Below are 57,265 nucleotides of genomic sequence, written 5' to 3'. Positions count from 1 at the left end.
ACGTGTAGCTCCCTTTTCTTCTGCCACCCCGCCGGCCGTTCACCGCGGGAACCCACCCCCCAAACCCCCAAGGAGCATCAACAAGCATGGATTGGCGTAGTCGTTCGGCCTGTCTGGACAAGGATCCCGAGCTGTTCTTCCCCGTGGGCAACACGGGGCCGGCACTGCTCCAGATCGAAGAAGCCAAGAGCGTGTGCCGTCGGTGCCCCGTTATCGATACCTGCCTCCAGTGGGCCATCGAGAGCGGCCAGGACGCCGGCGTGTGGGGCGGTATGAGCGAAGACGAGCGTCGCGCACTGAAGCGCCGCGCCGCCCGTGCCCGCCGCGCCTCCTAACAGCAGAAAGCGTCCGGATGGCAGCCATTCCCCCGGCTGTCCACCAGGAACCAGCACAGCTCCCCGAAGGGGGCCGGACCGCACCCGCGGACCGGCCCCCTTCAGCGTTCCCCTTGGTTGCCTCCGCACCGCCGCTGCGGCACCGCCCAGGGGGCTGGGCTTGAGGCCCCCGGACCGGCTCCCCCACCGCGCCGCCACGGCCCCTGCCTGTGAATCGGGCCCCATAGATTCGGCTCCTCCAGCTTCACTCGATACCATCTAACAGTGACGGAACAAGCGATCGACCCACTCGTGGGCAGCAGGGTGGACGGCCGGTACCAGGTGAAGCGCCGACTGGCCCGCGGCGGCATGTCCACCGTCTACCTGGCCACCGACCTGCGCCTGCACCGCGACGTCGCGCTCAAGGTCCTGTACCCGCACCTGGCGGAGGACCCCGCCTTCCTCAAGCGCTTCGAGGCCGAGGCCATCACCGCCGCCCGGCTCTCCCACCCCCACGTGGTCAGCGTCCTGGACCAGGGCGTGGACGGCCACCTGGCCTACCTCGCCATGGAGTACGTCCAGGGCCGGACCCTGCGTGACCTGCTGGACGAACGCGGCCACCTGGCCCCGCGCCAGGCCCTGGCCCTGATGGACCCGGTCATCGAGGGGCTGGCCGCCGCGCACGCGGCCGGGCTGGTACACCGTGACATGAAGCCCGAAAACGTGCTGCTCTCCGACGAGGGTCGGGTCAAGGTGGCGGACTTCGGGCTGGCCCGCGCAGCCACCGGCCACACCGCCACGGGCAACCTGGTGGGCACGGTCGCCTACATCTCCCCCGAACTGATCACCGGCGAGCCGGCGGACGCCCGCAGCGACATCTACGCCGTGGGCATCATGCTCTACGAGCTGCTGACCGGCCGCCAGCCCTTCTCCGCCGAATCCCCCATCCAGGTCGCCTTCCAGCACGTCAACGAGTCCGTCCCGGCTCCCTCCGCCGCCCTGCCGGGCCTGGCCTCGGACCTGGACGAGCTGGTCGAGTGGTGCACGGCCAGGGACCCGGAGGGCCGCCCGCGGGACGCCGGGGCGCTGCTGGGCGAACTGCGCCACATCCGCACCACCCTCACCGACGAGCAGCTGGACTTCGGCGCGGCAGGCACCGCCGCGGCCGACCTCGGCCAGGTCGGCTCCGCCACCCAGGCCATCCCGACCGGCAGCGACGCGACCAGCGTCATCGCCGACCTGCAGCACGGCGCCACCCGCGCCTATCCGCGCCCCGTCCTGCCGGCCGGGATCTCCGAGGACGGCAACGACGAGGAGAACGACGACGCCGCGGAGGACACCGACGAGCACGAGGGCGCTGCGCTGTCCCCGCGCGCGGCGGCCCGTGTGGCCCGCCGCGACGAGAAGGCCGCCCGCAAGGAGTGGGCCCGCGAGGCCCAGCGCCCGCTGGAGAAGCTGGAACCCTCCCGCTCGCGCGCCCGCGGCTGGATCCTCACCGCCGTGCTCCTGTTCGTCGCCGCCCTGCTGGCCGTCGCCGGCTGGTTCTTCGGAATGGGCCCGGGAGCCCCGGTGAACATCCCCTCCCTCGGGGGGCGGACCGCCGCGGCCGCCGTGCAGGAGCTCGCCGCCCTGGGCGTGGACTCCAGCCAGCGGCAAATCTTCGACGAGAAGGTCGAAAAGGGCCTGGTGGTGGGCAGCGAACCCTCCGCCGGCACGCAGATCCGCCGCTACGAGGACGTCCGGCTCCTGGTGTCCAAGGGCCCCGAGCTGTTCGCGGTGCCCAACATCGTGGGCCGCACCCCCGACGACGCCGAAAAGGCGCTGCGCGACGCGAACCTGGAGCTGGGCAAATCCAGCCGCGCCTACAACGAATCCGTGGACGCGGGCCTGGTGGTCTCCCAGGCCACCGCCCCGGACAAGGAGGTCCGCCGCGGCACCGAGGTCAACATCGTCGTCTCCCGCGGCCCAGCCCCTGTCAAGGTCCCGGACATCGAGGACATGGACTCCGCCGAGGCCGAACGCACGCTTGCGGCCGCCGGGCTGAAGGGCAAGGTCGCCGGCGAGGAGTTCAGCCGGCGGATCCCCAAGGGCACCGTCATCTCCCAGGACCCCGACGGCGGGAAGGTCGACCGCGGCTCGACCATCGGGTACGTGGTGTCCAAGGGCCCGCGCATGATCGAGGTCCCGAACGTCGTCGGCGAGGATGTCGACGACGCCGAGGAGATCCTGGAGGACCTGGGCTTCGAGGTCGAGATCAACGAGGTCCTCGGCGGCTTCTTCGAGACCGTCCGCGACCAGGACCCGCGCTCCGGCACCGCGCCGGAAGGATCCACCATCACCCTGACGGTGGTCTAGGAGCGCAGACCCCATACAACGACGGCGGCCCGTTGCCTTTCGTAAGCGAAAGGCAACGGGCCGCCGTCGTGCTGTTCCGGCTGCTTGTCCCGGCTGGGGCTAGGCGCGGCCGCCGCGCTTGGCCAGCGCGCCGGAGACCAGGAACCCCATCTCCAGGGACTGGCGGTGGTTCAGGCGCGGATCGCAGACGGACTCGTAGAGGTCGTCGAACTGCTCCTCGCGGATCGGGTCCGCGCCGCCCAGGCACTCGGCGACGTCGTCGCCGGTCATCTCCACGTGCAGGCCGCCCGGGTAGGTGCCCAGCGCGTCGTGCACCTCGAAGAAGCCGCGGACCTCGTCCATGACGTCCTCGAAGTTGCGCGTCTTGTAGCCGTTGTGGCTGGTGACGGTGTTGCCGTGCATCGGGTCGGTCACCCAGAGCACCTGGGCGCCGGAGGCGGTGACCTTCTCCACCAGGTTCGGCAGCTTCTCGCGGATGTTCTTCGCGCCCATGCGGCTGATGAAGGTCAGGCGGCCCGGCTCGCGGTTCGGGTCCAGCTTGTCGATCAGCGCCAGCGCGTCCTCGGGGGTGCTGTTCGGGCCCAGCTTGACGCCGATCGGGTTGCGCACGCGGGAGAGGAAGTCCACGTGGGCGCCGTCCAGCTGGCGGGTCCGCTCCCCGATCCACAGGAAGTGGGCGGAGGTGTCGTACGGCAGCCCGGTGCGGGAGTCGGTGCGGGTCAGCGCGCGCTCGTAGTCCAGCAGCAGCGCCTCGTGCGCGGAGAAGAACTCGGTGCGCTTGAGTTCGTCGAAGTCGGCCCCGCAGGCGCTCATGAAGCGGATCGCGCGGTCGATTTCCGCGGCCAGCGACTCGTAGGCGGCGTGCGCCGGGTTCTCGGTGAAGCCCTTGTTCCAGTTGTGCACCGAGCGCAGGTCGGCGAAGCCGCCCTGGGTGAACGCGCGGATGAGGTTCAGCGTGGACGCCGCGGTGTTGTATGCCTTGACCAGGCGGGCCGGGTCGTGGCGGCGGGATTCCTCGGTGAACTCGTAGCCGTTGACGATGTCCCCGCGGAAGGCCGGCAGGGTCACCCCGTCGCGGGTCTCGGTGTCGGAGGAGCGCGGCTTGGCGAACTGCCCGGCCATGCGGCCCATCTTGATCACGGGCATGGAGGCGCCGTAGGTGAGCACCACGGCCATCTGCAGGATGGTCTTCACGCGGGCGCTGATCTTGTCCGCGGTGGCATCGGCGAACGTTTCGGCGCAGTCGCCGCCCTGCAGCAGGAAGGCCTTGCCCTGGGCCGCGGCGGCGAGGCGCTCGCGCAGGATGTCGACCTCGCCGGCGAACACGAGCGGGGGCAGCTTGGAGAGTTCCTTGATGGCGGCGTCGTGGGCGGGGGTGCCGTGCCAGCTCGGCTGCTGCTGGATCGGCAGCGTGCGCCACACGTCCAGACCGGGATCGAGGGCAGGGCCGGCGTTGCCGACCGGGGCAGTGGGGGCGGAGGTTAGCTCAGTCACCCTTAAAGGGTAGTCTCCCCGGCCCGGCCCCTCCGCATCCGGCGTAAAGCCCGGCCGCGGCAGGTTAACAGACGACCCTCCACCGTGTTAGGAAGCCGCCTAGGACGCTGCGCCGGCGTCCTGGCCCTCGCCCGTGGCGGCATCGGGCCCGGGGCGCTCGGGCTGGGCCCCGTCGGCCTTGGCTTGACCGGCCGTGGCCTGCTCGGACGGGGTTTGCCCGGCTTGGGTGTGCTCGGCCTGGATGTGCCCGGTTTTGGCGTGGTCCGCCTTGGCCTGCTCCGCCTTGGCGTGCGCGGCCCTAGAATGCTCGGCCTTGGCCTGCTTCTTGGCGGCGGCGAGCTGGTTCTTCACGGTCTGGGCGTAGACGTCCACGTACTCCTGGCCGGACAGGCGCATCAGGGCGTACATGATCTCGTCCGTCACCGAACGCTGGACAAACCGGTCCTCGGCCATACCGGCGTAGCGGGAGAAGTCCAGCGGTTCGCCGATCACCATGCCCACCCGGCGGATGTTCGGAACGGTCTTGCCGATCGGCTGGACCTTGTCCGTGCCGATCATGGCCACCGGGATCACCGGAACTCCTGCGGCCAGGGCCAGCTTGGCTACCCCCAGCTTGCCCCGGTAGAGGCGGCCGTCGGGGCTGCGGGTGCCTTCCGGATAGATGCCCAGCAGCTTGCCTTCGCGCAGCACCTGCTCGCCGGCCCCCAGCGAGTCGGCGGAGGCCGTCCCGCCGGAACGGTCCATCGGCAGCTGGTTGCTCAGGCGGAAGAACGCGGCGGTCAGCTTGCCCTTGAGGCCCTTGCCCGTGAAGTAGTCGCTCTTGGCGAGGAAAACCACCGGGCGGTCCACCGCCACCGGCAGGAAGATCGAGTCGGACACGGAGAGGTGGTTGCTGGCAAGGATCGCCCCGCCCTCCGCGGGGATGTTGTCCATCCCCTTGACCCACGGCCTGAACAGCAAATTGACAAGCGGTGCAATGAAGATCCGCTTCATGATCCAGTAGAACACCAGTGTGCCTTCCACCCGTCCGGGAGCCGCCTGTAGCGGCGCGGCGACGCCGGGCACCGCGGTCGGTTACGCTCTACTTTAGGCACACATCAGCCCCGGGTCTCGCATCCTGAGGGCCCGCACGGGGAGAACCATGGACATCTTGCCGCAGCCGCCGCGGGAGCGCGACGCAGCCTTCCGGCGCGCAGGGTCCTCCCCCGACGCCGTGATGGTCATCCACGGCTTCACCTCCGGTCCGCGCAGCGTCCTGCCGTGGGCCGAGGCCCTGGCCGACGCCGGCTTCCCCGTCTCCGTCCCGCTGCTGCCCGGCCACGGGACCCGCTGGGAGGACCTGTCCCGGACCCCGCGCGATGCGTGGATCGCGGCGGTCGAGCGGGAGTTCGACGCCCTGCAGGCCACGCACCGCAGCGTGTTCGTCTGCGGCCTCTCGATGGGCGGCACGCTGGCGCTGCGGCTGGCCGCCGCCCGCGGCGTGGCCGGCGTCGTGGTGGCCAACCCGGCACTGACGTTCGCCAATCCGGCGGCGCGGTTCGCCGGGCTGCTGCACCGGGTGCGCCCGACGGTTCCGGCCATCGCCAACGACATCGCCCTGCCCGGCCAGGACGAGGGCGCCTATGCCCTGACCCCCCTGGCGGCCGTGCACCAGCTCGGGCTGCTGATGGCCGAGACGCGCGTGCTGCTGCCGCGCATCGACGCACCGGTGCTCGCCTACCGCTCCGCCGTGGACCACGTGGTGCCGGAATCGAGCATCGCCGCCCTGCGCGCCGGACTGGCCAGTGCGCCGCGGCAGAAGCGTGCGCTGCAGGTGCGCCCGCTGCCGAACAGCTACCACGTGGCCACCCTGGACCACGACGCCGCGACCCTGTTCTCGGGAACGGTCGATTTCATCAGATCCAACGGGTCCATAGCGCATGAGGAGGCCCACCGTGGCTGACAACGAGGCCGGCGACCGCCAACCCGGCCAGGCCGCCGACGACGCCGCTTGGCGCGACCTGGTCCGCCGGCTGGAGGAGACCCCTTCCGCTGCGGGCCCCGCCGAGCCCGGCGCGTTTCCCCCGGGCGGGGCACTTCCCACGGACGGCGCACGGTCCGGGGATCCGGCGCGCGACAGCGACGGCCCCGGGGAGGGCCCGGGTGCCGGCGACGACGCGGGCGGGCCCCGCGACTACGAGCTTCTTGAGGACGACGACGAGGGCTTCGTTCCGCCGGAACCGCCCGCGCTGGGTTCGGGGGAACCGGCCAAGGTCATGGCGTGGTGCGGGGCCGTCGGGGCCCCGCTGTTCCTGCTGCTGTTCACGCTGCTCTGGCGCGGCGTTCCGGGGCTGGTGCTGCTGGGCCTGGCCGCCGTCTTCCTGGCGGCGACCGGGTACCTGGTGTTCCGCATGCCGCGCGAGCGCAACGAGGGCGACGACGGCGCCCGCGTCTAGGCCCCCCGCGCCCCGGGTACGGACGGGCCGGGAGCGGAGGGGCCACGAGCGGTGCTTTGGCCCGCTCGCCGTTACCGAATCGCCATTACCTGCCAGTAGGGGGCCACTGGATTTCGTGACGCGTGCCACTAGGCTGGGGGGTGCGGGGCCTCAGGCCCCGCTGACCAGACCAGACGTGCACCCCGACCGCCGCAGCGCCGGCCCAGACAACACCAACACAGCCAACACAGCCAACACCGCCAACACCGCCAACACCGAGCAGGACAAACCAACCGAAGGAGCCGATGTGCGCGAGATCAGCGTTCCCCCACTGGTGACCAGCCCTCCGGAGACCAACGCCACGGATTTCGTCCTGCGGCAGGCCGCTTCCCCGGCCAACCCGGTGCTCTTCTCCCGGCCCGACGGCCAGGGCGGCTGGACCCCCGTGCGCGCCGTGGAATTCGCCGCCGATGCGTCCCTGCTGGCCAAGGGCCTCATCGCCAAGGGCCTGAACGCCGGAGACCGGGTGGGACTGATGGCCCGCACCCGCTACGAGTGGACCCTGGTGGACTTCGCCATCTGGTTCGCCGGGTGCGTCTCCGTCCCCGTCTACGAGACCTCCTCCCCCAGCCAGCTTGCCTGGATCCTGGGCGACTCCGCCGCCGTCGCCGCCGTCGTCGAGGGGCCACGGCACGAGGACGCCGTGCTCCTGGCCGCCCAGCAGGAAGGCCTGGGCGCGCTGCGCCACGTCTGGCAGATCGAGGGCGACGGCCTGGATGCGCTGCGGGAGGCCGGCGCGTCCGTCGGCGACGCGGAACTGGAGGAGCGTCGCGGGTCCCTCACCCTGGAGAGCCTGGCCACCATCATCTACACCTCCGGCACCACGGGCCGCCCCAAGGGATGCGAACTGACCCACTCCAACTTCGTGGAGCTGTCCGAGAACGCGCGCCTGGCCCTGCCCGAGGTCCTGGCCCCCGGCGCCTCGACCATCATGTTCCTGCCGCTGGCCCACGTGTTCGCCCGGTTCATCTCCGTGCTGGCCGTGGCCTCCGGGGTGAACGTGGCCCACACCCCGGACGTGAAGAGCCTGCTGCCTGACCTGCAAAGCTTCAGCCCGAGTTTCATCCTGGCCGTGCCGCGCGTGTTCGAGAAGGTCTACAACAGTTCCATGCTCAAGGCCGAGGACGGCGGCAAGGGCAAGATCTTCCACGCCGCCGCGAACACCGCCGTCGCCTGGTCCCGGGCCCAACAGGCCGGCAAGGTCCCGCTCCCGCTGGCGCTCAAGCACAAGATCTTCGACAAGCTGGTCTTCCACAAGATCCGCGAGGCCATGGGCGGGCGCGTGGAGTACGCGGTCTCCGGCGGCGCCCCGTTGGGCGAACGGCTGGGGCACTTCTTCCACGGCATCGGCGTCACCATCCTGGAAGGCTACGGCCTGACGGAAACCACCGCGCCGATCTCGGTGAACACCCCGGCGCTGATCAAGATCGGCACCGTCGGCGCGCCGCTTCCCGGCAACGCGGTGCGCATCGCCGACGACGGCGAGGTCCTCACCCGGGGCGTGTGCGTGATGCGCGGCTACCACCACCGCCCGGACCTGCAGGAGGAGACGTTCACCGACGGCTGGCTGCACACCGGGGACGTCGGCGAACTCGACGCCGACGGCTTCCTGCGCATCACCGGCCGCAAGAAGGAAATCATCGTCACCGCCGGCGGCAAGAACGTCATCCCGACCCTGCTGGAGGACCAGATCCGGGCCGACGTGCTGGTCTCCCAGTGCGTGGTGGTCGGCGACGGCCGCCCGTTCATCTCCGCCCTGGTCACCCTGGACGAGGAGGCGCTGCCGGGCTGGCTGGAGCGCCACCACCTGCCGGCCTCGACCTCCCTGAAGGAGGCCGCGGAAAATCCCGTGGTGCGCTCGGCGGTCGCCGGGATCATCGCCGCCGCCAACGAGTCCGTCTCCAACGCCGAGGCCATCAAGGAGTTCCGTATCGTCGCCACCGACTTCACGGAGGCCTCCGGCCACCTCACCCCGTCGATGAAGATCAAGCGGGCCCAGGTGCTCAAGGACTACGATGACATCCTCGAGGACATCTACGGGACCGTCCGCCGCTGACCGTCCGCTGTTGATCGACCGCTGTTGATCGACCCGGTACGACGGCGGCGGGCCGCCTTCCGGAAGGAAGGTGGCCCGCCGCCGTCGTCGTCGTCTTGCCGTGCGGTGCCGTGAGCTGCGGTGCCTAGCCCCGGAGCGAATCGGCCACCAGCGCGGCCAGTTCGTGGACCGCGTCGTGGGTGGCCGGGCGAAGCAGGGACAGGTCCACGCGGGAGCCCTCGGCCAGGTGCGGGTCGTAGGGCAGGCGCACCACGTGGGCCGCGCGGGTGCGGAAGTGCGCCTCGATCTCCTCGACGTTCACCGCCCGCCCGTTGTGCAGGGACTGGTTGATGACCACGATGGCCCGGGCGGCCAGGTCCTCGCGGCCGTGCGCCTCCAGCCAGGACAGGGTTTCGGAGGCCAGGCGGGCCTCGTCGACGCTGGCCCCGGACACCAGCACCACCGCATGCGCCTTCTCCAGCGTCCCCTTCATGACCGAGTGGACCATTCCGGTGCCCGAATCGGTCAGCACGATCGAATAGTACTTGGAGAGCAGGTCGGTGACAGCCCGGTAGTCAGCGTCGTCGAAGGCCAGGGCGACGTGCGGGTCCGGGTCGGAGGCGAGCACGTCCAGCCGGGAGCCCTCGCGGGCGGCATAGCTGGAAAGCTTGGTAAAGGAGTCCACCATGAACCGGTTCTGCACCAGCTGGCGGGCCGTGTGGCGGGCCTTGCCGGGCGAGCGGTCGCTGAGCGTGCCGCGGTCCGGGTTCGCGTCCAGGGCGATCACCCGGTCCTCGCGCCCCTGCGCCAGGGCCATGCCCAGCAGCGTGGTCACCGTCGTCTTGCCGACCCCGCCCTTGCGGGAGAGCACCGGCACGTAGCGGGTCCCCTCCCCCAGCGGCACGGCGATCCGGTTGGCGGTGATGCGCCGCAGCCGTTCGACGTCGGAGTCCCCGACGTTGACCCTGCCCATGGTCGCCCGGTACAGCCACAGCCGCCACCCGCCCACCGGCGGACGCACCCGCGGCTCCAGCAGCCGTTCCGCGGTCAGTGCGGCGGCCGGTTCCGGCGTGACGACGGCGCTGGGAGCAGCGGATTCGGACGGCTCGGTGCGGGAGCGCGTGGCGGCCTCGCGAGCCGGGAACTCGGTGGACCGCGGTGGGGAGGCATCCGGGGTGCGCAGGCCCTCCGGCTCCCAGGTGGCGATTTCCGGCTCACCTGCCGCAACGACGTCGTAGAGCGGCTCCAGCGACGGCGGCGACGGCGGGAGCGGAGGCAGCGGCGGCTCCGCGGGCCGTTGCGTGTCCGTCCCGGCGGCCGCCGGGGTGTCGGCGTGGGCGAAGGCGTCGTCGACCGAGGCCCCCAACGCCTCCAATTCCTCCAACTCCTGCAATCCCTCCAACTCCGGCAACGGGTCGTCGGAACCGGGCTGCTCCTCCTTGGAATGCGCCTCCCCGGAAGCGGCGGGCGGTGTTGCATCGGGTGGCGTTGGCGTGGATGCCGGTTCCACGGGCACCTGTTCCACCGGCACCCAGGCGCCCGCGTCCCCGGCGGCCGTCGGTGTCCGGTCCGGGACGGCAGGCTCCCCGCCCACCGGTTCCTTCGGCGCAGTGTTCTCTTGGCTCATGTAGTCCCCCTCGCTGTGGTCCCCCGCTCATCCGAGGACGGCATTCGACCATGTCAAGCATCACACTAGCGCACCGGTCAAGGCCGGAAAGGGAACCGGCGGCAGGGGGTTGAGACGCCAAAAGGGCGGGCGCACCGAGGTGCACCCGCCCCTTTGGCCCGGGTTTTTGTCCCGGGTTTGCGGCCTGTCAGGAGGGGCCGCGATCAGGCAGTGTTCCGATCAGGAATTGTTCCGATCAGGAGTTGCTCGGATCGATGACCACCAGCAGGTCTCCGCCCTGGACCTGGGCGATGCCGTCGATGGCGAGGCGGGAGACGGTGCCGGCGACGGGGGTGGTGATGCCGGCCTCCATCTTCATGGCCTCGATGGTCGCGACGTTCGCCCCGGCCTCGACGGTGTCCCCGACCTTGACGGTCGCGGTGACCGCCCCGGCGAAGGGGGCCGCGACGTGCCCGGCGTTGGACGCGTCGGCCTTTTCCGCGGACTTGACCGTGGACTCGACGTTGCGGTCCCGGACCGTGATGGTGCGTCCCTGCCCGTTGAGCGTGCACATCACGGTGCGCATGCCCTTCTCGTCCGGGTCGGAGATGGCCTGCAGGGTGACCAGCAGGCGCACGCCCTTGCCCAGCGGGATGACGTGCTCCTGGTTCTTGCGCATCCCGTAGAGGTAGTCGCGGGTGTGCAGGATGGACACGTCACCGAACTCGGCGACCGTCTTCTCGTAGTCCTTGGTCGGACCCGCGAAGAGCAGCCGGTTCAGGGTGGCCCGGCGGGTGGCCGAATCCGCGGCCAGGGCCTCGGAGTCCTCGGCGGAGAGTTCCTCCACGTGCGGGCGGATGGTGCGCCCGGCCAGGGCCTTGGTGCGGAACGGTTCGGGCCAGCCGCCGGCCGGGTCCCCGAGTTCGCCGGAGAGGAACTGGATGACCGAGTCCGGGATGTCGAACGCGGCCGGGTTGGCCTCGAACTCGTCCGGGTCCACGTTCATGCCCACCAGCTGCAGGGCCAGGTCCCCGACCACCTTGGAGGACGGGGTGACCTTCGTCGGGCGGCCCAGGATGCGGTTGGCCGCGGTGTACATGTCCTCGATGGCCTCGAAGCGCTCGCCCAGGCCCAGCGCGATCGCCTGCTGGCGCAGGTTGGACAGCTGCCCGCCCGGGATCTCGTGCCGGTAGACACGCCCGGTGGGGCCGGCCAAGCCGGACTCGAACGGCGCGTACATCGTGCGCACGGCCTCCCAGTACGGTTCCAGCGCGGCGGCGGCCTCGAGTTCGATGCCGGTGTCGCGCTCGGTGTTCGCCAGCGCGGCGACCAGTGCCGAGGCCGAGGGCTGGGAGGTGGTCCCGGCCATCGAGGCCGCGGCGACGTCCACCGCGTCCACGCCCGCGTCCACGGCTGCCAGCAGGGTCGCCAGCTGGCCGCCTGCGGTGTCGTGGGTGTGCAGGTGCACGGGCAGGTCGAAGCGCTCGCGCAGGGCGGTGACCAGGATCTTGGCCGCGGCCGGGCGCAGCAGGCCCGCCATGTCCTTGATCGCCAGGATGTGCGCGCCGGCGTCGACGATCTTCTGCGCCAGGTCCAGGTAGTACTCGAGGGTGTAGATGTCCTCGGCCGGGTCCAGGAGGTTCCCGGAGTAGCAGAGCGCGACCTCGGCCACGGCGGTGCCGGTGTCGCGGACGGCCTTGATGGCCGGGGCCATCTGGGAGACGTCGTTGAGGGCGTCGAAGATGCGGAAGATGTCGATGCCGGTGGCCGCGGCCTCCTTCACGAACGCGTCGGTGACCTCGGTCGGGTACGGGGTGTAGCCGACCGTGTTGCGGCCGCGCAGCAGCATCTGCAGCGGGATGTTCGGCAGGGCCCGGCGCAGCAGGGCCAGCCGCTGCCACGGGTCCTCGCCCAGGAAGCGCAGCGCGACGTCGTAGGTCGCCCCGCCCCAGACCTCCATGGAGAACAGCTGCGGCAGCGTGTGCGCATACGCCGGCGCGGCCGCGAGCAGGTCCCGGGTGCGCACCCGGGTGGCCAGCAGCGACTGGTGCGCGTCGCGGAACGTGGTGTCCGTGACCGCCACGGCCGTCTGTTCGCGCAGGGCGCGCGCGAAGCCCTCCGGGCCGAGTTCGAGCAGGCGCTGGCGCCAGCCGGCGGCCGGGGCCACCTCCACGGGCTCGTCGAACGGGGAGCGGAACGGCTCCTGGCGCTTGTCGCCCGGGAAGGAGGGCAGCTTCTCGCGCGGGTCGATCCCGTCGACGCGCGCGCCGTTGGGCTTGTTCACCGTGACGTCGGCCAGGAAGGACAGGGCCTTGGTGCCGCGGTCCTGGGAGCGGTTGCCCACCAGCAGGTCCGGGCGCGAATCGATGAAGTCGGTGGCCACGTCGCCTGCGATGAACTGCGGGTCATCGAGCACGTTCATCAGGAACGGGATGTTGGTGGCGACCCCGCGCACGCGGAACTCGGCCAGCGCGCGCCGGGCCCGGGCCACGGCCGCCTGGTAGTCCCGGCCGCGGCAGGTGAGCTTGACCAGCATCGAGTCGAAGTGCGGGGAGACCTCGGCGCCGGCGTAGATGGTTCCGCCGTCCAGGCGCACCCCGGACCCGCCCGCGGAACGGTACACGGTGATGGTGCCCACGTCCGGGCGGAACCCGTTGGACGGGTCCTCGGTGGTGATGCGGCACTGCAGGGCCGCGCCGCGGATGCGCAGGTCCTCCTGGCGGATGCCCAGGTCCTCCAGGGTTTCCCCGGCGGCGATGCGCATCTGCGCCTGCACCAGGTCCACGTCCGTGATCTCCTCGGTGACCGTGTGCTCGACCTGGATGCGCGGGTTCATCTCGATGAACACGTGCTGCCCGGCCCGCTCGCCCACGGTGTCCACCAGGAACTCCACGGTGCCGGCGTTCTGGTAGTTCAGCGCCTTGGCGAACTTGACCGCGTCCGCGTACAGGGCCTGGCGGATGTTCTCGTCCAGGTTCGGGGCCGGGGCGATCTCGATGACCTTCTGGTGCCGGCGCTGCAGCGAACAATCCCGCTCGAACAGGTGCACCACGTTCCCGGCCCCGTCGGCCAGGATCTGGACCTCGATGTGGCGCGGGCGCAGCACGGCCATCTCCAGGAACACGGTGGGGTCACCGAACGCGGTCCCGGCCTCGCGCATCGCCGCGGCCAGCGCCTCCGGCAACGCGTCGCGGGTGTCCACCCGGCGCATGCCGCGCCCGCCGCCGCCGGCAACGGCCTTGACGAAGATCGGGAACCCGATCTTGTCGGCCTCCCCGATCAGCCAGTCCACGTCCGCGCTCGGCTCCGAGGACGCCAGCACCGGGATCCCGGCCGCGCGGGCCGCCTTCAGCGCGGCGACCTTGTTGCCGGCCAGCTCCAACACCTCCGGAGGCGGGCCGATGAACGCGATCCCGGCATCGGCCGCGGCACGGGCCAGATCGGGGTTCTCCGACAGGAAACCGTAGCCCGGATAGATCGCATCCGCCCCGGCCTCCTTCGCGACCCGGACGATCTCATCAACGTCCAGGTACGCCCGGACCGGATGGCCCTCCTCACCGATCAGATACGCCTCGTCGGCCTTCTGGCGGTGGATCGAATTGCGGTCCTCGTTGGGGTAAACGGCAACCGTCTTGGCCCCGAGCTCGTAGCCGGCACGGAACGCACGGATGGCGATCTCGCCCCGGTTAGCCACCAGGATCTTGGAAAACATGGTGCTCCTGCGAAATGTTTTGTGGACAGGACGGCGCAAGGATTCCTCCTAGGGGAAGTCACCATTGACGCCAGGCGCAGCGGGTCTCGCTCGGCCTTGGGCATCAATGTACCGTGACAGGGCCCACAGCCCTAACAGGTTTCGTCGCCATTCGGAACATAAGGAAACGGCGCCCACTTGGGCGCCCTGCTCCCGGCCCGGCGTGGTGCCGCGCCACCGGATCCGGCGTGGCACGGGAGGGGCGCGCGTCCGCACTATGATATTTCGGGGAGCCGTTACAGGTAGCAACACAGATAAGGGCGTGATCCGTTCCGTGCAGGTAGTGAGCATCAGCAGCCTCAAAGGTGGCGTCGGCAAGACCTCGGTGACCCTGGGACTGGCTTCCGCGGCCCTTGCGGCAGGCATTCCCACCTTGGTGGTGGACCTGGACCCGCACGCGGACGCCAGCACCGGCCTGGGCGTGCGTCCCGAGGGCCGCACGGACATCGGGCACCTGCTCAAGAACGCCCGCCGCGGCGACATCGAGGCGGAGGCGGCACCGAGTTCCTGGCTCTCCCGGGCCGCGGGCGACGCCTCCCTGACCCGGCCTCCGGTACTGGACGTTGCCTTCGGGGCCGCCTTCACCGGCATCTACGACCGTCCCGACCTGCGGGCCCGGGACCTGCGCCGGCTTTCCACGCTGCTCTCGCGCACCTCCATCTATTCGCTGGTGCTGATCGACTGCCCGCCCTCGCTCAACGGCCTGACCCGGATGGCCTGGACCGCCAGCAACCGGGTGCTCCTGGTGGCCGAGCCCAGCCTGTTTTCGGTGGCGGGCACCGAACGGACCATGCGCGCGCTCGACCTGTTCCGTACCGAGTTCGCCCCGGACCTGGCCACGGCCGGCGTCGTGGCCAACCGCTACCGTCCCGCGTCGGCCGAACACCGGTACCGCCTCGATGAAATGCGGAGCATGTTCGGCACCTCGCTGCTCTCCCCCGTGATCGCCGAGCAGGCGAACTGGCAGCAGATCCAGGGTGCGGCCTACGCCGTGCACCACTGGCCCGGCGAGGCCGCCCGCACCGCGGCATCCCACTTCGACGAGCTGCTGCGCAACGTTACCGACTCGGGCAACCTGCGCAGCCGCGTCTCCGCCAAACGATAACCATCGCTTCGACCCGCCCCGGCGGGGGCCGGGCGGGAAAGTGCGGGCACGAAAAAACGGCGGGTGCTGCACCTAACGGTGCAGCACCCGCCGCCGATAGCGTGGGATGGCGTCAGCTGGCCGACTTCTTGGCGGCCCGGCGCCGGCTGAGTTCGTCCTCGGGGTAGGCGACCTCGGCGTGCTCGCTCGGCAGCTGGGCCAGGCTGCCCTCGACCTCGCGCCAAACGCGCCCGACGGCGATGCCGAAAACGCCCTGGCCGCCCTGGACCAGGTCGATGACCTCGTCGGCGGAAGTGCATTCATAGACCGACGCGCCGTCGCTCATGAGGGTGATCTGGGCCAGGTCCTCGATGCCGCGTTCGCGCAGGTGGCCGACGGCGGTGCGGATCTGCTGCAGGGACACCCCGGTGTCCAGCAGGCGCTTGACGACCTTCAGGACAAGGATGTCGCGGAAGCTGTACAGGCGCTGGGAGCCGGAGCCTTTTGCGCCCCGCACCGCGGGTTCGACGAGTCCGGTGCGGGCCCAATAGTCGAGCTGGCGGTAGGTGATTCCTGCCGCCTTGCAGACGATGGGGCCGCGGTAGCCGGCGCCCTCATCCAGTACCGGCAGGTCCTCGGTGAATAGCAGCCCTTGGTTGCTGCCGCTGGCAGTCGGCCCAGTGGCCGGCGATTCGCGCTGATCACGGATGTGAGTCACGTGAACCCTCCTTGTTGAAGCTCCCCCGAGGGGGCGGGGCCGGCCGGGGCGCCCAGCGACACGGAACGGGCGTATCCATCCAGTGTGCCAAGGCGGCGTCCGATCAGGCAATGGGAAACCTACTTCTTCGACGGTACGGCGCGGGTGGCCCCCCGTCAAAGACCTTCAACGTTTGGGATCTGGCGTGTCGCCCGGATGTCGCCGGCCCGTCACCTACTTGTCGAAGTCCTCCGGCTCGACCTCCGCGAGGAACTCGCGGAACTCGCGCAGTTCGGCCTCTTCACCCTCGCTCGAGCCGCCGTCCTCGCTGACCAGCACGCCGGCGTCGTCGAGGACCTCGTCCGCACACAGCAGCGGGCAGCCGACGCGCAGGGCCAGCGCCACGGCGTCGGAGGCTCGGGCGTCCACCTCGATCCCGCCCTCGAAGGCAAGCTGGGCATAGAAGACGGTTTCGCGGACGGAGACCAGGCGGGCCTCGAGCAGCGGGCGCCCGAGGGCCTTGATGACCGAGGCCAGCAGGTCGTGCGTCATCGGGCGCGGCGGCTGGATGCCCTGCTGGCTCATCGCGATCGCCGAGGCCTCGGGCGCCCCGATCCAGATCGGCAGGTGCCGGGGGCCCTCGGCCTCCTTGAGCAGCACCAGCGGCTGGTTCGACGGCAGCTCGATGCGCACACCGACAACTTCGAGTTTCCGCATGCTACGGCCCTCCTACGGACCTAATGGTCCAATCGTGAGAGTGCGCCCTGGACGAGCGCGCTGTGTAACGCCAGGCAGGCGTCGCTGATTTCGCGGGCGGCTTCGGCCGCCCGGGCGCGCGAGGACACGTCCTTGCGCGTGGCCAGCGGCGCCACCGCCCGTTCGACGAGGCCGAGTTCGCGGTCCGCCGCGGCACGGAAAGCCCGCAGGTGCCGCGGCTCGATCCCGTGCGCGGCCAGCTTGGCGCTGGCCGCCGCCACCCGGGCGGCCGCGTCGTCGAAGCGCTCCTCGCGTTCGGCGATCAGGCCGAATGCCAGCAGTTCGTCGATGAGGGCCGCCGAGGCACCGGTGGCACCCTGAAGTTCGGCCTTGGTCAGCGCGCGGGTGTGGCCGGCCAGTTCCTGGGCCAGTTCGTCCGTCACGCCGCGCGGGGCCAGCGTGAGTCCGCCGGGCAGCTGCTCGGGGCCCTCGCCACGATCCACCGCGTCGAGGTAGTCCTTGATGACCTTCAGCGGCAGGTACTGGTCCCGCTGCAGGGCCAGCACGAAGCGCAGCCGCTCGATGTCCCCGGCCGTGTACTTGCGGTAGCCGGCGGCCGTGCGCTGCGGGCTGATCAGGCCCTTTTCCTCGAGGAAGCGGATCTTTGACGCGGTGATCTGGGGAAAGTCCCCCGAAAGCTCGGACAGCACCTCCCCGATGTTCAGCGCCGACCGGCGGGAGGGCTCGCTCGCCGCCCCGGCCGTCCGGTGGGCGTTCGCGGAGGCAACCACGGCTGCTACCGTCAGCCCTGCTGCGGCGCGTCCGCCTGACGGACACCTGCATAGAAGGTGAGGCGGAACTTGCCGATCCGCACCTCGGAGCCGTTGCGCAGGCGCACGGAGTCGACCCGGTCCTGGTTCACGTAGGTGCCGTTGAGGCTGCCGGCGTCGACCACCTCGAACCCGCCCTCGACGCGGCGGAACTCGGCATGCTTGCGCGAGACCGTGACGTCGTCGAGGAAGATGTCGGCCTCCGGGTGGCGCCCGGCGGTGGTGACGTCCTGGTCGAGCAGGAAGCGCGCCCCGGCGTTGGGGCCGGCGTGGGCGATCAGGAGGGCGGAACCGACCGGGAGCGCGGCCACGGCGGCCAGCTCCTCGGGGGCCAGTGCCGTTTCGACGACCGGACCGCCAACCAACGGAGGCAGGCTGATGCTCGTTGTTTCCGCAGCAGACTCTTGCCGCTCGGACTCGAGGCCCGAGCCGTATTCCCCCGCCATTTGGTGTCCTCCCCTAGAAATCGGTATTCGACTTCACCGGACGGCATCCGGCTGCTGCGCCGCGGCACGTGCCGGAAGCGCCATTTCGTCCAGATTAGCCTACCTGTTGCCGGGCGTTTGCGTGGTGCCGCAGGTCATGCCGCGCCGGGTGAACAGGGAAAGCCGGGCGGAAAGGACCTCCTCGGCCTGCTCCACGGTGCGCCGGACGATCTCCCCGGCTGCCGGAATGTCCCGGATGAGGCCCTGCACCATGCCCACGGTCCAGATCCCGGCGTCCAGGTCGCCCTCCTCGAAGACCTTGCGGCCGCGCGCCCCGGCAACCAGCGGCTGGACCGCCGGGAAGTCGCCGCCGGCGTCGAGGATCCTGACCACCTCGTCGCTGACCGCGTTCTTGGCCACGCGCACGGTGTTGCGCAGCGGGCGCAGGATGAGGTTGGTGTCCAGTTCGCTGGCCTGGACGATGCGTTCCTTCACGGCCTGCGCCACCGGCGCCTCGGCCGAGCACAGGAAGCGCGAACCCATGTTGATTCCGTCCGCGCCCAGCACCAGGGCCGCCGCCAGGCCGCGCCCGTCGGCGAAGCCGCCGGAGGCGATGAACGGAATGCTCAGGGCATCGGCGGCCGCCGGGACCAGCACCAGGCCCGGGACGTCGTCCTCGCCGGGGTGGCCCGCGCATTCGAAGCCGTCGATGCTCACCGCGTCCACGCCCACGGCCTGGGCCTTGAGAGCGTGGCGGACGCTGGTGCACTTGTGGATGACCCGCACCCCGTGCTCCTTGAAGGCTGCCATGTGCGGTTCCGGGCTGGAGCCGGCGGTTTCGACGATGCCGACCCCGGAGTCGATGATCGCCCGCCGGTACTCGTCGTAGGGCGGCGGAGAGATCGAGGGCAGGATGGTCAGGTTCACCCCGAACGGCTTCTCGGTCAGCGCGCGGGTCCGCTCGATTTCGCGGACCAGGTCCGCGGGCGTGGGCTGGGTGAGCGCGGTGACCATGCCCAGTCCCCCGGCCTCGGAGACGGCCGCGGCCAGTTCCGCCCGGCCGACCCACATCATTCCGCCCTGGACGATCGGGTGCTCGATTCCGAACACGTCGGTGAAGCGTGTTGCCAGCATGCACTGCCTTCCTCGTTGCGGGTCCGGGCTTCGGGGTCCACGGGCCAGGGGCCGGCCCGGGTCCCGCCGAGGGATTCAGAGTCCCAGGCCCCGGCCGATGATTTCCTTCATGATCTCCGTGGTTCCGCCGTAGATCGTGGTGATCCGCGAATCCAGGTAGTCCTGCGCAATCTGGTATTCGAGCATGTAGCCGTAGCCGCCGTGCAGCTGCAGGCACCGGGTGACGGTCCGCACGTACTGCTCGGTGGTGTACCACTTGGCCGCTGCGGCCTCCGCGTTGTTCAGGCCGCGTGCGGTGTGCTGGCGGACGCACTCGTCGATGTAGGCGCGGCTGACCTGCACCTCGGTGGCGATCTCCGCCAGCGTGAAGCGCGTGTTCTGGAAGGAACCAACCGGCTTGCCGAAGGCCGTGCGCTCCTTGACGTAGGCCAGCGTGCGCTCCAGGACGCCTTCGGTGCCGGCCAGGGCGGCCACCGCGAGGGCCAGCCGCTCCTGGGGCAGGTGCCGCATGAGGCCGGCGAACCCCTCCCCCTCCTCGCCCAGCAGGTTCGCCGCCGGCACGCGCACGTCCCGGAAGAACAGTTCGCTGGTGTCTTGGGCGTGCAGGCCGATCTTGTCCAGGTTGCGTCCGCGTTCGAACCCCTCGCGGTCGGATTCGATGACCAGCAGGCTCAGCCCGTGGTGCGGGTCCTTCGAGGTGCGCACCACCGTGACCACCAGGTCCGCGTTCTGGCCGTTGGAGATGAACACCTTGGACCCGTTGACCACATAGTCGTCGCCGTCGCGCACCGCCGAGGTGCGGATCGCGGCCAGGTCGCTGCCGGCGCCGGGCTCGGTCATCGCGATGGCCGTGACCAGTTCACCGCTGGCCAGGCCCGGCAGCCAGCGTTCCTTCTGCTCCTCGGTGGTCAGGTCGGTGAAGTAGGGCAGGATGATGTCGTTTTCCAGCGTGAGCCCGAACAATCCGTTGCTGACCGGGTGCCGGGAGATCTCCTCATTCATGATGGCGTTGAAGCGGAAGTCCTCGGCCCCGCCGCCCCCGTACTCCTCCGGAATCGCGAAGCCCAGGATGCCCGCCTCGGCCGCCGCGGTGAACAGCGAGCGGTCCACCATGCCCTTGGCGTTCCAGCGCTCGGCGTGCGGCGCCACCTGGGTCCGGATGAAGTCCCCCACCAGTTCGCCGAAGGATTCGTGCTCGAACTCGTAGATGCTGCGTGCCAACGCCATCGGGGCACCGTCCCTTCATCGGGATTCCGCCGGCCCAGTCCCCTCGCCGGGCCCGGTTGCGGATCAGCCTAGGACCGCCCCCACCTTTCCACAAGGGAGATCGGAGCCGGCCGGAACGACGGGCGCACAAACCAAAAGGAGCCCCGGACCAATTGGTCCGGGGCTCCGGTGGTCGGGCTAGCGGGATTCGAACCCACGACCTCCTGACCCCCAGTCAGGCGCGCTACCAAGCTGCGCCATAGCCCGAAGATTTTCGCAGCCGTTCTCCCCGGGGTTTCCCCCACGGTTCCGTCTGCGAAAAGCTCCTTGGATACTCTACAACACTTTTCGGGCTACTTTGACCGCGACCGCTTTTCGCGGATGCGCATGCTCACTTCGATGGGGGTTCCCTCGAATCCGAACGTCTCGCGCAGGCGCCGGGTGATGAAGCGGCGGTAGCCCGGATCCAGGAATCCCGTGGTGAAGAGCACAAAGCGCGGCGGGCGCGTCGAGGCCTGCGTGCCGAAGAGGATGCGCGGCTGCTTGCCCCCGCGCACCGGGTGCGGGTGGGCGGCCACGAGCTCGCCGAGGAACGCGTTGAGCTTGCCGGTGGGGATGCGCTTGTCCCACGACTCCAGGGCCCGGTCCAGGGCCGGAACCAGCTTGTCCTTGTGCCAGCCGGTCTTGGCCGAGATGTTCACCCGCGGGGCCCACTCCACGTGGGCCAGGTCCTGGTCGATCTCGCGCTCCAGGTAGCGGCGCCGGTCCTCGTCCAGCAGGTCCCACTTGTTGAACGCGAGCACCAGCGCGCGCCCGGAGTCGATGGTCATCTGCAGGATGCGCACGTCCTGCTCGGAAAGGACCTCGTCGACGGCCAGCAGCACGACGGCGACCTCCGCCTTGTCCAGGGCGCTCTGCGTGCGCAGGGAGGCGTAGTAGTCGGCGCCCTGGGCCATGTGCTGGCGGCGGCGGATGCCGGCGGTGTCCACGAAGCGCCAGGTGCGCCCGCCGAGCTCGATCAGCTCGTCGACGGGGTCGCGGGTGGTTCCGGCCAAGTTGTCCACGACCACGCGCTCGGAGCCGGCCAGCTTGTTCAGCAGCGAGGACTTGCCCACGTTCGGGCGGCCGATCAGGGCCACGCGGCGGGGGCCGCCGCGCGGGACCAGGCCGCCGGCGGCGGAGAACTCCGGCAGCTTTTCCATGACGTCGTCGAGCAGGTCCGCGGTGCCGCGGCCGTGCAGCGCGGAAACCGGGTACGGCTGGCCGAAGCCCAGGCCCCACAGCGAGGCGGTGTCGGCCTCCTGAGCGAAGTCGTCGACCTTGTTGGCCACCAGGAAGACCGGCTTCTTCTTGCGGCGCAGCATCCGCACGACGGACTCGTCGGTGGCGGTGGCGCCCACGGCGGAGTCCACCACGAAGACGATCGCGTCCGCGGCGTCCGCGGCGATCTCGGCCTGCTCGGCGACGCGGGCATGGATGCCCTTGGCGTCGTGCTCCCATCCGCCGGTGTCGACGATGGTGAACTCGCGGCCCATCCACTCGGCGGTGTAGGACACGCGGTCGCGGGTGACGCCGGGGACGTCCTCGACGACGGCCTCGCGGCGCCCGATGATGCGGTTCACCAGCGTGGACTTGCCCACGTTCGGGCGGCCGATGATGGCCAGCACGGGAGGAACGCGGTCGTCCTCCTCCTCGAGCTCGTCCTCGTCGCGGTAGGCGAGCAGACGGGCATCGTCCTCGTCGAGGTCGTAGTCCTCGAGTCCGGCCAGCAGCGAGGCGGCGCGCTGTTCGGCCTCCTCGTCGGTGATCGTTTCAAGCCTTTCGGCGATGTGGTCCTCGCCCTGGGGGACGTATTCGTCGCCCTCTCCTGCGTAGGCGGCGCTATCGCTCATGGTCAGGGGTTCCTTTGTTCGCCGCTCCCGCACGGCGCGGAAGCACTTTCAATTGAAGCACGGGGCCCTCGGCCCCCTGCATGACGTCGACCCGTCCGCCGGCCCCGGGCAGTGCCGGGGCCGGTGGGGGTGTCAGGCGTGGACGGCCTGGGCCGCGACGGCGGCCAGCACGGCCTGGACGGTCTGCTCGAAGTCCAGATCCGAGGAGTCGACCGTGGCAACCCCGTCGGAGGCCTCGTGGAAGCTGGTCACGGTGGCGTCCTTCGCGTCGCGGGCGACGACCTGGCGCTGCAGGTCCTCCGCCGACTGCGTACCGCCGAGCTGCAGGCCGCGGCGGCGCAGCCGGGCCTCCTCGCTGGCGGTGAGCAGGATGCGCGCGTCGGCGTCGGGGGCGACGACGGTGGTGATGTCGCGGCCCTCGGCGACGATGCGGCCGGACGCCTCGATGATCTCGCGCTGGCGGCGCGCCAGTTCGGCGCGCGCCTCCAGGTTGGTGGCCACGGCGGAGACGGCCTCGGAGACGAACGGCTCGCGGATCTCCGCGGTCACGTCGGTGCCGTGGATGCGCACCTCCTCGTGGTCCGGGTCGGTGCTGATGAACAGGTCGGCCACGCGCACCGCGGCCGCGACGGCGCCGGCATCGTGCAGGTCGGTCCCGGCGTCCAGGCAGTGCCACGTCACGGCGCGGTACATCGCCCCGGTGTCGAGGTAACGGGCGCCGAGCCGGCGCGCGGCCTCCTTGGAGACGGAGGACTTGCCGCTGCCCGAGGGGCCGTCGACTGCGACGACGAGCTTTTCCAAAGTCACTGAACTACCTTCCAGCCGATGTTGGTCAGGGAATCGATGAGCTCCTGGCGCCGCCCGGGCACCACGGAGACCTCGACCATGCCGACCTGGTGGCCGGCGGAGTGTTCCATGCGCAGGTCCTCGACGTTGACGCCGGCAGTGCCGACGTCCGCGAGCAGCCGCGCGATCTGGCCCGGCTTGTCGTCGACCAGCACGGTGACGACGCCGAACGCCTGCGGCGGGGCGCCGTGCTTGCCCGGGATGCGGGCCTGCCCGGCGTTGCCTTCGCCCATCAGTTCGGCCAGGTCCAGCAGGGCCCCGGGGGCGGAGGGGTCCTCCAGGGTGCCGATGAGCCGGTCGAGGTCCTCACGCATCCCGTGCAGGATGCCGACCAGCTGGGGGGCGTTGTGGCTGAGGATCTGGATCCACAGCTTCGGGTCCGAGGCCGCGATGCGCGTGGTGTCCCGCAGCCCGTTGCCGGCCAGCGCGAGCGCGTGGGACGGCGCGTTGAGCAGGCGCGAGGCGATCAGCGAGGAGGCCACCTGCGGGAAGTGGGAGACCAGCGCAACGGAGGTGTCGTGTTCCAGAGCGTCCATCCGGCTGATGGTCGCCCCCAGGTCGATGCCCAGGGCGGCGGCGGTGCGCACGCTCTGCTCGTCCGCGTCCGGGTGGGCGCAGACGACCCACGGCATGGCGGTGAACAGCTCGCCGCGGGCGGCGGCGGGTCCGGACTTCTCCCGGCCCGCCATCGGGTGCGTGCCGACGTAGCGGCGCAGCTGGTCCGGCCCCAGGTCCGGGTCCGCGCGCAGCGCGGCCAGGATCGAGGACTTCACGCTGGCGATGTCGACGACGGTTGCCCCCGGGTGCTCGCGCAGGGCGCGGGAGACGACGGCGGCGGTCACGTCCGGCGGGGCGGCCACGACCACCAGCTGGGGGGAAAGCTTCTCCCCCGGGGCCACGATGGTGCCGGCGCCGATGTCCTGGGCGACGCCCTGGGCGGTCGGCGACGGGTCGGACAGCCGCACCTCCAGCCCGCGCTGGCGAAGGCCCAGGCCGATGCTGGCGCCCAGCAGCCCGGTGCCGATGACCAGCACCGGGCCGGCCAGGTGTGTTGCGGCCATCGGCTACATCCCCACCGAGGCGAGCAGGTGGCCGACCTCCTGGTGCCCGAGAGGACGCAGCGTGCCCTGCTTCTGGTCGCCGAGGCTGATCGGACCGAACTTGACCCGGACCAGGCGCAGGACGGGGTGGCCGACGGCATCGAACAGGCGGCGGACGATGCGGTTGCGCCCGGAGTGCAGGACGACCTCCACGAGCACGTGCCCGGGGGTGGAGTCGACGAGCTTGAACGAGTCGACGTTGGCCCAGCCGTCCTCCAGCCGGATGCCCTTCTTCAGCTCCGCGCCGATGCCGTGCGCCATCGGCCCGCGGACCTGGACCAGGTAGGTCTTGGGCACCTCGTAGGAGGGGTGGGTCAGGCGGTTGGCCAGTTCGCCGTCGTTGGTCAGCAGCAGCAGGCCCTCGGTGGCGTAGTCCAGGCGGCCGACGTGGAAGAGCCGTTCCGCCCCGTACTTCTTCTTCAGGAAGTCGGAGATGCACTTGCGTCCCTCCGGGTCCTCCATGGTGGACACGACGTTGCGCGGCTTGTTGAAGACGAAGTACTTCAGGGTCTCGTTGAGCTGGACGCGCATGCCGTCGACGTGGAGGACGTCCACCGCCGGGTCGATGCGCACCCCGAGTTCGGTGACGATCTGCCCGTTGACCTCCACGCGGCCCTCGGCGATCATCTCCTCGCAGACGCGGCGGGACGCGACGCCGGCGTTGGCCAGGACCTTCTGCAGGCGCACGCCGTCCTGCTCGGACGGGTTCTCCTCGGACGCCTGGCGGGCCGCACGGACCGCCTTGGGGCCATTCACGCGCACCGGGCCGAGGTTGCGGCCGAACCGCTCTCCGCCGAAGGCGGCGGGGCCACGGTTGGGGGCCTTCTTGGCGCCCCCCTTGGGACCGCCCTTCTTGGCGCCCGGCTTGCCGGTGCCGGCCTTGCCGGCGGCAGGCTTGCCGTAGCCCGGCTTGCCCTCGGAGGCTCCGTAGCCCTTTCCGGCGGGCTTGCCCGTGCCCTTGCCGGCGCCCTGGCCGCGGCCGGTGCCCTGCCCGCGCTGGCCGTCGCCGGACTGGTTGCTGCCTGACTGGCTGCGCCCGGATTGGCCCCCGCCGGCGTTTCCTCGGCCGGCGCCCTGGCCGTGCGCTCCGCGGCGCTGGTCGCCGCGGCCGGAGCCGGAACGGGATCCCTGAGTCATGTGACGTCCTTCTATGGTTACTGCTGCGCTGTTGATGGCCACCTGGCGGTGGCTTGGCCGCGCGCCGGTGGGTGGGTCTGGGTGGTCGGGTGCGCCCATGCGGAACCGATCGTTCACGCGGTGGGGAGCATCAAACTCTCTAGTATAGGGGCGATTCGATGCCGCCATGCACGGCGGACGCCTCTTCCGGGCGCTCCGCCGCCTCGGCCTCGAAGCGGTGCAGTTCCTCCAGCCCGGGCAGCAGGGGCGAGATCATCGGCAGCTCGGCCACGCTGCCGATGCCCAACCGCTCCAGGAAGTACGAGCTGGTCCGGTACAGGATCGCCCCGGTTTCCGGCTCGGTTCCGGCCTCTTCCAGCAGGCCACGCTGGGTCAGCGTGCGCACCACGGAGTCGACGTTGACGCCGCGGATGGCCGCGATCCGCGCCCGCGAAACCGGCTGGCGGTAGGCGACCACCGCCAGCGTCTCCAGGGCCGCCTGGGTGAGGCGGGCCGTCTGCCCGTCGCGCACGAAGCGGGCCACGATGGGAGCAAAGTCACGCCGGGAGAACACGCGCCATCCCCCGGCAACCTCCCGCAACTCGAATCCGCGGGGTGCGCCGGAGCCGGCGCCGTCGTACTCGTCGCGCAGGCCGCGCAGCAGGTCCTCAACCTGCGCCGTCGGCAGCTCCAGCACCGCCGCCAGCCGCGCCGCGGGCACCGGCTCGTCCACCACCATCAGGACCGCCTCCAGGGCGGCCGCGGCACCGCCGGGGAGGCCAGTACCGGCGGGGAGAACGGCACCGGCGGGAAGGTCGGCGATCCCCGTGGCATCCGCGGGCGCTTGCGTCTGGGTGTTCACTGGTCCTCCTCGGGTACCCGGGCCCTGGATTCCTGGTCCGTGTGTTCCTGGTCCGTGTTTTCCTGGTCATCGGCCTCGTGGCCGGCGTCGTACTCCTCATGCACGGCGTCCGGGGTCCAGCCGTCCTCCCCCGCCGTCCAGTGCACCATCAGCTCGCCCAGCGGGGCCGCCTGGTCGAAGGCGACGGCACGGTCGCGGAACATCTCCAGCAGGGCCAGGAAGCGGGCCACGACAACCATCGGCGAGCCGGCGTCGGCGCACAGCACGCGGAAGCTGTGCGCTCCCCCGCCGCGCAGCAGCCCGGCCAGGATCGCGGCCTGCTCGCGCACGCTCACCGGGGGCGCGTGCAGGTGGGCCAGCCCCACTTCGGTGGGGGCGGCGGGCTTGGGGGCCAGCACCCGTGCGGCCAGGGCGGCGAACTCCTCGACTCCGGTGGACCAGACGAGCTCCGGCAGCAGGGCGGCGAAGCCGGGCTCCAGCGGCACCAGGCGCGGGAAGCGCTGGGACTCGTCGGCGAAGCGGGCGGCCAGGGACCCGGCCGCCTCCTTGAACGCCTTGTACTGCAGCAGGCGGGCAAAGAGCAGGTCGCGGGCCTCCAGCAGGGCCACGTCCGATTCGTCCTCCACCTCGCCTGCCGGCAGCAGGCGGGCCGCCTTGAGGTCCAGCAGAGTGGAGGCGACCACCAGGAATCCGGTGGCCTCATCGAGGGCGCGGTCGCCCTCGCGCTCGCGCAGCGTGCGGATGTAGGCGATGAACTCGTCGGTGACAGTCGCCAGGGACACCTCGGTGATGTCCAGCCGGTGCTTGGCAATCAGGCCCAGCAGCAGGTCGAAGGGGCCGGAGAAGTTCTCCAGCCGCACCTCGAAGCCGGCCGGCCCTGCCTTCTGGGGCCCTGCCTCCGGGGACCCAGCCTCCGGTGGCCGGGCGGCCGGCCCGGCCGCGCCGCTCACTACGGGGCGCCGCCGCGGCTGATCAGTTCGCGGGCCAGGTTGCGGTAGGCCTCGGCCCCAGGATGGTTGGCGGCGTAGGTGGTGATCGGTTCGGCGGCGACGGTGGCGTCGGCGAACTTGATGGTGCGCTTGATGACGGTTTCGAAGACCTTGTCCCCGAACGCTTCCAGCAGCCGGCCCAGCACCTCGCGGCTGTGCAGCGTGCGGGCGTCGTACATGGTGGCCAGCACGCCGTCGACTTCCAGCCGCGGGTTGATCCGGTCCTGGACCTTCTCGATGGTTTCCACCAGCAGCGCCACCGCGCGCAACGCGAAGAACTCGGCGATCAGCGGGATGATCACCCCGTGCGCCGCGGTGAGCGCGTTGACGGTCAGCAAGCCCAGCGAGGGCTGGCAGTCGATGAGGATGACGTCGTAGTCGTCGGAGACCTTGCGCAGGGCGCGATCGAGCACCTGCTCGCGGGCGACCTCGTTGACCAGCTGCACCTCGGCGGCGGAGAGGTCGATGTTCGCCGGCAGCAGGTCGATGTTCTCGATGCCGGTGGCCTGGATCGCGTCGCGGATGTCCACCTTGCGGTCCATCAGCACGTTGTAGACGGTCAGGTCCAGCTCGTGCGGGTTGGTGCCGAAGCCGGCGCTGAGCGCACCCTGGGGATCGAAGTCCACCAGCAGGACCTTGCGGCCGTACTCGGCGAGCGCGGCGGCCAAGTTGATGGTGGAGGTCGTCTTGCCGACCCCGCCCTTCTGGTTGACCATTGCGATCACGCGGGCCGGGCCGTGGGAGGCCAGCGGTGCGGGTACGGGGAAGTCCGTCAGCGGACGGCCGGTCGGTCCCACAGCGGGCGGTTCCTTCAGCAGGCCCGCCGTGCGTCCGGTTGATGCCTGTTCATCGCTCACGGTGTGAACCACGCTTCCGCTCCTTGCTAGCGACATGTGTTTAGCCTCTAGGCTAGCGTGCACCGGGGGCCCCCTTGTGCACGGCGGCGTGTCGGCGAGCCTTTACCTTGAGGTTGAGGTAGAGGGATGGGCTGTGCCCGATAGCCACGAGGCAAGCGGCAGGCCCCCGGCGAAAGTGCCGGAGGCCTGCCGACGCGAGGCAGTCGGGAGTGGACCGGTGCGGTCCGGGCCCGTTTAGTGAGTGTCCGCGGTCAGCGTCTCCTCGTCGAAGGGGCGCAGGCCGGAGAGCACGGCGCGGGACTGCTCCAGGTCGATTTCCTTGGTCCACTTGCCGATCAGCAGGGTGGCGACGGCGTTGCCGGTGAAGTTGGTCAGCGCGCGGGCCTCGGACATGAACTTGTCGATGCCCACGATCACGCCCATGCCGTCGAGCAGCACGGGGCGGTGCGCCGCCAGCCCCGCCGCCAGGGTGGCCAGGCCGGCGCCGGTGACGCCGGCGGCGCCCTTCGAAGCGACGATCATAAAGACCAGCAGGCCGATCTGCTCGCCCAGGTTCATCGGGATGCCCATCGCCGTGGAGACGAAGAGGGCGGACATGGTCAGGTAGATCGCGGTGCCGTCCAGGTTGAAGGAGTAGCCGGTGGGCACCGTGATGCCCACGACCGGCTTGGACACGCCGGCGTGCTCCATCTTGGCGATCAGGCGCGGCAGCGCGGACTCGGAGGAGGAGGTGGAGAAGATGAGCAGGTACTCACGGCCCAGGTACTTCAGCAGCCGGAAGATGCTCAGGCCGGTGACCACCCGCAGGAGGCTGCCCAGCACCACCACGATGAACAGCGCGCAGGTGATGTAGAAGGCGGACATCAGGATCGCCATGGAACCGATCGCGGCCCACCCGGTGGCGCCGACGACGGCGGCGATGGCACCGAAGGCGCCCAGCGGGGCGACCCACATGATCATCATCATGATGCGGAAGACCACGGCCTGGATGTTGCGGATCGCGCCCAGCACCGGCTCGCCGGACTTGCCCATGGACTGCAGGGCGAAGCCCACCAGCAGCGCCAGGACCAGCGTCGGCAGCACCGGGATGTCGCCCGGGATCAGCTCCAGCAGGAACTTGACGGTGGGGTTCTCCTCCGCGCCGCCGGCGGCCTCGTACGGCTTCAGCTGCAGGCCGGAACCCGGGTGGATGATGTTGCCCACGAACAGGCCGATGGCCAGCGCGAAGGTGGACATGGTGATGAAGTACAGCAGGGCCAGCCCGCCGACCTTGCCCACCGTGGCGGCCTTGGCGATGGAACCGACGCCGAGGGCGATGGTGCAGAAGATGATCGGGGCGATGACCATCTTGATCAGGGAGACGAACCCGGTGCCGAGCGGCTTCAGGGCCTTGCCCAGCTCGGGGAAGAGCAGACCCACAAGGGCGCCCAGGACCACGGCACCGATGACCAGGATGTAGAGCCAGTGGGTCCGGTCGGCCTTCTTCTTCGGGGTCTCGCTGGGGGCCTCCGGAAGACGAGGGGCCTCTTCGAGCAGGGTTGGCGTCTGTGCCATGGGAGCTCCTTGTGGGGCGGGGTGAACTGCATCCATCGTCGGCCCGAAAGTGACACGGCTCACGTTTGCGTTCATATTGTTCACGCGCGGCATGGTTTTCTTTAAGGCGTGGACAGGATCGGAACGGCGCACAGGCCCAGGGCGGCCCGGGGCTTCGGCCCCAACAGCCTTGCCGCCCAGCTGTTCCTCTGGCAGTTGGTGCTGGTCACCGCCGTGACCGCTGCCGTGAGCGTGGCCAGTTACCGCAACGCCGAGCAGCAGATACGCTCCGACGTCGAGGTCCGGGTCACCGGCATGGCGGCCACCCTGGCCAACGACCCGTTCGTGATCGATGCGGTCTCCCGGAAGGATCCCTCGGCGCTGCTGCAGCCCTTCGCGGAGGAGATCGTGCCCGAGGCCGGGGTCGACTTCGTCACCTTCATGGACATCGACCGCACCCGCTACACCCACCCGGATCCCGCCCAGATCGGCAGGCCCTACATCGGCTCCGTTGACGAGGCGCTGGCCGGCCGGACCCACGTGGAGGAGTACACCGGCGCCTTGGGTCCGTCGGTACGGGCCATCGCGCCGATCCGGGACGGCGACGGACCTGTGGAGGCGCTGGTCGCCGTCGGACTGACGCTGAAATCGGTGAACATCGCGCAGGCGGCCGCGCTGCCGGCGATCGCCGGGGTCGCCGTCGCGGCGGTGGCCCTGGGCGGGGTCGCGGCCTGGGTGCTCAGCGGCTACCTGCGCCGTGCCACGGCCGGCTACGGCCCGGCCGAACTGAGCCGCCTGTTCACCTACTACGATTCGGCCCTGCATTCGCTGCGCGAAGGCCTGGTGCTGCTCGACGACAACCGCCGGCTGGTCCTCTACAACGACCATGCCGCGGCGCTGCTGGGGCTGGAACCGGGCGGGCCCTCCGCCCCGCTGCCGGTCGCCGAACTCGGACTGCCCGGCCCGCTGGCCGAGCTGCTCGCGGAGGGCCGCGAGGCCCTCGACGAGGTGCACCTGGCCGGCAACCGGCTGCTGGTGGTCAGCCAGCGCGCCACCGCCCCGATCCGCGGCGGAACTCCGCGCGGATCGGTGGTGACGCTGCGCGACCACACCGAGCTGCGCAGCCTCTCCGACCGGCTGCACGGGCTGCGCACATTGGTGCAGGCGCTGCGGGCGCAGACGCACGAACACGCCAACCGCATGCACGCGATCGCCTCGCTGCTGGAGCTGGGCCGCACCGACGATGCGCTCGACTTCGCCACGCGCGACCTGACCGAGTCCCAGCGGATGACGGACCGCTTCGTCCAGGCCGTCGACGAGCCGTTCCTCACCGCCCTGCTGGTGGGCAAGGCCGCGCAGGCGAACGAGCGCGGCGTCGAACTGGTCCTCAGCGGCGCCGGGACGCTGCCGCCGGGGGCCGTCCAGGCCCGGGACCTGGTCACCGTCGTCGGCAACCTGGTGGACAACGCCATCGACGCGGCTTCCGGATCCAACCCCGCCCAGGTGTGGGTGGACCTGGTGGTGGACGAGGCGGAGGCGGTGCTGACGGTCGCCGATTCGGGCCCCGGCCTGCCCACGCTGGACCTGGACGAACTCATGCGGCTGGGCTCCACCACCAAGCCCGCCGACGAGGCCGGCGGCCGCGGCTACGGCCTGGCCCTGGTGCGCCGCACGCTGGCCGCCGCGGGCGGGACCCTGACCGCGGAGAACGACGGCGGCGCGGTCTTCACCGTGATCCTGCCCCTGCACCGGCAGGCGCCGGGCGCCTCCGTACCGTTGCCGGGCGGGGACGGGGGGACGGCTCTGTGATGGCCCAGGGAATCCGCGTCCTGGTGGTGGACGACGAGCAGATCGCCGCCGAGGCGCACTCGGACTACGTGCGCCGCCTCGACGGCTTCACGCTGGCCGGAGCCGCCCGCAGCACCCGGGCGGCCCTGGAGGCGCTCCAGGCGGCGCAGGCCGCCGGCGAGCCGGTGCAACTGGTCCTGCTGGACATGAACCTCACCGACGGGCACGGGCTGGACCTGCTGCGGCGCATCCGCGGGCTGGGGCTGATGCCGGACATCATCGCGATCACCGCGGTGCGCGAACTGAACATCGTCCGCTCCGCCATCTCCCTGGGAGTGACCCAGTACCTGGTCAAGCCGTTCACCTTCGCCGCGTTCCGCGACAAGCTGGAGGGCTACCGGGCGTACCGGGAGGCCCTCGGCGGCGGGGACGCGGCCACCAGCCAGGAAGCGATCGACGCGGCGCTGGCCACCCTGCGCCCCTCCGGGCCGCTGCCGCTGCCCAAGGGGCTGCTGCCGGAGACGCTGCGCGACGTCGCCACGTTCCTGCGCGCGGCGCCGTCGCCGGCGAGCGCCACGGAGGTCGCCGAGGCCCTGCAGATGAGCCGGGTCACCGCGCGCCGCTACCTGGAGCACCTGGCCGCCCAGGGCCAGGCCCGGAAGGATCCGCGCCACGGCACGCGGGGGCGCCCCGAGCTCGAGTACCGCTGGGTGGGCTAGCCTCAGGCGCCCCCGCCGGGGCGCAGCAGCGGCAGCAGGGCCTCGATGACGGAGGCGTCCTCGATGGTGGAGGGCACCGAGTACTCCTTGCCGTCGGCGATCTGGCGCATGGTCTTGCGCAGGATCTTCCCGGAGCGGGTCTTGGGCAGCGCCTCGACCACCCGGACCTCGCGGAAGTCGGCCACGGGGCCGATCTGCGCCCGGACCAGGGCCACCAGTTCGGTGCGCAGCTGCTCCTCGGCAATGTCGGCCCCGTGCTTGAGCACCACGTAGCCGCTGGGCCGCTGGCCCTTGAGGCTGTCGGCGACGCCGATGACCGCGCATTCGGCCACCGCCGGATGGGATCCGAGCACCTGCTCCATGGCCCCGGTGGAGAGCCGGTGGCCGGAAACGTTGATGACGTCGTCAGTGCGGCCCATCACGAACAGGTACCCGTCCGCGTCCACGTACCCGGAGTCGCCCGTGGCGTAGTGGCCCGGGAACTGGGTGAGGTAGGAGTCGATGTAGCGGGCGTCGTTGCCCCACAGCGTCGCCAGCGTCCCGGGAGGCAGCGGCAGCCGGAGGGCGATGTTGCCCTCCTCCCCCACCGGGACCGGGTCCCCGAGCGCGTCCAGGATCTCCACCGCGTAGCCGGGCACCGGCACCGTGGGCGAGCCGGCCTTGCGCGGCAGTTCCTGGAGCCCCAGCGGGTTGGCCGCGATCGGCCAGCCGGTCTCCGTCTGCCACCAGTTGTCCACCACGGGGACCCCGAGCGCGCGCTCGGCCCAGTGGTAGGTCTCCGGATCCAGCCGCTCTCCCGCGACGAACAGCGCGCGCAGCGTGGAGGTGTCGTACCCGGCCAGCAGGGCCGCCTCGGGGTCGGCCTTGCGGATGGCGCGCAGCGCCGTGGGGGCCGTGAACAGGACGTCGACGCGGTGCTCCTGCACCAGCCGCCAGAACGCGCCGGCGTCGGGGGTGCCCACCGGCTTGCCCTCGTAGAGGACGGTGGTGGCTCCGGCCAGCAGCGGCGCGTAGACGATGTAGGAGTGCCCCACCACCCAGCCGACGTCGGAGGCGGTGAGCATGGTGTCTCCGGGGCCGACCCCGTAGATGTTCTCCATCGACCAGGCCAGCGCCACCGCGTAGCCGCCGGTGTCCCGCACCACGCCCTTGGGGGCGCCGGTGGTGCCGGAGGTGTAGAGGATGTACAGGGGGTCGGTCGCCGCGCACTCCACCGGCCCGGCCGGTTCGGCGTCCGCGGCCAGCGTGTCCCAGTCGTGCCAGCCCGCCCGGTTCCCTGCGTACTCCTCCAGGTCGTGCGCGAAGCCGCCACGGTGGGCGACGACGATGTGCGGGACCTGGTGGGCGGCCAGCCCGAGGGCCTCGGCGACGGCGGGCAGGTACTCGACGCGGCGGCTGGGTTCGATGCCGCCGGTGGCGGTGACGATGGCCGCGGGGGTCGCGTCGTCGATGCGCGCCGCCAGTTCGCGCGGCGCGAAGCCGCCGAAGACCACCGAGTGCACGGCCCCGATCCGGGCGCAGGCCAGCATGGCGACAACGGCGCGCGGGACCATCGGCAGGTACATCACCACGCGGTCGCCCTTGCCCACCCCCAATCCAACCAGGACCCCGGCGAAGGTCTCCACCTCGGCCAGCAGTTCGGCGTACGTGTAGGTGCGCCGCAGCCCCAGCACCGCGGAGTCGTAGACCAGCGCCGTCGCCCCGCCGCGGCCGGCGGCGACGTGGCGGTCCAGCGCGTTCACGCTCATGTTCAGCGTCCCGTCGGGGAACCAGCGGTACAGCGGGGCGTGCGCATCGTCCAGGGCCCGCCGCGGGGGCCGGTCCCAGGCGACCCTGGCGGCGGCCTCGAGCCAGAACGACGCCGGGTCCCGGCGGCTTGCCTCGTAGGTTGCGTGGTAGGTGGCTGGCATCGCGAACTCCCTTGTTGCTGGCGGCCCTGTCGGCAGGTCTTTCGGGTGGACCGGCACTACCACGACGATATGTTGCGCGTCACGGCAGCACAAGCCTTTTGTATACACAGATGGATCGAAAGGACGATTTCCTCGGATTTTTTCCGACAATTTCCCCCACCGGCCGAGGAGTGTGTATACACTGGAGGCATGAGGGCGAGTGACAAGGCCTACGCGGAGCTGCGTAGGGACATCGTGGAATGGAAGCTCCCGCCGGGCACCGTGCTGGGCGAGGTGGAGCAGGCCGAACGCCTCGGGGTCTCCCGCACTCCGCTGCGCGAGGCGCTGGCCCGGCTCTCCGCCGACGGGCTCGCCGTGCAGCAGCGCGGCCGCGGCGCCGTCGTCTCCGACGTCTCCCTGGACCACCTCGACAACCTCTTCGAGCTGCGCCGGGCACTCGAGGTCGAATCCTCCCGGCTGGCGGCCCGCACCGAACACCGCGAGGGCTTCGCCAAGCTCGCCCAACGCTTCACCGAGGCGGCCGACGTGCTTGGCCGCGGCGGCCCCGCCGTCGCGCTGGAGCCGTACTACCGCCTCGCCGGGGAACTGGACGAGGCCATCGACGAAGCCGTCGACAACCCGTACATCGAGCAGGCGCTGCGCGGGCTGCGCACGCACCTGGCCCGCGTGCGCCGGTTGGCGCAGGACGCCCCGGACCGGCTGCGCGCCTCGGCGTTCGAACACGCCTCGATCGCCGGCGCCATCGCCGCCGGCGATCCCGAACTCGCGGCGGCGGCGACGCTGCTGCACCTGAGCCACAGCCTGGACCACATCAAAACCCACGCAGGATCCTGAGAGGACACCACATGATCAACCACTCCGTGCGCGTCTACCGAAGCGAGGAAAACCTGCCCCGCGAGGAGCAGCTGGCCCACAAGATCGCGGAGGTCGCCGCCGACCCGGTGGAGGTGGCCCCCGAGGTCACCGAGATGATCATCAACCGCATCATCGACAACGCGTCCGTCGCGGTCGCCTCCCTCAACCGCGCCCCGATCGTCTCGGCCCGCGCCCAGGCGCTGGCCCACGCGCCGTCGACCGGCGGGGCCGGAGCCAGCGTGTTCGGCATCGGGGAGAAGGTCTCCCCGGAGTGGGCCGCTTGGGCCAACGGCGTGGCCGTGCGCGAGCTGGACTACCACGACACCTTCCTGGCCGCCGAGTACTCCCACCCGGGCGACAACATCCCGCCGATCCTCGCCGTCGCCCAGCACACCGGCGCCTCCGGCCGGGACCTGATCCGCGGCATCGCCACCGGCTACGAAATCCAGGTGGACCTGGTGAAGGCCATCTGCCTGCACAAGCACAAGATCGACCACGTCGCGCACCTGGGCCCGTCCGCGGCCGCCGGCATCGGAACCCTGCTGGGGCTGGACGTGGAGACCATCTTCCAGTCCGTCGGCCAGGGCCTGCACACCACCACGGCCACCCGCCAGTCCCGCAAGGGCGAGATCTCCACCTGGAAGGCCCACGCCCCCGCGTTCGCCGGCAAGATGGCGGTCGAGGCCGCCGACCGCGCCATGCGCGGGCAGACCTCCCCGGTGCCGATCTACGAGGGCGAGGACGGCGTCATCGCCTGGCTGCTGGACGGCCCGGACGCGCACTACGAGGTCCCGCTGCCGGCCCCGGGCGAGGCCAAGCGGGCCATCCTGGACACCTACACCAAGGAGCACTCCGCCGAGTACCAGGCGCAGGCCTGGATCGACCTGGCCCGCAAGCTGCACAACGAGCACCCGGAACTGGCCGACCCGCAGAACGTGGCCAAGGTCCTGATCAAGACCAGCCACCACACGCACTACGTGATCGGCTCCGGCGCCAACGACCCGCAGAAGTACGATCCGACGGCCTCCCGCGAGACCCTGGACCACTCCATCCCGTACATCTTCACCGTGGCCCTGCAGGACGGGCGCTGGCACCACGTGGATTCCTACTCCCCCGAGCGGGCCGGCCGCCCCGACACCGTGGAGCTGTGGCACAAGGTCACCACCGAGGAGGACCCGGAATGGACCCGCCGCTACCACTCGCTGGACATTTCGGAGAAGGCCTTCGGCGGCTCGGTGGAAATCACCCTGGCCGACGGGCGCACCATCACCGACCGGATCGCCGTGGCCGACGCCCACCCGCTCGGTGCCCGGCCGTTCGCCCGCGAGCAGTACATCAACAAGTTCCGCACGCTGGCCGAGGGCCTGGTGGAGCCGGACGAGATCGACCGCTTCATCGCCGCCGCGGAAAACCTGGAGAAGCTGGGCGCCGGCGAGCTGGACCAGCTCAACGTCAAGGCCGCCCCGGGCGTGATCGACCTGGCTTCGGCGCCGAAGGGACTGTTCTAGATGCTGTATTCCCACACCACCCCCGAGGCCAAGCGCCGGATCTTGCGCGAGCTGCTGGTGCCGGGCGCCGCCCGGCAGTTCCCGGGCGCGTTCAACCCGCTCTCGGCCCGGCTGATCGGCGAGAAGGGCTTCGACGGGGTCTACATCTCCGGTGCCGTCCTGGCCAACGACCTGGGCCTGCCGGACATCGGGCTGACCACGCTGACCGAGGTCGCCACCCGCGCCGGGCAGATCGCCCGGATGACGGACCTGCCGGCGATCGTGGACGCGGACACCGGCTTCGGCGAGCCGATGAACGTGGCCCGCACCGTCCAGGAGCTGGAGAACGCCGGCCTGGCCGGATGCCACATCGAGGACCAGTTCAACCCCAAGCGCTGCGGGCACCTGGACGGCAAGAACGTGGTGGACCTGGACACCATGGCCAAGCGCATCGCCGCCGCCGCGGACGCCCGCCGCGACCCGAACTTCCTCATCATGGCGCGCACCGACGTGCGCGCCGTGGAGGGGCTGGACGCGGCGATCGACAGGGCCAAGGCCCTGGTCGACGCCGGGGCGGACGCGATCTTCCCGGAGGCCATGAAGGACGTCTCCGAGTTCGAGGCCGTCTGCAAGGCCGTCGACGTTCCGGTACTGGCCAACATGACCGAATTCGGCAAGAGCGAACTGTTCACCCGGCAGCAGCTCGCCGACGCCGGCGTGGCGATCGTGATCTACCCGGTCACCCTGCTGCGCAGCGCCATGGGCGCGGCCGAACGCGTGCTGGACGCCCTGGCGGCCCAAGGCACCCAGGAATCCGCGGTGGAGGAGATGCTCACCCGGGCCCGCCTGTACGAACTGGTCGACTACGAGGCCTACAACCGCTTCGACACCGGCATCTTCAACTTCCAGGTTCCCGGCCTGGATATCGGAAGCAACAACGCCGCCCTTTAGGCGCCTCACAAGGAGAGCTGTGCCATGAATGCGATGAATGAAACCGTGGAGATCCACAAGGGCCTGGCCGGCGTCGTTGCCGACTACACCGCCATCTCCAAGGTCAACCCGGACACCAACTCGCTGCTGTACCGCGGGTACCCGGTCCAGGAGCTGGCCGCCTCCCGCAGCTTCGAGGAGGTCGCCCTGCTGCTGTGGACCGGGGAGCTGCCGACCCCCGCGGAGCTGGAGGAGTTCAGCGGGTTCGAACGCTCCCACCGGGGGCTGGACCCGAAGGTCCAGGCCGCGATCGACCTGCTGCCGACCACCTGCCACCCGATGGACGTCGGCCGCACCGCGGTCTCCGTGCTGGGCGCGAACCACCCGCAGGCCGACGACTCCTCCCCCGCGGCGGAGCTGGCCAAGGCCAAGCAGCTGTTCGCCGCCTTCCCCGCCGTCGTCGCCTACGACCAGCGCCGCCGGCGCGGGCAGGAGCCGGTCCCGGCGCGCACCGACCTGGACTACGCGCACAACTTCCTCTGGATGACCTTCGGCGAGGAGTTCCCCGAGGACGTCGTGGACGCGTTCCGGGTCTCGATGGTGCTCTACGCGGAGCACTCCTTCAACGCCTCCACCTTCACCGCGCGCGTGGTCACCTCCACGCTCTCGGACCTGCACTCGGCCGTGACCGCCGCGATCGGCGCGCTCAAGGGCCCGCTGCACGGCGGAGCGAACGAGGCCGTGATGCACACCTTCGAGGAGATCGGCATCCGCCGGGACGAGCCCCGCGACCAGGCCGCGGCCCGCGCGAGGGCCTGGATGGAGGACGCGCTGGCCAACAAGCGCAAGGTCATGGGCTTCGGCCACCGCGTCTACAAGCACGGGGACTCCCGCGTGCCCACCATGAAGGCCGCGCTGGACAGGATGGTCGACCACTACGACCGGCATGACCTCATGGGCCTGTACGACGGGCTGGAGCAGGCCATGGACGAGGCCAAGGGCATCAAGCCCAACCTCGACTACCCCGCGGGGCCCACCTACCACCTGATGGGCTTCGAGACGGACATGTTCACGCCGATCTTCATCGCCGCGCGCATCACCGGCTGGACCGCGCACATCATGGAACAGCGCGCCTCCAACTCGCTGATCCGCCCGCTCTCCGCCTACAACGGCCCGGAGGAGCGCCACCTCTGAGCCCGTGCCGTGCTGCCGCACCGCGCCGGCGGGCCTCAGGCCAGCGGCGCGGTGCGGAACTCGGCGACGGCCTGGTTGTCCAGGGCCAGCACCACGGTGGCGGCAAACCGCTCCCCCGCGAGCAGCCGCGGCAGCCACAGCGCCGAGTCGTCCCACATCCGCGCGAACGGCAGGTCCGCGACCGGGCACCACAGCGGGGCGATCTCCGCCGACTCGACGGCGTCGCCGTGGGCGGTGGGGGTCAGGAAGACGGTGCAGTCCATGTCGGAGGCGGGACTGGCGGGGAAGCGGAAGGCCACCGTGCCGGCGCGCTCCAGGTCCTCCGGGTCCGCCACCAGGCCGGTTTCCTCGGCCAGTTCGCGCACGGCGGCCTGCGCCGCGGATTCGCCCGGCTCCACCTTGCCGCCCACGCCCACCGTCTTGCCGCGTCCGAACCCGGTCTTCTTCACCCCGAGCAGCACCTGCGGCACGCCGGCCCGGGTGCGCAGCACGAAGCAGAGCACGACAGCGACGGGCCGGGTTCCGCTTCCCGCGCCGCTTCCCGCGCGGGTTGAATCAGGCACCGGCGCTCACGCGATCGCGCCTCATGCAGTCGCGCCTCATGCAATCGCCCGCGGATGGGTGGCGGCGTAGACCTCGCGCAGGGTGTCCGCGGTGACCAGGGTGTACACCTGGGTGGTCGTGACGGAGGCGTGCCCCAGCAGTTCCTGGACCACGCGCACGTCCGCACCACCCTCGATCAGGTGGGTGGCGAACGAGTGGCGCAGGGTGTGCGGGGAGACGTCCTTGTCGATGCCGGCGCGCTCGGCGGCCGCCTTGAGCACGGCCCAGGCGGACTGGCGGCTGAGCCGTCCGCCGCGGATGTTCAGGAACAGCGCCGGCGTGCCCTTGCCCTTGGCCGCAAGCCCGGGACGGCCGCGCACCAGGTAGGACTCCAGCGCGGCGGCGGCGTAGGAGCCCAGCGGCACGATCCGCTCCTTGGAACCCTTGCCGAACAGGCGCACCACCGCGGGCCCGTCGGCTGGCCGGTCAAGGTGCAGGTCGTCGACGTCCAAGCCGATCGCCTCGCTGATGCGCGCACCCGTGGCGTAGAGGAACTCCAGCAGGGCGCGGTCGCGCTGCCCGGCCTCGGTCTCGGTCGGCACGGATTCGAGGATGGCGGTGACCTCGGCAATGCTGATGGCCTTGGGCAGGCGCTTGCCGGGCGAGGGCGGATGCAGGTCCGCGGCCGGGTTGTCGGCGGTGGTGCCCTCCAGCGCCCAGAACCGGTGCAAACCGCGCACGGCCACGATGCAGCGGGCCGCGGAGCGGGCGCTCAGCGGGGAACCGCCGTCGGAGCCCTCCCGAACCGCCTGCGCGAAGCCGGTCAGGTGCCGGTGGTGGACGTCGTCGGCGCCACCGACGCCGGCAGCCTCCAGGTAGGCGGCGTAGCGCAGCAGGTCCCGGCGGTAGGCGGAAACGGTGTTGCGGGCCATGCCGCGCTCGACGGCCAGGTGCTGGAGGTAGGCCTCCATCTGGCGCCCTGTCTTGGTCGAGGCCAGGTCCGGGCGCGGCGGCGCCGGCGGCTTGGGCTCGGCGGGTTTCTTGGGCACCGCCCGTTGTTTGGAGGGGGCCGATTGTTTGGAAGGGGCCGGCTGCTGGGGTTCGGCAGGGTGCTGGGCCGAGCCCAGCAGCGTGACCGGGGCGGTGCCCGGTCCGGAAACGGTGGGCACCAGGCGCGGGATCACCTTGGTCCGCTGGATCTCGCTCATGCGCCGGTGGTGGGGTTGCCGGCTCCGTGGCCGGAGGACGCCCCGCGCAGGCGGGGATGGGCTTCCCAGGGGGCGTCGGCGGGACGCAGCCCCGCGTAGCCGTTGCGGGAGGCCGCGGCGCAGGCCAGCAGGCCGGCCACCGCGGAGGGGTTGTGGATGCGCCCGTCGAGGACCGCCGCAACGGCCTCGTCGAGCGGGACCCACTCGGTGGCCATGTCGGCCTCCTCGTCCGTGCGCACGTGGCGGGCGTGCATGGGGACCTCGCTGACCCCGCGGGCCAGGAAGATCCGGATCGCCTCGCTGGAGGAACCGGGGGAATTGAACATGTCGGTGAGGACCTGCCACGAATCGGCGGCGAGGTCCGCCTCCTCGGCCAGTTCGCGGGCGGCCGCCAGCTGCGGGGCCTCGCCGTGGACATCGAGCAGCCCCGCCGGGATTTCCCACAGCAGCATGCCGACCGGGTGCCGGTACTGGTTGATCAGCAGCACCCGTTCGCGCTCGTCCAGCACGACGACGGCGACCGCCCCGGGGTGGTCGATGTAGTCGCGCACCAAGGGGGGTTCGCCCGCGGAGTACTCGAAGGTGTCCTGGCGGACGTCCCAGATGCGTCCGGCGTAGACCGTCTCGGAAGACAGCAGGCGGCGCGGGCTGAGCGCGTCGGCCAGCCCGTCGCCGCCTGCCTCAACCACTGCTACCGACCGGTCTTCTGGTGCTCGAGGGCCGCCTTCACCAGGCCCGCGAACAGCGGGTGCGGGCGGGTCGGGCGGGAGCTGAGCTCCGGGTGGGCCTGCGTGGAGACGTAGTACGGGTGCACGTCCTTGGGCAGCTCGACGAACTCGACCAGCGTGCCGTCCGGCGAGGTGCCGGAGAAGACCAGGCCGGCCTCGGACAGCTGGGCCCGGTAGGCGTTGTTGACCTCGTAGCGGTGGCGGTGGCGCTCGGAAACCGCCGTCTTGCCGTAGGTCTGCGCCACGACGGAGTCCTCGAGCAGGGCCGCCGGGTACAGGCCCAGGCGCATGGTGCCGCCCAGGTCGCCCTTGCCCTCGACGATGTCGACCTGCTCGGCCATGGTCGCGATGACCGGGTACTCGGTGTCCGGCTCGAACTCGGTGGAGGACGCGCCCTCCAGGCCCAGGACGTCGCGGGCGTACTCGATCACCATGGACTGCAGGCCCAGGCACAGGCCCAGGGTCGGCAGCTTGTGCTCGCGAGCGAACTTCAGGGCGCCCAGCTTGCCCTCCAGGCCGCGGATGCCGAAGCCGCCCGGGACGCAGATCGCGTCGACGCCGGCCAGGGCCGCCGCGGCGCCTTCCTCGGTGTCGCACTCGTCGGAGGGAACCCAGCGGATCGCGACCTTCGCCTTGTTCGCGAAGCCGCCGGCGCGCAGCGCCTCGGTCACGGACAGGTAGGCGTCCGGAAGGTCGATGTACTTGCCGACGAGGGCGATCTCCACGTTGTGCTTGGGGTTGTGGACGACCTCGAGCAACTTGTGCCACTTGGTCCAGTTGACGTCCTTGAACTTCAGCCCCAGCGACTGGACGATGTAGGCGTCCAGCCCCTGCTCGTGGATCGTGACGGGGATGTCGTAGATGCTCGGGGCGTCGGCGCAGTTGACCACGGCCTCGGGCTCGACGTCGCAGGTGCGGCCGATCTTGGCGCGCATCTCCTGCGGGATCTCGCGGTCGGAGCGGATCACCAGGGCGTCCGGCTGGATGCCGATCGAACGCAGCGCCGCCACGGAGTGCTGGGTCGGCTTCGTCTTCAGTTCCTGGGACGGGCCGATGTACGGGACCAGGGAGACGTGGACGAAGAACACGTTGTTGCGCCCGATGTCCTGGCGCACCTGGCGGGCCGCCTCGAGGAACGGCTGGGATTCGATGTCGCCGACCGTGCCGCCGATCTCGGTGATGATCACGTCCGGGGCCTTCTTGGCCTCGGACGGCAGGCGCATACGGCGCTTGATCTCATCCGTGATGTGCGGGATGACCTGCACGGTGTCGCCCAGGTAGTCGCCGCGGCGTTCCTTCTCGATGACCGTGGAGTACACCTGGCCGGTGGTCACGTTGGCCGAACCGTCCAGGTTCTCATCAAGGAAGCGCTCGTAGTGACCGATGTCCAGGTCGGTTTCCGCGCCGTCGTCGGTGACAAACACCTCGCCGTGCTGGAAGGGATTCATGGTCCCGGGATCGACGTTCAGGTAGGGGTCGAGCTTCTGCATCGTGACCGAGAGGCCGCGGGCCCGAAGCAGGTGACCGAGGCTGGAAGCCGTCAGCCCCTTGCCCAGGGACGAGGCCACGCCGCCGGTGACGAAGATCTGCTTGGTTGATTCAATACGGGAAAGATTACGCTGCACCACGGAATTCGAGCCTATCATCTTTTCGCCGGGGACATGGATGGGGCAACTCTACAGTCCGCCCCGGGAGGTGTCTGCCGGGGGCGACGCGTCCGGGACGTCAGCCCATGGCGGCAACCGCCGCCTGCGCGTCGGCCAGCAGCTCCTCCGCGTGCGCCTGGGCGGTTCCGGATTCCTCCTGGCCCGCCAGCATCCGCGCCAGTTCGCGGACCCGGTCCGGCCCCTCCAGCAGCAGGACGTCGCTGGCGGTGAACCCAGCTGCCGCGTTGGAGTTCTTGATCACACGCACGTGCCGGTCGGCATAGGCGGCCACCTGCGGCAGGTGGGTCACCACGATCACCTGGACGTGCCGGGCCAGCATGGCCAGCCGGCGGCCGATCTCCACCGCTGCCTTGCCGCCGACGCCGGCATCGACCTCGTCGAAGACGAACGTCGGGACCGGGTCGACCTCGGCCAGGACCACCTCGATGGCCAGCATGACGCGGGAGAGTTCGCCGCCGGAGGCGCCCTTGCCCAGCGGGCGCGGGACGCTGCCGGCGTGCGGCTGCAGCATCATCGAGACGGCGTCCCGGCCGTGCCGGGTGAGCTCCTCCCCCGGCTGCACCTCGACGACGAACCGGGCGTCGGGCATCGCCAGGGCCGCCAGCTCGGCGCTGACCCGGCGGGAGAGGCTTTCGGCCGCCTTCGTGCGCAGCGCGGTGATCTTCTGCGCGCGCCGGTCCAGCTCCTCGGCGAGCGCCTGCTCCTGGGCGGTGAGGGCCTCGATGCGCCCGGTGTCGTCCTGCAGTTCGTCCAGCCGGGCGCGGTTCCTCCCGGCCCATTCGATGACCTCGTCGATGCTGGGCGCGTACTTGCGGATCAGCCGGTTCAGGTCCGCGCGGCGCGCTTCCACCTCGGCGAGGCGCTCGGGGCCTTCGGAGTCCAGCGAGGCGGCGTAGCCGGCCAGGTCGGTGGAGATGTCCGCGAGCAGGTACCCGACCTCGGCCAGCCGTCCGGCGAGGGCGGCGAGCTCGGGGTCGTCGCCCTGCACGTGTTCCAGCGACCGCTTGGCCGCATCCACGAGCGTGACGGCGTCCCCGCCCTCGCTGTAGTCCTCGGCGACCAGCGCCGAGTGGGAGAGCATCGCCGCGGTGCGCAACCCCTCGACGTTGGCCAGCTTCAGGGCCTCCCCCTTGAGCGCTTCGTCCTCGCCGGGCTGGGGGTCGACGCCGTCGATTTCCTCGAGGGCGACCTGCAGCGCCTCGGCCTCCCGCAGGCGCTCCCGCGATTGGGAGGTCAGCTCCTCCAGCGTCGAGCGCACCTGGCGCCAGCCCCCGTAGGTGTCCGCGTAGCCGGCCAGCTCCCCGGCCAGTTCGGGTCCGCCGAACTTGTCCAGCGATCCGCGCTGGGCGGCGGCGCTCTTCAGCCGCAACTGGTCCGTCTGGCCGTGCACGGCCACCAGGTCCTCGCCAAGCTCGGCCAGCACCCCGACCGGGGTCGAGCGGCCCCCGACGGCGGCCCGGCTGCGGCCCTCCGCGCTCAGCACGCGGGCGATGATCAGTTCGGTGCCGTCGCCGTAGTCCTCCACCAGCGCTCCGGCCTCCTCGGCCCGCTCCAGGGCGCGGCTGCCGCGGGGCAGGCGCAAGGTGGCCTCGGCAACGGCCTGCGCCGCGCCGTGGCGCACGGCGCCGGCATCGGCGCGGTGGCCCAACAGCAGGCCCAGGGCCGTGATGACCATGGTCTTGCCCGCGCCGGTCTCGCCGGTGACCACGCTGAGGCCGGGCCCCAGCGGCAGGGTGGCTTGGCTGATGACGCCCAGGTCGCTGATGCGGATCTCTTCGATCACGGGTGCTCCCTTTCCGGCCGCGGGGCGTAGTGCCGCGGCTCGATGACGTGGAGGGAACCGGGGACCGTGGGCAGCGCCGCCGTTTCCGTCTCGCGGTCCTTGACCGGAACGGGGCCGCGCCAGCCCTTGGTCGGCAGTTCGAACTTGCGCACCAGGCGTTCGCTGAACGGGGTGCGGTTCACGCGGGCCAGCCGCACGGGCCGGTTGGAGCGGGTCACCTCCACCCGGGAGCCCGGGGGCAGGTCGACGGTGCGCCGGCCGTCGCACCAGAGCACTGCCTGCGCATCGGTGCGGGTCAGCAGTTCCAGCGCCATGACGGACGTCGGGGCGATCACCAGCGGCTTGGCGAACAGCGCGTGCGCACTGATGGGGACCATGATCAGGGCCTCCACCTCGGGCCACACCACCGGCCCGCCGGCGGAGAACGCATAGGCGGTGGAGCCGGTTGGGGTGGCCATGACCATGCCGTCGCAGCCGAAGGTGCTGATGGGGAGGCCGTCGACCTCCATGACCACCTCGATCATGCGTTCGCGGTTGGCCTTCTCGACGGCGGCCTCGTTGAGCGCCCAGGTGCGGGCGATGCGGCGGTTGCCCAGCCACACCTGGACATCGATCGCCATCCGCTCCTCGACCGTGTACTCCCGGTTGACCACCCAATCGACGGTCTGGGCCAGGTCCGCGTGCTCGCTTTCGGCGAGGAAGCCGACGTGGCCGAGGTTCACGCCCAGCAGCGGGACGTTGGAGTTGCGCACCAGTTCGGCAGAGCGCAGCACGGTGCCGTCGCCGCCCAGGACCATGCCCAGGTCGACGCTGTCGAGGCTGGTGTCCTCGTCGAGGATCTCCACCTCCAGGGATTCGCCGGCGGCGGTGTTGCGCAGGTTCTGCAGTTCCAGCCGGCGCATGACCGGAATCAGGCCGGCACTGCGCAGCCGCGTGCAGGTGTCCAACGCCGCCTGCAGCGAATCGGGCCGCCCAGTGTGCGCGAGGACCAGGATCCTTCTCATGCGTTCCTTCCGGTCGCCGGGCCGGTCCCGCGGATCAGGGTCGGCCGTTTCAAGAATAGTCAACGGCTCCGATATCCACCGGCGGCAGGGCCGACGCGTTTCCTGGGGCCTTCCCGGCCGGGCCCGCGGCACCGGTTTCGGCGGCACCGGTTTCGGCCGGGCGGCGCAGCCAAAGGAAGAACTCGACGTTGCCGTCCTGGCCAGGCAGCGGGCTGCGGGCCAGCCCCGCCAGGTCCAGTCCGGCCTCGGCCGCGGCCGCCAGCACGCCCTCGACGGCGCGGCGGCGCAAGCCCGCGTCGGTGACGACTCCGGTGCGGGCCAGGTTGTCGCGGCCGACCTCGAACTGCGGCTTGACCATCAGCACCAGGTCGCCGCCGGGGCGGGTGGCTGCCGCGAGCGGGGCCACCACCAGGGTGAGGGAGATGAAGGAAAGGTCCGCGACCACCAGGTCCACGGGGCCGCCGATCCCGGCGGGGTCCAGGTAGCGAATGTTCAGGCCCTCGTGCACGTCCACCCGCGGGTCCGCGCGCAACTGCGGCACCAGCTGGTCGTGGCCGACGTCGACGGCCACGACGCGGCTCGCGCCCCTGCGCAGCAGGACATCGGTGAATCCGCCGGTGGAGGCGCCGGCGTCCAGGCAGCGCCTGCCGGGGACCACGACGGCGGAGAAGGCTTCCAGCGCGCCCGCCAGCTTGTGCCCGGCGCGGCTCACGTACTCCTCCGCCGCGGCCGGCAGAACCTCCACCGCGGCATCGGCGGGAACGCTCCGGGAGGCCTTGGCCGCCGTCGTGCCGTCGAGGCGGACGCGCCCCTCGGCGATCAGCGTTGCCGCGTGCGTGCGGGAGCGGGCGAGCCCGCGGGCAACCAGCTCCTGATCCAGCCGCGCCATTACGCCTCCCCCACCGCAGTGTTTGGGCCAGCGCTGTTCGAACCAACGTTGTCCGAAGCGGTGTCCGAAAGGTCCGCGTCGGCGTCGAGCGCCTGCAGCAGGGCCTCGTGGAGGCCGTCGTAGACGGCGGCGTGCTCCCCCACCGGCAGATCGGGCAGGCCGCCGAGCACGGACAAGGCGGCGGCGAGTCCAGCCTCGCCGGATCCGTCACCGGGTGCGGCCCCGCCGCCGGCCCGCGTGGCCGTGTCCGGCCAGGCGGGAGCACCGGACCGGTTCGGTTCCGGGGTGTTCACGGGGCCTCCCTAAGGTATGGCGCTGAGGTACGGCGCTGCGGATGTGTGGTGCGCTGGGCGGATGCCGCCAGCATGGTGCCGGTCAGGCGCCGACGAAATCCACCTGCGGGAGCCTGGCCGTTTCCGCATGCGGGTGCGCGAGCCACCAGGCCGCGCAGGCCGCACGCCAGGCGTTCAGGTCGGTGCTTTCGCCCGCAACGGTGAGCGTGTCGCCGTCGACCTGGGCGCGGGCCTCGCCGCACGTGAAGCCCGCCCCGTCCCCACGGACCTCCGGGTACGGCAGGTACAGCTCGGTGAGGTCGGCGATCAGGAAGTCGGGGCGTTCGTCGCGGCGTGCGGCAAGGATGCTTTCGGGGGTGTCGACGCCGGTGAGCACGGCCGCGGTGCTGTAACCGGCCGCGTTGCCACCGCGGATGTCGGTATCCAGCCGGTCGCCGACCACCAGCGGGCGCGCTGCCCCGAGGCGCGTCGCGGCGCGGCGGAACAGCAGCGGTTCCGGCTTGCCGGCCACGTGCGGAACGGCTTTGGAGGCGGCGGCGACGGCCGCGACCAGCGAGCCGTTGCCCGGGGCCATGCCTTCGGCGCGCGGGATGGTGAGGTCGGTGTTGGTGGCGACCCACACGGCACCGGCGCTGACCGCGTAGGAGGCCTGGGCCAGGTCGGTCCAGCTGACGGCGGGGTCGAAGCCCTGGATGACGGCCGCGGGATGCTCCGCCGCGGAAGCGACCGGGCTCAGGCCGTGGCGGACCACCTGCTCCCGCAGGTAGGCGCTGCCGACCACCAGGACGCTCGCTCCGGGCTCGACGAGCCCGGCCAGCAGTTCGGCGCCGGCGTCTGCGGAACCGAACACCTGCTCGGCGGAGGCCGGGGCGCCGAGGTCGCGCAGATGCGCGGCAACGGCGTCGGGAGACCGCGAGGCGTTGTTGGTGATGTACGCCAGCGAGACGCCGGCCGAGGCCAGGCGATCGAGGGAGCCCACGGCTCCCTCGATCGCCCCGGCACCGGCGTAGACCACGCCGTCCAGGTCGGACAGGACGGCGTCGAAACCGGAAATCAGCATCGCTACGGTGTGCCCTTAGCGCTCGTCGGAGGTCGCGTCGATGGAGGCCGGGTCCTGCTCGTCGGCGCCGAAGGAACCGAAGTCCTCTTCCGAGTCCTCGTCCTCCTCGTCGTCCTCGTCGAAGTCAGGATCCTCGCCGGCCGAATCGTCGTCGTCGTACTCTTCGTCCTCCTCGTCATCGTCGAAGGCGTCCTCGGAGTTGCCGTCCTCGTCGATGCCATCCGCGCTGTCCAGGGACGCCTCGGCGGCTTCGGCCGACAGTCCGTCCTCGGCGTCGATGCCCTGCGGGGCGTCTTCGCGGTCCAGGACGTCCTTGGCACGCGGCTTGCGGACCGGCTCTTCGTCGTCCTCGACCAGGTCGATGATGTCCGGCTCGGCGAACTCGCCCACACCGAGGGCGCTCTCGGCGACCGTCACCTGGCGGCGCCAGCGGTAGGCCTCCTCGTCGCGGCCGACGGCCTCGAGGGCGTCGGCGTAGGCACCGAACAGGCGCGGGCTGAAGGAGAACGCGCGGTTGATGTCCAGCTGCGGGATCTCCAGCTCGGCGAGGGCAGCCTCGAGGTTGCCGAGATCGGTCTGGGCGCCGGAGGCGATGATCGCCATCTCCACCTGGCCGGGGATGTCCAGCGTCAGGGCCTCTTCGCTGTGCGCGGTTTCGAGGGCCTTTTCCGGGCGGCCAAGGCCGCGTTCGCAGTCGGCCATCACCGGCAGGTGGACGTTGGACCCGCTGATGCGGCGGTGGGTGCGGAATTCGCGCAGCGCGTCGGCGTAGTGGCCGGCGGTGTAGGCGGTCAGGCCCACGGCCTCGCGGACGACGGCCACGCGGCCGCCGCGGCGGCTCGCAGCCAGGGCGTGCTCGTAGGCGAGGTCCGGCTCGATGTCGATCAGGCGACCGGCCATGACCAGGTGCTTGGACACCCACTCGCCATTCTGCTCGTCGAGGTACTTCAGCTCCGCCTTGGTGATGCGGTCAAGTTCCTTGCCGGTCACATCGTCGTCGATGTCCGGGGACTTGGGGCGGTCCGGGCGGTTCGAGCTGCGCAGGTCGGCCGCGTTGTGCGGGGCGCGCTCGCCTTCCGGGCGCGGCCAGGAGCCGGCTTCGTCACGGCTGCGCGGGGGGCGTGCGTCCCGGCGGTCATCACTGCGGAACCCGCCTTCACGGCGGTCTCCACCCTTGAAGCCGCCCTCACGGTTGAAGCCACCCTCACGGCGGTCCCCGCCCTGGTAACCACCCTCACGGCGCTCTCCACCCTTGAAGCCGCCTTCACGGCGGTCGCCGCCCTTGAAGCCGCCCTCACGGTTGAAGCCGCCTTCGCGACGGTCTCCGCCCTGGTAGCCACCTTCACGGCGGTCGCCACCCTTGAAGCCACCCTCACGGTTGAAGCCGCCTTCGCGACGGTCTCCGCCCTGGTAGCCACCTTCACGGCGGTCACCACCGCGGAATCCACCTTCACGGCGGTCGCCACCCTTGAAGCCACCCTCGCGACGATCTCCGCCCTGGTAGCCACCTTCACGGCGGTCGCCACCCTTGAAGCCGCCCTCACGGTTGAAGCCGCCTTCGCGACGGTCTCCACCCTGGTAGCCACCTTCACGGCGGTCGCCACCGCGGAATCCACCTTCACGGCGGTCCCCGCCCTTGAAGCCGCCCTCACGGTTGAAGCCGCCTTCGCGACGGTCTCCGCCCTGGTAGCCACCTTCACGGCGGTCGCCACCGCGGAATCCACCTTCACGGCGGTCGCCACCCTTGAAGCCGCCCTCACGGTTGAAGCCGCCTTCGCGACGGTCTCCGCCCTTGAAGCCACCCTCGCGACGATCTCCGCCCTGGTAGCCACCTTCACGGCGGTCGCCACCGCGGAATCCACCTTCACGGCGGTCACCACCCTTGAAGCCGCCCTCACGGTTGAAGCCACCTTCGCGACGGTCTCCGCCCTTGAAGCCACCCTCGCGGTTGAAGCCGCCTTCGCGACGGTCTCCGCCCTGGTAGCCACCTTCACGGCGGTCGCCACCGCGGAATCCACCTTCACGGCGGTCCCCGCCCTTGAAGCCGCCCTCACGGTTGAAACCACCTTCGCGACGGTCCCCGCCCTTGAAGCCACCCTCGCGGTTGAAACCACCCTCGCGACGGTCGCCACCCTTGAAGCCACCCTCGCGACGGTCGCCACCCTTGAAGCCACCCTCGCGACGATCTCCGCCCTGGTAACCGCCTTCGCGACGGTCCCCACCACGGAAACCACCCTCGCGGCGGTCGCCACCCTTGAAGCCACCTTCGCGACGGTCCCCGCCCTGGTAGCCACCTTCACGGCGGTCACCTCCGCGGAAACCACCCTCGCGGCGGTCGTTGCCATAAGCTCCACGGCCGCCCGACTGCTGCTTGTTGTAGGTGCCGGAGCGCTGCTCGCGGGGATTCCTCTGATCTTCAGCCACTTTGGCCGTTCCTCTCTGCGGAACGCATCCAAACGCTCCAGGTGGTGTTCAAAAAACAACGCGGCACTGGTGGTACCGCCGCAAAATGGACTCATCCAATATTAGACGAGCCGCAAGCCAGCAGCTTAGGGATCCGATTGAGGGATCGCTGCTGGTCTTAAACGTCAGGGCCCCGACTAATTGGTCGGGGCCCTGCAAATGTTGTCCGGCGGTGTCCTACTCTCCCACACCCTCCCGGGTGCAGTACCATCGGCGCTGTGGGTCTTAGCTTCCGGGTTCGGGATGGGACCGGGCGTTTCCCCCACGCTATGACCGCCGTAACCCTTTTTCGCCTCACCGAATCCCTGAGGATGCCTGGTGCGCGAAGCCTGTGATTACGAGCCATTCATGGACTCAATGCATCAATCTTACATGACATTTGAGGCCCTCCCTACCACCGGGCCGCTCCGGGGAACGTTTTCAGGGTGATCTCGATTACGCGCCCCCACGGAAGGGGCGAACGCCCTGCATCCACAAACCCGCGCCCCACTCGCGTGAGGCTTGCCCGGCGGTGCCCCGGGCCGCTAAGCCGCTCGAAAAACCACCCACCCACCCCACAGTCGAAAAAAGGGTGTTGTGCGCGTCACATCTCACTGCTAACGTTTCCCCGCTAAATGACAGGCGATTCCCACTAGGTGGGAGTTTTTCACAGGCGGGACGAATTTCATGACCGACGAACTACAGATCGAGGGCAATTCCCTTCCGTTGGAGGGTGTTCGCGTGCTGGAACTGGGCAGCTTCATCGCGGCCCCTTTCGCGGCCAGGCTTTTCGGCGACTTCGGCGCGGAGGTCATCAAGATCGAGCGGCCCAACGGCGGTGACGAGCTGCGAGACTGGCGCAAGACCCGCGGCACCACCTCGATGCTGTTCCGCACGATCGGGCGCAACAAGAAGTCCGTGGCCTTGGACCTGCGCAGCGACTTGGGCCGCGAAGCGGTCAAGCGCATCATCGCCACGACCGATGTACTGATCGAGAACTTCCGCCCCGGCACGCTCGAGAAGTGGGGCTTGGGGCCGGACGAGCTGACCAGGATCAACCCCGACCTCGTCTTTGTGCGCATCTCCGGCTACGGGCAGACCGGCCCCTACAAGGACCGCGCAGGGTTCGGCAGCTCCGCGGAGTCCTTCGCCGGCCTGCGCTACATCACCGGTGAGCCGGACCGCCCGGCCGGCCGCGCCGCGGCCAGCATGGGTGACACCGTCGCCGGGCTCTACGGCGTCATCGGCGCCCTGATGCTCATGCTGCAGAAGGCCAAGGGTGTGAAGCACACGGGCCCGCAGACGGTCGACGTCGCCCTCTACGAGGGCGTGTTCAGCCTGCTGGAGTCGCTGGTCCCGGACTACGACGCGTATGGCATGATCCGCCAGCGCACCGGCGGGGCCCTGCCCGGCGTCGTTCCCACCGGCTCCTACCCGACCGGCGACGGCCTCGAGGTGGTCATCGGCGGCAACTCCGTCTCCGTCTTCAAGCGCCTCATGCGCGCCGTCGGCCGCGAGGACCTCGCCGGGGACGCGACCCTCGAGACCACCGAGGGACGCAGCGCCCGCGAGGAGGAGCTCAACGGAATCATCGCCGCGTGGACCAGCGCCCGCCCGCTCCCCGAGGCCCTCGACGGCCTCAACGCCGCCGGCGTGCCGGCCGGCCCCGTCTACGACGCTCCGTCCATCGCCAACGACGAGCACTACCTCGCCCGCGACATGATCCAGACCCACGAGGTCCTCGTCGAGGACGAACCCGAACTCATCCGCTTCCCCGGCGTCGTGCCCAAGATCCCCGGCCACGAAGGGCGGGTCCAGTGGGTCGGCCCCGATCTGGGCCAGCACACCGACGAGATCCTGCGGGACGTCGCCGGGTTCACCGAGGACGAGCTCGTCCGCCTGCAGGCCCCCGAGGAGGTGCGCTAAATGCGGATCCAAGTCACCGACGTCTTCCTCCGCGACGGCCTCCAGGACGAGGACGCGATCGTCTCCGTCGAGGACCGGATCGCCATCGGCGAGGCCATCGCCGCGGCCGGAATCGGCCGGCTCGAGGTAGCCTCCTTCGTCAACCCGGCCCGCGTCCCGCAGATGGCCGGCGCCGAGCATGTGCTCGCCGGAATGAAAGCGCGCACGACGGCGGAACTCACGGTCCTGACCCTCAACGGCAAGGGCGTGGCCCGGGCCGTGGAGTCCGGGGCGCGCAACATCCAGATCGTGACGTCGGCGAGCCAGGCGCACAGCACGGCCAACGCCGGCCGGGGCATCGACGAGGCCATGGCCAGCCTGGCGGCCGAGGTGGTCAAGTACCCCGACGCCAACTTCTTCGCCGGGATCTCCACCGCCTTCACCTGCCCCTTCGAGGGCCGGATCGATCGCGACCGCCTGCTGAAGATCGTCCGCGCGTTCAAGGACATGGGCGTGCGCGACATCGGCCTGGCCGACACCTTGGGCACCACCGGGCCCGAGGAGGCCATGGCCAGCGTCCACCACGTCCTGGACGCCGAACCCGGCCTCACGTACTACCTGCACCTGCACAACGCCCACGGCCGCGCCTTGGAGACCGTCGATGCCGCCATCGCTGCCGGCATCACCCGGTTCGACGCGGCGCTCGGCGGCTACGGCGGCTGCCCGTTCGCGCCCGGCGCTCACGGCAACATCGCCACCGAGGAGCTGGTCCGCCACCTCCACGCCGCCGGCCACGAGACCGGCATCGACGAGGACCGCCTCGCCGAGGCCGTCGAGCTCGGCCGGGCCACCCTGGCCCGTTCGCCCCGGGTGGCGGAGCCGGCCACGCGCTAACCCGCTGCAGCAGTATCCCCTGCGGCATTCCCCTTTCGGGGCCGGCTGTCCGGCCCCGAAAGGAGCGCCCGACGTCACGGTCCGGGGCGTACCCCCTCACACACCTCACCCACTTGGGAGACCACCATGTCCGAGAACAAACTGGACACCATGAACGACGAGACCGCGGTCAACGGCGACTCCGGCATGTCCCGCCCCGTCGAGGCCTCGGTCGGCAACCGCCTCGGCACGCACCACCCGGGCAGGCTGGGCCTGAAGATCGCCAGCCTCCCGCTGCCGGTCTACCTGGCGATGGCCGCCGTCGTCTTCATCGCCGCCCTGACCGGCACGCTGCCCGAGTCCATGGTCTCCGGCTTCGCCGTGACCATCCTGTTCGGCGGGCTGCTCATCTGGATCGGCAACCTGTTCCCGGTGGTCCGCGACTTCGGGCTGCCCACCGTCCTGTGCACCTTCGTGCCGGCCCTGCTGCTGTTCATGGGGCTGCTGCCGGAGAACCTCGTGACGGTGGTCCAGACCTTCGTGGACCCGCAGGGCTTTTTGGACTTCTTCGTCGTCGCGATCATCGCCGGCTCCATCCTCGGCATGCCGCGGGCCCTGCTGCTCAAGGCCGGCCCACGCTTCGCGGTCCCCCTGCTGGGCTGCCTCGTGGCCACCTTCGTCATCATCGGCGCGATCGGCGCCGCCATGGGCATGGGCTTCTTCAACGCCATGCTGATGATCGCCGCCCCGATCATGGCCGGCGGCCTGGGCCTGGGCGCCCTGCCCATGTCGGAAATGTACGCCGCCAAGACCGGCACCGATCCCGCCACGTTCATGGGCGACCTGCTCTCCGCCGTCGTCCTGGCCAACGTCGTCTGCATTCTCATCGCCGGCCTCTACAACGGCCTGGGCAAGCGCCGCAAGCAGCTGTTCGTCGGCTTCAACGGCCACGGCGAGCTGATGCGCATCAAGGGCACCGCCGGCGAGCTCAGCACCCCGAAGAAGCGCGACGCCTCCTCCTACCTCGCCCTGGGCAAGGGCCTGGCCATCGCGTCCGTGCTGTTCGTCCTCGGCGAGCTGCTCGGTACCTACCTGGAGTTCCTGCACCCGTACGCCTGGACCATCATCGCCGCGGCCGCGCTGAAGATCTTCGGCCTGCTTCCCCAGGACCTCGAGGACTCCGCCTCCGACTGGGGCGAGATGGTCTCCTCGGTGCTGGTCCCGGCCCTGCTGGTCGGCGTCTCCATCACCTACATCAAGATCGACGAGGTCCTCGCCTCCATGGGCAACCCGGTGTTCATCGTGCTGACCATCGCCACCGTCATCGTCGCCACCCCCTCCTCCGGATTCCTCGGCTGGCTGGTGAAGTTCCACTTCGTCGAGGCCGCGATCACCCCCGGCCTGGTCATGGCCGACACCGGCGGATCCGGCGACGTGTCCGTCCTCTCGGCCGCCAACCGCATGCACCTGATGCCGTTCGCGGCGCTGACCAACCGGATCGGCGGAGCCCTGGTCCTGTTCGTGACCGCCCTGCTGGTCCCCTTCATGGGCTGACGCCCGGCCCTCTCCACTTCCAGTAAAGGAACGTTCCATGAACCCCCTCATCGTCTCCATCGCCGGCCACGCCCCGAACATCGCGACGGACGCCTGGATCGCCCCGACCGCCGCGGTCATCGGCGACGTCGAAATCGGCCCCGCCACCGGCATCTTCTACGGAGCCGTGCTCCGTGCCGACATGGAATCCATCACCGTCGGCGCCGGATCGAACGTGCAGGACACCGCCGTCGTTCACGCCGACCCCGGCCATCCCGCACGGATCGGGGACCACGTCAGCATCGGGCACGGGGCGGTCCTGCATGGCTGCACGGTCGGCGACGGGGCCCTGATCGGCATGAACGCCACCGTGCTCAACGGCGCCACCGTTGGCGCGGGCTCGCTGGTCGCCGCCAACGCGCTGGTGCTCGAGGGCACGGAAATTCCTCCGGGTTCCCTGGTCGCGGGCGTCCCCGCCAAGGTGCGCCGACCGCTCACGGCCGAGGAGGTCGAGCACTGCCGGCAGAACGCCGCGACGTACGAGGCGCTCACCCGCAAGCACCGCCACGCGCAACCTGTCGCCCAATCTGTCGCCCAGCCCGCCTGAGCACCCGAACAACCGCTCCGAACCGAACCGAACCGAAGGACAACGATGCCAAATCCCACCGCCACTCATGCCAGCGAAATTGGACGCGAAACGGTTCCGTTGCCGGACGAGGGGCACCTGTCCGCGGCCGTAGCGGAGGTCGTGTCCCAGCGCGCCGGGCACCTGTTCGGACTGATGGGCAACGGAAACGCCCATCTCATCAGCTACCTCACGCATCGCGGCTTCCCGTTCACGTCCGCCCGCCACGAGGCCGCGACCATCGCCATGGCCGATGCCTACCACCGCGCCACCGGAGAAATCGCCGCCGCGACGACGACGTACGGCGCCGGTTTCACCAACGCCTACACCACCCTCGCCGAAGCACGAATTGCCCGAATCCCGCTGGTCCTCGTGGTGGGGGACGCGCCCGCGGGCGGCCGGCGCTTCTTCGACATCGACCAAGTGAAGGCCGCTGAAGCCGTTGGCGTCACCACGCTCGTCGTCGATCCGACGAACGCGGCCGAAATCGCCCACCGCGCCTTTGACCTGGCCCTGCAGACGGTCCAGCCAGTGGTGCTCGCCATCCCCTACGACTTGGCCACGGCCCCGCTGGCCGCCCCGCAGTCGCTGGAACCGCTCCCCACAAAGCCCGCCTGGCCCGCCCTGCCCAATGATCTGGACCGCGTGGCCGCGCTGCTCCGGGCTGCCGAGCGCCCCCTCATCCTCGCCGGACGCGGCGTCCTCCTGGCCGGCGCGGCGGCCCCGCTCCGGGACTTGGGCGACCGCTTGGGCGCCCTGTTCATGACCTCCGTCATGGCGGCCAATGCCTTCAACAGCCCGTGGGACCTGGGAATCGCCGGCGGCTTCACGCGCAGCCACCGGCTGGAGTTCGCCCGCGAGGCCGACCTGGTGCTGGTGGTCGGTGCCAGCCTCAACACCTTCCAGACCCGCTACGGGACCCTCTTTCCGGCCGGCACCCGGGTGGTCCGCATTGACAACGAACCCGCCTCGGCGCAGCCGTTTGACGGAGAGTACGTCCGGGCCGATATCTTGCCCTTCATTGAGGGCTTGCTTGAGCGGGTGGGGGCTAGCGGGGCCCCGACCTGGCGCGACCGCGTTCCCGAGGTGGCCGGAGACTCCTTCCGGTCCTCCGAGCCGGTGGAGGATCCCGCCGAATTCGGTCCGGATGGAAGGCTCAACCCGCGAACGGTGGTCGCGGCACTGGAACGGGTCCTCCCCGCGGAGCGGTCGGTGGTCATGGACGGCGGACACTTCATCGGGTGGGCGCCGATGTACCTGTCCGTGCCCGACCCGCACGCGATGGTCCTCGTCGGCACCGCCTTCCAGTCGATCGGACTGGGCTTCGGTTCCGCGGCAGGAGTCTCGGCTGCACGCCCCGACCGCACCACGGTCCTGGTCACCGGAGACGGTGGCGGACTGATGGGCCTGGCCGACGTCGAAACGTTCCTGCGTGCGACCCGTCGAGGTGTCGTGGTGGTGCTGAACGACTCCGCCTACGGAGCCGAGTTGCACCAGTACGCCTCCAAGGGGCTGCACGACCACGCGATGCTCATCGACGAAGTCGACTTCGCCGCCGTCGGGCGGGCGCTCGGCGCGGACGGGGCGAAGATTCACCGGCTGGCGGAGCTGTCCGTTCTCGAGGAATGGCTTGCCACCCATAAGGAGGGCGTGTTCGTGCTCGACGTCGCGATCTCGCAGAAGGTGGTGGCTGAATACATGGCCGCCTCGCTGGAACGGAGCAGGTGAGACATGCGTGCGGAGCGGGGCTGACCGTAGGCTAGCGGCATGTCTTCTCCCGAACCTTCCGGCAGCAACCGCACCCTTGAGCGGACCGCCGCGATCCTCGACGCCGTTGGGCACTCCGCCGTCTCCGCCAGCGAGCTTTCCCGCCGCACCGGACTCTCCCTGTCAACGGCGCATCGCCTGGCCCTGCAAATGGCCGAGTACGGGTTCCTGCGGCGCACCGACGACGGGGCGTTCCGGCTTGGCCACCGGTTCGTCCGCTCGGCACTGGAGAACGCGGCCCTTCCCGTGCTGGAGCGGCTCCGGGACACGACGGGCGAGACCGCCCAGCTCTGGGTCCGGCGGAGCGACGAACGTATCTGTCTGCTCAGTTCCGACAGCCGGCACGAGCTGCGGGCCACCCTGCCTCCCGGTTCCCGGCTCCCCCTGCCAGCCGGATCCAGCGGGCGGCTGCTGGCCGCCGAAAGCGAAGCCCTGCAGGACGTACAGACGAAGGGGTGGGTCGAGTCCGTCGGCGCGCGGACGCCCGGCCTGGGATCCGTCAGCGTCCCGGTTCCCCTCGATGGTCAAACCCTGGCCGTGGTCTGCCTTGCCATGCCCTTGGCCCGGGTTTCCGTCTCGCCGGGAGAAGACTTCGGAGGCGCCGTCATCCAGGCCGCCCGCCAGATCAGCGACACCATGGCGCAGCGCAAGTAGTCCGGGAAAGCCGCATAGCGGAGCGGCCAGAATCGACTCAGAATCTTGGGGGTGTTAAAGGCGTCAGGCCCCCGACCGTGTGGTCGGGGGCCTGGCGTGAATGGTTGTCCGG

The 57,265-nt window shown here is 70.7% G+C and carries 48 protein-coding genes, 1 tRNA gene and 1 rRNA gene; 19 read left to right on the top strand and 31 right to left on the bottom strand.

All coding sequences use genetic code 11. From position 1 onward, the window contains the following. The first annotated feature begins 86 nt into the window (after positions 1-86). Both ABD912_RS09935 and pknB read left to right on the top strand, forming a co-directional pair. Positions 87-335 (top strand): WhiB family transcriptional regulator, encoded by a 249-nt coding sequence (locus ABD912_RS09935; protein WP_345150463.1) that lies wholly within the window; start codon positions 87-89, stop codon positions 333-335. Positions 336-599: 264 nt separating this feature from the next. Continuing rightward, complete coding sequence (gene pknB, locus ABD912_RS09930) at positions 600-2,669, top strand: Stk1 family PASTA domain-containing Ser/Thr kinase (protein WP_345150462.1); 2,070 nt, start codon at positions 600-602, stop codon at positions 2,667-2,669. Between the two features lie 99 nt (positions 2,670-2,768). Here the strand turns inward: pknB and ABD912_RS09925 are convergent, their stop codons facing one another. Together ABD912_RS09925 and ABD912_RS09920 are read right to left on the bottom strand one after the other, a co-directional pair. Continuing rightward, the gene (locus ABD912_RS09925; RefSeq protein ID WP_345150461.1) at positions 2,769-4,163 is read right to left on the bottom strand and encodes a class II 3-deoxy-7-phosphoheptulonate synthase; all 1,395 of its coding nucleotides are present in this window, start codon (positions 4,161-4,163) and stop codon (positions 2,769-2,771) included. A 99-nt stretch (positions 4,164-4,262) separates the two neighbouring features. Continuing rightward, positions 4,263-5,171 carry a lysophospholipid acyltransferase family protein gene (locus ABD912_RS09920; RefSeq protein ID WP_345150460.1) on the bottom strand — a complete coding sequence of 303 codons (909 nt, stop codon included), beginning with the start codon at positions 5,169-5,171 and terminating at the stop codon, positions 4,263-4,265. A 133-nt stretch (positions 5,172-5,304) separates the two neighbouring features. Between ABD912_RS09920 and ABD912_RS09915 the strand changes: the two genes are divergently transcribed. The 3 genes from ABD912_RS09915 (at position 5,305) to ABD912_RS09905 (ending at position 8,693) form a co-directional block, all read left to right on the top strand. Beyond that, a complete protein-coding gene (locus ABD912_RS09915) occupies positions 5,305-6,105 on the top strand; it encodes an alpha/beta hydrolase (RefSeq protein WP_345150456.1) in 801 nt (266 codons plus the stop codon). Further along, positions 6,098-6,598: a hypothetical protein gene (locus ABD912_RS09910; protein ID WP_345150454.1), complete on the top strand. Its 501-nt coding sequence runs from the start codon at positions 6,098-6,100 to the stop codon at positions 6,596-6,598. Before ABD912_RS09915 ends, ABD912_RS09910 begins: the two co-directional genes overlap by 8 nt. A gap of 286 nt (positions 6,599-6,884) precedes the next feature. Then, positions 6,885-8,693 (top strand): AMP-dependent synthetase/ligase, encoded by a 1,809-nt coding sequence (locus ABD912_RS09905; RefSeq protein ID WP_345150452.1) that lies wholly within the window; start codon positions 6,885-6,887, stop codon positions 8,691-8,693. A gap of 124 nt (positions 8,694-8,817) precedes the next feature. Here ABD912_RS09905 and ABD912_RS09900 read toward each other — a convergent pair whose 3' ends face one another. After that, positions 8,818-10,299 (bottom strand): nucleotide-binding protein, encoded by a 1,482-nt coding sequence (locus ABD912_RS09900; RefSeq protein WP_345150450.1) that lies wholly within the window; start codon positions 10,297-10,299, stop codon positions 8,818-8,820. A 235-nt stretch (positions 10,300-10,534) separates the two neighbouring features. Then, positions 10,535-13,990, bottom strand: a complete 3,456-nt coding sequence (locus ABD912_RS09895; RefSeq protein WP_345150448.1) for a pyruvate carboxylase — start codon at positions 13,988-13,990, stop codon at positions 10,535-10,537. A 313-nt stretch (positions 13,991-14,303) separates the two neighbouring features. Between ABD912_RS09895 and ABD912_RS09890 the strand changes: the two genes are divergently transcribed. Beyond that, positions 14,304-15,134, top strand: coding sequence for a ParA family protein (locus ABD912_RS09890; protein ID WP_345150761.1), 831 nt, complete (start codon positions 14,304-14,306; stop codon positions 15,132-15,134). A gap of 112 nt (positions 15,135-15,246) precedes the next feature. Here ABD912_RS09890 and ABD912_RS09885 read toward each other — a convergent pair whose 3' ends face one another. The 15 genes from ABD912_RS09885 to ABD912_RS09815 form a co-directional block, all read right to left on the bottom strand. After that, positions 15,247-15,822, bottom strand: coding sequence for a MerR family transcriptional regulator (locus tag ABD912_RS09885; protein ID WP_345150760.1), 576 nt, complete (start codon positions 15,820-15,822; stop codon positions 15,247-15,249). A 222-nt stretch (positions 15,823-16,044) separates the two neighbouring features. Beyond that, positions 16,045-16,527: a bifunctional nuclease family protein gene (locus ABD912_RS09880; RefSeq protein ID WP_345150446.1), complete on the bottom strand. Its 483-nt coding sequence runs from the start codon at positions 16,525-16,527 to the stop codon at positions 16,045-16,047. 20 nt (positions 16,528-16,547) lie between these two features. Next, positions 16,548-17,297, bottom strand: coding sequence for a transcriptional regulator FtsR (gene ftsR / locus ABD912_RS09875; RefSeq protein WP_425548047.1), 750 nt, complete (start codon positions 17,295-17,297; stop codon positions 16,548-16,550). Positions 17,298-17,308: 11 nt separating this feature from the next. After that, positions 17,309-17,782 (bottom strand): FHA domain-containing protein, encoded by a 474-nt coding sequence (locus ABD912_RS09870; protein ID WP_345150444.1) that lies wholly within the window; start codon positions 17,780-17,782, stop codon positions 17,309-17,311. Between the two features lie 99 nt (positions 17,783-17,881). Beyond that, positions 17,882-18,895 (bottom strand): NAD(P)H-dependent flavin oxidoreductase, encoded by a 1,014-nt coding sequence (locus ABD912_RS09865; protein ID WP_345150442.1) that lies wholly within the window; start codon positions 18,893-18,895, stop codon positions 17,882-17,884. A gap of 75 nt (positions 18,896-18,970) precedes the next feature. Further along, positions 18,971-20,122 (bottom strand): acyl-CoA dehydrogenase family protein, encoded by a 1,152-nt coding sequence (locus ABD912_RS09860; RefSeq protein WP_345150439.1) that lies wholly within the window; start codon positions 20,120-20,122, stop codon positions 18,971-18,973. Positions 20,123-20,291: 169 nt separating this feature from the next. After that, positions 20,292-20,368, bottom strand: a tRNA-Pro gene (locus tag ABD912_RS09855). An 86-nt stretch (positions 20,369-20,454) separates the two neighbouring features. Continuing rightward, a complete protein-coding gene (gene der, locus ABD912_RS09850) occupies positions 20,455-21,993 on the bottom strand; it encodes a ribosome biogenesis GTPase Der (RefSeq protein WP_345150437.1) in 1,539 nt (512 codons plus the stop codon). Positions 21,994-22,125: 132 nt separating this feature from the next. Next, on the bottom strand, positions 22,126-22,800 hold the full coding sequence (cmk, locus tag ABD912_RS09845) for a (d)CMP kinase (RefSeq protein WP_425548046.1): 675 nt from the start codon (positions 22,798-22,800) through the stop codon (positions 22,126-22,128). After that, positions 22,797-23,900 (bottom strand): prephenate dehydrogenase, encoded by a 1,104-nt coding sequence (locus ABD912_RS09840; RefSeq protein ID WP_345150435.1) that lies wholly within the window; start codon positions 23,898-23,900, stop codon positions 22,797-22,799. The genes cmk and ABD912_RS09840 overlap by 4 nt, the downstream gene beginning before the upstream one ends. 3 nt (positions 23,901-23,903) lie before the next feature. Then, the gene (locus ABD912_RS09835; RefSeq protein WP_345150433.1) at positions 23,904-25,076 is read right to left on the bottom strand and encodes a pseudouridine synthase; all 1,173 of its coding nucleotides are present in this window, start codon (positions 25,074-25,076) and stop codon (positions 23,904-23,906) included. Between the two features lie 139 nt (positions 25,077-25,215). Continuing rightward, positions 25,216-25,917 (bottom strand): SMC-Scp complex subunit ScpB, encoded by a 702-nt coding sequence (gene scpB, locus ABD912_RS09830; RefSeq protein WP_425548045.1) that lies wholly within the window; start codon positions 25,915-25,917, stop codon positions 25,216-25,218. After that, positions 25,914-26,867, bottom strand: a complete 954-nt coding sequence (locus tag ABD912_RS09825; RefSeq protein ID WP_425548044.1) for a segregation and condensation protein A — start codon at positions 26,865-26,867, stop codon at positions 25,914-25,916. Before ABD912_RS09825 ends, scpB begins: the two co-directional genes overlap by 4 nt. Beyond that, positions 26,867-27,763, bottom strand: a complete 897-nt coding sequence (locus ABD912_RS09820) for a ParA family protein (RefSeq protein ID WP_345150755.1) — start codon at positions 27,761-27,763, stop codon at positions 26,867-26,869. The genes ABD912_RS09825 and ABD912_RS09820 overlap by 1 nt, the downstream gene beginning before the upstream one ends. 234 nt (positions 27,764-27,997) lie before the next feature. Continuing rightward, positions 27,998-29,317, bottom strand: a complete 1,320-nt coding sequence (locus ABD912_RS09815) for a cation:dicarboxylate symporter family transporter (RefSeq protein ID WP_345150430.1) — start codon at positions 29,315-29,317, stop codon at positions 27,998-28,000. Positions 29,318-29,425: 108 nt separating this feature from the next. Here ABD912_RS09815 and ABD912_RS09810 point away from each other — a divergent pair, with 108 nt between their 5' ends. After that, positions 29,426-31,105: a sensor histidine kinase gene (locus tag ABD912_RS09810; RefSeq protein WP_345150429.1), complete on the top strand. Its 1,680-nt coding sequence runs from the start codon at positions 29,426-29,428 to the stop codon at positions 31,103-31,105. Next, positions 31,105-31,803 (top strand): response regulator, encoded by a 699-nt coding sequence (locus ABD912_RS09805; RefSeq protein WP_345150428.1) that lies wholly within the window; start codon positions 31,105-31,107, stop codon positions 31,801-31,803. Before ABD912_RS09810 ends, ABD912_RS09805 begins: the two co-directional genes overlap by 1 nt. 2 nt (positions 31,804-31,805) lie before the next feature. Here the strand turns inward: ABD912_RS09805 and ABD912_RS09800 are convergent, their stop codons facing one another. Then, positions 31,806-33,713 (bottom strand): AMP-binding protein, encoded by a 1,908-nt coding sequence (locus tag ABD912_RS09800; RefSeq protein WP_345150427.1) that lies wholly within the window; start codon positions 33,711-33,713, stop codon positions 31,806-31,808. A gap of 189 nt (positions 33,714-33,902) precedes the next feature. On the opposite strand from ABD912_RS09800, the gene ABD912_RS09795 reads away from it, so the two are divergent. The 4 genes from ABD912_RS09795 to ABD912_RS09780 are packed head-to-tail and all read left to right on the top strand — an operon-like array spanning position 33,903 to position 38,179. Next, positions 33,903-34,547 (top strand): GntR family transcriptional regulator, encoded by a 645-nt coding sequence (locus ABD912_RS09795; RefSeq protein WP_345150425.1) that lies wholly within the window; start codon positions 33,903-33,905, stop codon positions 34,545-34,547. A gap of 11 nt (positions 34,548-34,558) precedes the next feature. Further along, a complete protein-coding gene (locus tag ABD912_RS09790; RefSeq protein ID WP_345150424.1) occupies positions 34,559-36,076 on the top strand; it encodes an MmgE/PrpD family protein in 1,518 nt (505 codons plus the stop codon). Then, positions 36,077-37,006: a methylisocitrate lyase gene (prpB, locus tag ABD912_RS09785; protein ID WP_345150421.1), complete on the top strand. Its 930-nt coding sequence runs from the start codon at positions 36,077-36,079 to the stop codon at positions 37,004-37,006. It abuts the gene before it with no gap. A gap of 33 nt (positions 37,007-37,039) precedes the next feature. Beyond that, positions 37,040-38,179: a bifunctional 2-methylcitrate synthase/citrate synthase gene (locus ABD912_RS09780; protein WP_345150754.1), complete on the top strand. Its 1,140-nt coding sequence runs from the start codon at positions 37,040-37,042 to the stop codon at positions 38,177-38,179. 35 nt (positions 38,180-38,214) lie between these two features. Here the strand turns inward: ABD912_RS09780 and ABD912_RS09775 are convergent, their stop codons facing one another. From ABD912_RS09775 to ABD912_RS09730, 10 genes are all read right to left on the bottom strand, one after another. Further along, positions 38,215-38,742: an 8-oxo-dGTP diphosphatase gene (locus tag ABD912_RS09775; protein WP_345150419.1), complete on the bottom strand. Its 528-nt coding sequence runs from the start codon at positions 38,740-38,742 to the stop codon at positions 38,215-38,217. A 36-nt stretch (positions 38,743-38,778) separates the two neighbouring features. Further along, positions 38,779-39,693 carry a site-specific tyrosine recombinase XerD gene (gene xerD / locus ABD912_RS09770; RefSeq protein WP_425548051.1) on the bottom strand — a complete coding sequence of 305 codons (915 nt, stop codon included), beginning with the start codon at positions 39,691-39,693 and terminating at the stop codon, positions 38,779-38,781. 233 nt (positions 39,694-39,926) lie between these two features. After that, positions 39,927-40,619, bottom strand: coding sequence for an NUDIX hydrolase (locus ABD912_RS09765; protein ID WP_345150415.1), 693 nt, complete (start codon positions 40,617-40,619; stop codon positions 39,927-39,929). Between the two features lie 2 nt (positions 40,620-40,621). Continuing rightward, the gene (locus ABD912_RS09760; protein ID WP_345150413.1) at positions 40,622-42,304 is read right to left on the bottom strand and encodes a CTP synthase; all 1,683 of its coding nucleotides are present in this window, start codon (positions 42,302-42,304) and stop codon (positions 40,622-40,624) included. A 79-nt stretch (positions 42,305-42,383) separates the two neighbouring features. Further along, positions 42,384-44,108, bottom strand: a complete 1,725-nt coding sequence (gene recN, locus ABD912_RS09755; protein ID WP_345150410.1) for a DNA repair protein RecN — start codon at positions 44,106-44,108, stop codon at positions 42,384-42,386. Continuing rightward, a complete protein-coding gene (locus ABD912_RS09750; RefSeq protein WP_345150408.1) occupies positions 44,105-45,112 on the bottom strand; it encodes an NAD kinase in 1,008 nt (335 codons plus the stop codon). The genes recN and ABD912_RS09750 overlap by 4 nt, the downstream gene beginning before the upstream one ends. Positions 45,113-45,161: 49 nt before the next feature. After that, positions 45,162-46,001, bottom strand: a complete 840-nt coding sequence (locus ABD912_RS09745) for a TlyA family RNA methyltransferase (protein WP_345150406.1) — start codon at positions 45,999-46,001, stop codon at positions 45,162-45,164. Further along, on the bottom strand, positions 46,001-46,294 hold the full coding sequence (locus ABD912_RS09740; protein WP_345150404.1) for a hypothetical protein: 294 nt from the start codon (positions 46,292-46,294) through the stop codon (positions 46,001-46,003). Before ABD912_RS09740 ends, ABD912_RS09745 begins: the two co-directional genes overlap by 1 nt. A gap of 82 nt (positions 46,295-46,376) precedes the next feature. Continuing rightward, positions 46,377-47,354 (bottom strand): HAD-IIA family hydrolase, encoded by a 978-nt coding sequence (locus tag ABD912_RS09735; protein WP_345150401.1) that lies wholly within the window; start codon positions 47,352-47,354, stop codon positions 46,377-46,379. Between the two features lie 15 nt (positions 47,355-47,369). Continuing rightward, complete coding sequence (locus tag ABD912_RS09730) at positions 47,370-48,344, bottom strand: hypothetical protein (protein WP_345150398.1); 975 nt, start codon at positions 48,342-48,344, stop codon at positions 47,370-47,372. A 66-nt stretch (positions 48,345-48,410) separates the two neighbouring features. Between ABD912_RS09730 and ABD912_RS09725 the strand changes: the two genes are divergently transcribed. Continuing rightward, complete coding sequence (locus ABD912_RS09725; protein WP_345150396.1) at positions 48,411-49,883, top strand: hypothetical protein; 1,473 nt, start codon at positions 48,411-48,413, stop codon at positions 49,881-49,883. Between the two features lie 98 nt (positions 49,884-49,981). Here ABD912_RS09725 and rrf read toward each other — a convergent pair. Then, positions 49,982-50,098 (bottom strand): 5S ribosomal RNA (gene rrf / locus ABD912_RS09720). Between the two features lie 385 nt (positions 50,099-50,483). Here rrf and ABD912_RS09715 point away from each other — a divergent pair. From ABD912_RS09715 to ABD912_RS09690, 6 genes are all read left to right on the top strand, one after another. Beyond that, on the top strand, positions 50,484-51,722 hold the full coding sequence (locus ABD912_RS09715) for a CaiB/BaiF CoA transferase family protein (protein WP_345150393.1): 1,239 nt from the start codon (positions 50,484-50,486) through the stop codon (positions 51,720-51,722). After that, positions 51,723-52,595: a hydroxymethylglutaryl-CoA lyase gene (locus ABD912_RS09710; RefSeq protein ID WP_345150391.1), complete on the top strand. Its 873-nt coding sequence runs from the start codon at positions 51,723-51,725 to the stop codon at positions 52,593-52,595. It begins immediately after the preceding gene. A 126-nt stretch (positions 52,596-52,721) separates the two neighbouring features. Beyond that, positions 52,722-54,128: a 2-hydroxycarboxylate transporter family protein gene (locus ABD912_RS09705; protein WP_345150389.1), complete on the top strand. Its 1,407-nt coding sequence runs from the start codon at positions 52,722-52,724 to the stop codon at positions 54,126-54,128. A gap of 37 nt (positions 54,129-54,165) precedes the next feature. After that, entirely contained in the window at positions 54,166-54,714 is a 549-nt protein-coding gene (locus ABD912_RS09700; RefSeq protein WP_345150386.1) for a gamma carbonic anhydrase family protein, read from the top strand. Between the two features lie 45 nt (positions 54,715-54,759). Further along, positions 54,760-56,460, top strand: a complete 1,701-nt coding sequence (locus tag ABD912_RS09695; protein WP_345150383.1) for a thiamine pyrophosphate-binding protein — start codon at positions 54,760-54,762, stop codon at positions 56,458-56,460. Between the two features lie 39 nt (positions 56,461-56,499). Continuing rightward, complete coding sequence (locus ABD912_RS09690; RefSeq protein ID WP_345150380.1) at positions 56,500-57,153, top strand: IclR family transcriptional regulator; 654 nt, start codon at positions 56,500-56,502, stop codon at positions 57,151-57,153. Positions 57,154-57,265 lie beyond the last annotated feature (112 nt).

Origin of the sequence: Arthrobacter ginkgonis, from assembly GCF_039540195.1 — a bacterium.
In the GTDB taxonomy this organism is placed as follows: domain Bacteria; phylum Actinomycetota; class Actinomycetes; order Actinomycetales; family Micrococcaceae; genus Zafaria; species Zafaria ginkgonis.
This window is presented reverse-complemented; position numbering and strand designations above follow the sequence as displayed.

What these genes read in the sequence shown, in the direction of transcription:
- ABD912_RS09935 (WP_345150463.1), top strand. Translation starts at nt 87, where the DNA reads ATGGATTGGCGTAGTCGTTCGGCCTGTCTGGACAAGGATCCCGAGCTG.
- ABD912_RS09915 (WP_345150456.1), top strand. Translation starts at nt 5,305, where the DNA reads ATGGACATCTTGCCGCAGCCGCCGCGGGAGCGCGACGCAGCCTTCCGG.
- ABD912_RS09900 (WP_345150450.1), bottom strand. Translation starts at nt 10,299, where the DNA reads ATGAGCCAAGAGAACACTGCGCCGAAGGAACCGGTGGGCGGGGAGCCT.
- ABD912_RS09895 (WP_345150448.1), bottom strand. Translation starts at nt 13,990, where the DNA reads ATGTTTTCCAAGATCCTGGTGGCTAACCGGGGCGAGATCGCCATCCGT.
- ABD912_RS09880 (WP_345150446.1), bottom strand. Translation starts at nt 16,527, where the DNA reads ATGCGGAAACTCGAAGTTGTCGGTGTGCGCATCGAGCTGCCGTCGAAC.
- ABD912_RS09870 (WP_345150444.1), bottom strand. Translation starts at nt 17,782, where the DNA reads ATGGCGGGGGAATACGGCTCGGGCCTCGAGTCCGAGCGGCAAGAGTCT.
- ABD912_RS09865 (WP_345150442.1), bottom strand. Translation starts at nt 18,895, where the DNA reads ATGCTGGCAACACGCTTCACCGACGTGTTCGGAATCGAGCACCCGATC.
- ABD912_RS09860 (WP_345150439.1), bottom strand. Translation starts at nt 20,122, where the DNA reads ATGGCGTTGGCACGCAGCATCTACGAGTTCGAGCACGAATCCTTCGGC.
- der (WP_345150437.1), bottom strand. Translation starts at nt 21,993, where the DNA reads ATGAGCGATAGCGCCGCCTACGCAGGAGAGGGCGACGAATACGTCCCC.
- ABD912_RS09840 (WP_345150435.1), bottom strand. Translation starts at nt 23,900, where the DNA reads ATGGCCGCAACACACCTGGCCGGCCCGGTGCTGGTCATCGGCACCGGG.
- ABD912_RS09835 (WP_345150433.1), bottom strand. Translation starts at nt 25,076, where the DNA reads ATGACTCAGGGATCCCGTTCCGGCTCCGGCCGCGGCGACCAGCGCCGC.
- ABD912_RS09815 (WP_345150430.1), bottom strand. Translation starts at nt 29,317, where the DNA reads ATGGCACAGACGCCAACCCTGCTCGAAGAGGCCCCTCGTCTTCCGGAG.
- ABD912_RS09805 (WP_345150428.1), top strand. Translation starts at nt 31,105, where the DNA reads ATGGCCCAGGGAATCCGCGTCCTGGTGGTGGACGACGAGCAGATCGCC.
- ABD912_RS09800 (WP_345150427.1), bottom strand. Translation starts at nt 33,713, where the DNA reads ATGCCAGCCACCTACCACGCAACCTACGAGGCAAGCCGCCGGGACCCG.
- ABD912_RS09795 (WP_345150425.1), top strand. Translation starts at nt 33,903, where the DNA reads ATGAGGGCGAGTGACAAGGCCTACGCGGAGCTGCGTAGGGACATCGTG.
- ABD912_RS09790 (WP_345150424.1), top strand. Translation starts at nt 34,559, where the DNA reads ATGATCAACCACTCCGTGCGCGTCTACCGAAGCGAGGAAAACCTGCCC.
- prpB (WP_345150421.1), top strand. Translation starts at nt 36,077, where the DNA reads ATGCTGTATTCCCACACCACCCCCGAGGCCAAGCGCCGGATCTTGCGC.
- ABD912_RS09780 (WP_345150754.1), top strand. Translation starts at nt 37,040, where the DNA reads ATGAATGAAACCGTGGAGATCCACAAGGGCCTGGCCGGCGTCGTTGCC.
- xerD (WP_425548051.1), bottom strand. Translation starts at nt 39,693, where the DNA reads ATGGAGGCCTACCTCCAGCACCTGGCCGTCGAGCGCGGCATGGCCCGC.
- ABD912_RS09760 (WP_345150413.1), bottom strand. Translation starts at nt 42,304, where the DNA reads ATGATAGGCTCGAATTCCGTGGTGCAGCGTAATCTTTCCCGTATTGAA.
- ABD912_RS09750 (WP_345150408.1), bottom strand. Translation starts at nt 45,112, where the DNA reads ATGAGAAGGATCCTGGTCCTCGCGCACACTGGGCGGCCCGATTCGCTG.
- ABD912_RS09745 (WP_345150406.1), bottom strand. Translation starts at nt 46,001, where the DNA reads ATGGCGCGGCTGGATCAGGAGCTGGTTGCCCGCGGGCTCGCCCGCTCC.
- ABD912_RS09735 (WP_345150401.1), bottom strand. Translation starts at nt 47,354, where the DNA reads ATGCTGATTTCCGGTTTCGACGCCGTCCTGTCCGACCTGGACGGCGTG.
- ABD912_RS09715 (WP_345150393.1), top strand. Translation starts at nt 50,484, where the DNA reads ATGACCGACGAACTACAGATCGAGGGCAATTCCCTTCCGTTGGAGGGT.
- ABD912_RS09710 (WP_345150391.1), top strand. Translation starts at nt 51,723, where the DNA reads ATGCGGATCCAAGTCACCGACGTCTTCCTCCGCGACGGCCTCCAGGAC.
- ABD912_RS09705 (WP_345150389.1), top strand. Translation starts at nt 52,722, where the DNA reads ATGTCCGAGAACAAACTGGACACCATGAACGACGAGACCGCGGTCAAC.
- ABD912_RS09700 (WP_345150386.1), top strand. Translation starts at nt 54,166, where the DNA reads ATGAACCCCCTCATCGTCTCCATCGCCGGCCACGCCCCGAACATCGCG.
- ABD912_RS09695 (WP_345150383.1), top strand. Translation starts at nt 54,760, where the DNA reads ATGCCAAATCCCACCGCCACTCATGCCAGCGAAATTGGACGCGAAACG.
- ABD912_RS09690 (WP_345150380.1), top strand. Translation starts at nt 56,500, where the DNA reads ATGTCTTCTCCCGAACCTTCCGGCAGCAACCGCACCCTTGAGCGGACC.